A 57671-nucleotide genomic window follows, 5' to 3' on the forward strand; every position below is an offset into this window, starting at 1 on the left:
TGAATTATTTTTAAGCTGTGGCAATTCAGAAAAGTTATCGCCATTTGCATCAAACGCCTTGCGGTTTCTATTGCTCACAAAAAAAGTCGCACCAGCATTTTGAGCTTCATTTACCAGCGTGGCATTTCCCGCAAGGATATTATCGTTGGTTTTACCTCTAATACTTTGAAACGTATTCGAAACGCTGTAGCCATTATCGTTTGGAACTTTAGTAATAACATTTACGGTACCGCCAATAGCGCTTGACCCATAGAGTGCAGACACACCACCACGCACTGTTTCTATTCGCTCTATCATATTTACGGGGATTTGCTCTAGGCCGTACAAACCTGTCAAGGGGCTAAAAGTCGGTCGACCATTTATCAATATTTGCGAGTATCCACCCTGCAAACCGTTCATTCTAATCTGTGTATAACTACAGGTTTGGCAATCTGTTTCTACGCGAAGCCCGGGTTGAAAACGAAGACCTTCAGAAAGGTTGGTGGCCACAACCTGATCAAGATCCTTGCTGTCAATCAGGTTTACAATGACCGGCGAATCCGTTTGCCGCTTAGCAGTGCGCGTGCCGGTTACCACTATCTCTTCTATATCGAGCATACCTTCTTTAAGTTTGGCATTAATTTCTACGGTTTCGCCTGCTTTTACATCCACAGAAGTGGAATATCGCTGAAAACCCAAAGTTGTTATTTCAATTGTTTGGGCTCCAACCGGAACATTATGTATTGTAAAACTCCCGCTTTCGCTGGCAGCTGTACCCAGATTTGTATTTTTAACTTGCACTGCTGCAAAAGGGAGTGGTTTCCCATCGATATCGTTTACGCTTCCGCGAATGTTGCCGATTTGAGCACAGCCGATTGAAAATGAGAAAATAATGATTAAAGTGAGCAGTATTAGTGATTTCATTCAATATTATTTGAACATACTTTTAATTATTTTTAGCCAGTCAAAAGTATTTAGTTAGATTGATATAACAAATGTTTTCAAGATAATTTATTTACTTTTGTAGAATTGTAATTCAATTATGGCATCTCCCACCGAAGAAAATTATCTAAAGGCTCTTTTTAATCTGAAAGATGAAGAAGGGAAAGTGAGTATTTCTGAACTTAGCTCTACCCTTGAAGTTAGTATGCCTACGGCAAATAGCATGGTAAAAAATCTGCTTAAAAAGGGGTTGATTATTTACGAAAAGTACAAGCCGATTGAGCTTACGGAAGAAGGCAAGAAAATGGCGGCTCTGGTGATCCGAAAACACCGCCTCACAGAGATGTACCTCGCCGAAAAGATGGGTTTTGGCTGGGAGGAAGTGCATGATATTGCCGAGCAAATTGAGCATATTAACTCGCCGATTTTCTTTGAGCGCATGGACAAGTTGCTCAACCACCCAAAAATTGATCCGCATGGCTCGCCCATACCAAATGCCCAAGGTATCATTGCCGATTTAAAACACAAACCCTTAAATGAACACAAGCCTGGTGATGCAGTAAAGCTTGCCGCATTGGCACATTCATCAACTGAATTTCTCGATTTTCTAAATTCCCGAAATCTCAAATTGGGTACAGAGATTAATGTCATTTCTGTAGAGCCTTTTGACGGAAGTATGGTGGTGAGCTACAACGATCGGAAATCTGAAGGCCTTAGTGCTAAGGTTTGTGAGAGATTGCTGGTTGAGTTTCTTTAAAGCTGCAAGCCTTCCATACGAATCCGCTACAGTCGTAAGCTTCCGGCTGCAAGATGTGCATTTGGAGTTAGCGATGGAAAAAATGATCATAAGAAAAGTTCGTTTAAATTTAAGAGTCATGACGTTGAGCACACTTAAACGCCGCTAAGTCAGCACAAGCTTAGAAGAGAGTACGTCGCTCCATATCCATTTTTTCTTGGTAGTTTTCACTTGATATCATTATCTTCCCGTATATTTTTTTTACCAACCACTATGAAACAGCTTTTCTTATCACTACTTTTTGCGTCATTCGTAACTTTACTTTCAGCTCAAACTATTGTGGAATCTAATGAAGGAACAGTAGAGTTTATCGTTGATTCAATATTTGGCAACATGAACGAAATTACCGTAACGGGTTTTGCATTTAACGGAAGCCCTGAAGCAATATGCACATTTGAGAGTGAAGGGCCAGATTTTCCAATAGCAAACGGCTTTGCATTAAGTTCTGGACATGTCAATAGCCTTACTGACGGTTTTGGCAGCTTATCAAATCCCTATCAAAACGACTCTGATCTCCAATTATATCAATCTGCCGCTAATTTGTATGATTGCGTAAGTCTCGAAATAAATTTTATCGCAAATGAAAGTCAACTTGAACTTGCCTTTATTTTTGGGAGCGATGAATACCCAGCTTATATTTGTTCTCAATTCAATGATATAATGGGGATTCTCTTAAAACCTGATACTTCTGACGATTATGACATATATTCCGTAGTGCCTTTCACGAACATTCCAGTTACAGTAAATTCTTTAAACGGCCTTGGCCCTCAAGATTTTGATCTTGTGTTTTGCGATGAAGCCAATCCCGATTGGGAAGAAACCAGAAACCTACATTTACTATATAAATAATCAATCGGAAGATGCAAACGGAATTACAATTCCCGGATTTACTGTACCCTTAATTGCAACAATGCCATTGATAATTGGCGACGCTTACACTCTAAAGATTGGAATTTGTGACACGGGCGACCCTTATTTTGATTCATCAGTTTTCATAAACTCCCAAAGCGTTAATTCAACTTACGACTGCCCGCTGCTTTCTGCAAATATTGGCGACGCCTGCGAATCAACTGGTTCAGGCACATCCCTTGTTACAGCCGATTGCGCTTGCGCCACAGTAACACAAACACCAGATATTGTAGTCAATGCCAGCTTTGATAACTTGCCTTATTTTGCAGAAGATACTATTCATTTAAACGTTAACACATTTAATTTCAGCTCCTCGGTTTATCCTGATTATGAAATAAACATATATACTTCGCTGGTAGAAGAGTTTAATCCGGCAACAAGCACTTTACAAGCAACTTTATCTGCCGACGAATTAGCCGCTCTTGAAAGTGTTGAAGCAAATTTTGCGATCACCGATTTCAACTATCCCGTTTCTTCATTGCCCTATTTCGTAATAGTAGATATACCCGCCGCACCGGGCGAGATTGTGGTAGAAAACAATAGAGCCATCTTATCTTTCACTTTTGAAGATAATAATTCAGTTTGCGTAAGCTTAACACCACAGTACTCTGAGATGACTCTTTTATCGGGTCAAACCAGTTTTGATTTTAGCTATAAAACATACAATCCCGGTCCGAATTATCTGACCGAATCACCCGTAAATTTATATTGGTTCGAAGACTCAATATACAATGAGTCAGATATTTTAATTTCAGAATATCAGGGGCCGGGAATGAATATCGGTGGATCTCTCATCGTCAACATCTTGCTAAACATTCCTCAACCTACAACTCAAAATCCGTATTACGTACTTGTTGTACCGCAGCCTATTGTAGTCGGCGGTTCTTCGGCTGATTACGCCGTGGCGAAAATTCAATTCAGTACCCTTTCGACAAAAAGCATTGATAAAACGGACTGGACAGCCTGGTTTGATGAAAACAAAAACCTGATTATTCAACCGGGCAACGATGCAAACGGAGTTTATACCTTTTCTCTTTTCGATCAACTCGGAAGAGAAGTGGTAAAAAGGAATGCAAAATCAGGATCCCAAACTACTGCCACACAAGGTTTGTCTTCGGGAGTATATATGCTTCAGATTGAAACCGGATCGCAATTGATATCTGCGAAGCTTGCTCTCATTCAATAGGCAGTCAACACTTTGCAATTGGCAAGGAAAAGTTGCTGGAGATTCAACTTCAAAGAGAGCTTCGCAGAAGCTGCTTGAAGGTATTGAGAAACCAAAAACTTACTACCAAAGAAATTAAGTATCGGTATGGTAATATATATATTTAACCAAATCCGATTTTTCACAATACTAACTACTCAATACCAACTACTCCCTTACCAACGGCCCCAATACTTCCCATACATTTTCAGCCACAATCTTAGCTCCGGCAGGATTTGGATGAATTCCATCATCTTGATTTAGCGAATCAACTCCGCCGACATCTTTAAGTAGAAAAGGAATTAGCTCCACATTTTTTTCTTTTTGAATCTGGCCGTAAATAGCATTGTACTTTGCACCGTAATCCTGCCCCATGCTGGGTGGAACCATCATTCCCGCAAGTAAAATAGTCGCTTCGGGAAACGCTTTCCGTACCCGATCTATCATACTAATTAAATTCTTTTTGGTTTCTGCCGGTGGTAGCCCGCGCAGACCATCATTTGCACCGAGCTCCAGCACAAAAATATCGACATTCTCGTTTTCCAAAATCCAGTCTATACGGCTGAGGCCGGTTGCGGTAGTTTCACCACTTACTCCCGCATTTACTACGGTATATGGGAGATTTAACGAATCTATTCTGACTTGAATCAGTGCCGGGAACGACTCGTCTGCCTCAACTCCATATCCCGCAGACAGGCTATTGCCGAAAAAGAGAATAATTTTTTTCTTAGCATTTGCCTTTTCATCGGCTGGGATTTCACTTTGGGTTTTTTCTGAAGTTTTTTCAGTTTCAGAAGTGGTACAACTTATCAAAAAGATAATTAGAAAGAGGGTAAGCAGATGAATGGACTTCAGCATATTGATTTATAGTTTTCTGATTCGAGTAATTCGAAGGTTTTTATTAGAATAAGCAAATTTAGGGAATTGTCAGTAGCATATGATTAAGAAGGCAACCCTCAAAATTGAATCGGAGATTATTCCCTTAAATCAAATAGAGACTTCCTTAACAAATTCAGTAATTTTACTTATAGCGTTGCCAACCTACTATTGTACAAATAGTTGGAGTACAAATTTTTATATCTCACTTTTCGCTCAATAGATTTCACAACCTCTGTGGCAAAATCTTCCTCATACATTTGCGACATGATATTTAATCCGCCGGGGCTGAACACGTTTATCTCCATTAACTTATTGCCTACAATATCTATTCCCACCAGGAACATTCCGTCCTGAACCAATTTCGGGCGCACAATTTCTGCAAGCTCAAGAATCTGGTCGGTCATTTTTACTTTTTCCGGTCTTCCACCTGCATGTATATTGCTGCGAATATCGCCGCTTGCATTTACCCTTTGCATCATTGCGTATTTTCCGTTTACCTGAAGCGGCTCACCGTTCATTAAGAAAAGACGGGTATCTCCATTCTTCGCTTCAGCCAAATATTCCTGCGCTATTACATATCCGTCCCTGCATATCGCATCAATAGTTTGGGTAAGGTTGTGTTCGTTTTTCTTGTCCATCATAAACACATTTTTGCCCCCCGAACCTTGCAAAGGTTTCAATATCATTTTATTCTTTTGCTCTTTAAAGAAATCCTTTATCTCTTTTTGATCTCTTGAAATAATCGTTTTTGGACGTAATATTTCAGGAAAATGCTGAAAATACATTTTATTGACAGCGCTTGCCAAACTACTTGGGTGGTTTATGACCAATACCTTATCATTCACAGCGATACCTCCAAAAATAAACGCCGCATTCTGCGCCCAGTCTCTATCATTTATTTCATCAGAAGGATCGTTTCGCAAAAACAAAACATCCAGATCTTCAGACGTGATACGCGAAAATTCTTCTTTTTGCATAGCTTTAAAAAAGGTTTCCTGCGATTTAAAAGTACTGCCCTTTATGGTTTTACATCGTGCAGAAAAATGTCCGTTTGAAGCATAAGCCAGCTCACCAATGCCTATAAAATAAACATCATTGTCTCGCTTATAAGCAGCATATCCAATAGCGGCAGTCGTATAATTCGGCTGCTCGGTACTGTGGTCGTTGATAATGAATGCTATTTTCATGTTTTAAATTTAAGGGTGTGAAATCGCTATAAATTAGATTTTTCTAAAAAAAATCAGATTCACTATTTGATCTAATACAACCCTAAATTATTCTAAAAGTTCGGTAACCTCAATGCCGTGACGCAGTATTTCCAATCGGACTCTTACCGAATCTCTCTGCAAAAACCGAGGCAATACAGGGGGTTTGACAATATTTCGATGCATCAATTCTTCAATCATATCTACATGATTTATATTGAATTTTCCGGTGTAAAGCGTCTCTAAATTTCTGCCTTTTTTCAAATAATCCATTACATCGAGCAATCCTGCAAGATAAACAGCATCTTTCACCAACCCACCGCCACGATAAATGCGCATGGCAATGTAATATGAAGTATAATCTGAAAAACGGCGTGCACGCAAAAGGTTAAATGTTTCTATGAAACTTGCCCCTTTTACCATAGATTCTGCCGCTATCACCCTTCCGGCAAGTGTGCGCATTCTGTTTATACTTAATCCTTTAACTAGGTATTCTGCCAGTACCGCAAGCCCTTCCTGTAGCTGATCGTATCGCGAAAACCCGGCATACATTTGCTTTAACGGCTGATTTCGCCCATTACAATAAGTAACAATATGGGTCGCAATTTCGTGCTGAATCAATGCATCGCACCGGCGCTCATCAAGTGTAAACTGGTCGCTAATCAGCAAGGAGCTTTGGGAAACCATAATACCGTTTACATCCTTTCTTATTTCCAGACATAGAGGTGTTTCAGGAAATTCTTTTTGATAATAATCCAGTTCTTTCTGCGCGCGGCGCGCAAAGTCGTGGCAGCTTAACGCTGTTATTTCTTCGGAGCTGTCCTGATCTGGAAATTTCTCCAAAATTTGGTTGGCTGCAACGATCACGCGGTCTTCTATTTTACCGTAAAGGCTTTGGCCGATGTAGCGAAAGTTAATGGTATTTCGCTCCTCAAGCATGGTGAGCTGCTTTTCGATTTCCAATCGTTTGTCGCGCAAAATATATGCTATGGTTGGATCCTTAATCTTTTCTAAAGGAATATTGTAAAGCTCGCGCTTTTTCCTTTCGGGATCTATAGAAATAAGACGATAATTGAATGCGGGCACTTTGGTAAAGTTATTCTTTTGGAAATTTTCCCACTCCGTTGTTCCATTTACCGGAGTTACTCTAAGCAAAAAAGACATTTCTTCGCTAATTCCTGCTAACAGGCTGTCGGCATTTAAAGTAACTTTCTCCAGCTTCGTTTTTCCCAGCATGAGATAATGCCCAAAGGGATTTGAGGTTTGCACGCGAATAAATTCAAAAGCCGCCCGCTTTATAATCTCTGAAAAATAGGAGTAAAAACGTCTGTAAAACAGGGAATAAATTTCTTCCTCCGCTGTATTTTGATAAATAGCAGGCACTGCAATTCCAATAATCAAACTTCCAGATTCTTTTGATTCATCTACATTCATCAAAGGCGCCAAATCTCCGCGTTGTCTATTCTTAGTGTTTATCACTTTGGCAGAAACACCCGGATAGATTTTTTTTATCTTTTCAAATCCTTTTTTCAACGAAGCAATCGTTGCCACTGCTTTATTCTCGGGACAAAATATTCCAAACTGCGCATCGTGTGCCGTTCGCACAGGCCACATTTCCAAAATCAAAAAAGCATTTAGTTTTTCTGATACCGATATTGAAATCTCTTTCAAAAGTTCGGAAATATCCAGTTCGGCATCGGCAATAAGGTACGAGGCCTGCGTTTTTAACAATCCGGCAAAGTAGGGATCGTCATTCTTAAAACGGTAAACACAAATATACGGAAGCGGCTTTTCGATATGTAGCATTCCATTTTTGGGCAGTTCTAAATTTATAGACTCACCGGCTTCAATTTTGCTTTTTACTGTTTGAATCGTTTCAATCATAATTCCATTTCCATAAATTCAGCGGCTTGCTGCGGAATAAGTTTTATCAGTTGTTGCTCTGTAGCTCGCACTATTTCGGGAAATTCTATCCCTGTTTCTTCATCACAATATACTTTGGCTATTTCGGTGGCGAGTACAAGCGTATTTTTAAAATGCGCTGTAATGTACTTTAGAAAAAATCCGTTTCCCTGAAATGTATCATTTATTTTAGCGCCCGATTTTATCCTTTCGGGAAATGTAATCTCAGCCAGTTTCTCTCTCCATGATTCAGCAATTCTGCCAAAGCGTTCATTGTTTATATTCCCTGTTCCTATATTCCATGTAGGTATTTCTCTGTCCCACCTTTTTCTATTAAAGCTGTGCATATCAAATACCACAGCCCTACCGTGAATATTTTCAACTTTGGCCACCAACAAAGCTATCACTTTATAAAATGCAGTGTGCTTTTCGATGCTTTGTTCCCTCTCCAGATCAGTAAGCGGTTGTTTCCAAAGTTTCTTTCCCCACGCATCGTCGTAAATAGCATTTTCGGGATCGCGGTTTAAGTCATATTCAAAGCGGCTGTCTCGCCCGGCAATAACTATGGGGTGCGATTGAACCATTTCTTTTGTACAAGGATCTTCCTCGTACCAGCGCTCGTATTCGCTATGCGTACATTTTTCCCAAAGCTCCTTTCTAAATTGATGACCATCGTGCACTGCGCCGCATATATATGGAGTGTAATCTGCTATTTTAATTGTAAAAGAGTAGTCGTAAGCCACGGCTTCAAAAGTCTGCTCCTTATTTATATTGTCAATAATTTCAGAAATACGAAGTTTTTGCATTGCTTCCATGATTGCTGTTGTTTGAAAATAATCAACCTTTAAAATCAATAAAAGTTCAGAAAAGGCTTGAGATGGATCGGAATCATAATTAATGAAAACTCCTTTATGAGTATTGTAAACAATCGTCGCCAAATGGTAGTTTTGTTGTCGCAAATAGTGCAGATCTCCATTAGTAAAAATTTCTTTGCGCATGTCAGAACCATCATGCCGGCCAGGATAATTTCAGACTTTGGGTGAACATTTCTAACGCATTCAATCATCGTTATCAAATTCTTTTTTGTCTCTGCCGGCGGAAGTCCGCGCAGACCATCATTAGCGCCGAGGTCCTGAATGAAAAGATCGACATCTTTTTTTTCCAAAACCCAGTCAATTCGGCTTAAGCCGGTAGCGGTAGTCTCTCCGCTCACTCCGGCATTTACAACAGTGTAGGGCAGATCTAAGGAATCAATACACATCTGAATCAAGGCAGGAAAAGATTCATCTGCCTCAACCCCATAGCCGGCGGTGAGGCTGTTGCCAAAAAAGAGGATTGTTTTTTTGTCTTCTGATTTTACTCTAGTCGATGTTGTATCACTTTTAACGGGTTCAGATTTATCGCTCACATCGTTATTAGAACATCCGACTAATGCGAAGAAGACAATGGACGAAAATAATTGAATGGTTCTTTTCATTTAGAATCTTTGATGGCAGTAAAAAACACAAAATTGGAGAATCCCTAATTATTAAGGCTTGGCTTCAGGAAAACAAACGAATAATGTGTTGAATTTGTAGCAGATAGTCACATATAAATCGATAAACCCAAATAAATTATTGGTTTAAACTAAAATTTGTTAACTTCATTCAATAAATCCAAAAAACTCTAAATTATGAAAGCACACACACACACACTTACTTGCTAATCAAAGATTTATAACAACATCTCTATTGTTGTTTATTTTTACACTTATGGCCTCGCTTCAAGCAAAATCTCAAACTCAATTGCATTTGTCCAATAAATCAGACTGTGATTTTGCGGTAGAAATTGTTCTTTGCAACACTAGTACTGTAAGTTCGGCCTGTGCACCAAATGATGTTTACACCGTTTATTTAGTTGATAACATCGATTATTTCAAAGTCTTTTTTGTTCCAATTTTAAATTTTTCGACTCCCGATGTTGAAATTTCCCCGGGTATTAATTGTAACACTTATTATCAATCTGGAACAAGTCCATGTGGTGGATATCAAGCTGGCCCTTCAACAGGAATCCCACAACAATATAATTTTGCAGCCTACTAATCTGATATGTTACGAATGTGTCGAAATACACTCTTTTTAGCGCTACTCTTTTTTTACTCACAGTTCTTATTTTCGCAAGAAAACCAACTGGTTTATAAAAAGGTAATTCCGGGGTCATCATTTCGGTTTGTGCCTTCACCAGATAGCTTAGGTTATGCAATAACCTACCAATGGCAATCATTTGGTACTCCAAGCGTAGATATTGGTGTTTGGTCTGAAATTCCTCAAAATTTGGTTTTAGATGGAACCACTTTTACCAGAGGGCTTATTTTATATGATTTTAATTTTGAACCAACCGGAGCCACTCTTATTAATGCTTTAGGAAGCCAAGATATTGCTTGGCTTCCTAGCGGTCAAGCGATAATAAATTTTAATCGAGAATCGGATTTTAATACAACTCCAGAGTTATTTCCAACTATTCCAACAATCGATAATTACCCATCGCCAACCTATGGTCAGAATGTATTTATAAGATACGACCCCGCAACTGAAACTAATATAGGACTTTTGAACTTTTCAGTTTCTTTCTTCGCGGAAGATCAAGAGCCCTTTAATGGTTACAATCATGCTGTCGACTGGCTATCGGTAAGCAATAAAAACTATAAAAATACAGTTGTAGTAAGCGATAGTATTTTGATATCGTATGTGTTACTAGATGGAGAACAGACTCTAAACAATTCATTTGAATTCACAAACTGGGGAGGTCAAGTACATCTTGTGAGATTAGAATTAAATCTAAATACCAATGAATTGACCAGTCAACAAATTGGTTCATCCACAGGCAGCCAGTTTTTATCGCGTGTAGAATCAAGTCCAAATATGCCATTCTTATGGAGAGCTGGAATTGTGCGTGGGAACGATACGCCCATCAGTATTTCGGGAGCAGAACTTGAAATGGCTTCTAATGACTCACTTTACCATGTTTATATAACAAAAGAGTCTATTACTGGAGAAACCGAGTGGCTAACTGAGCTATATGCTTACAATAATTTATTCCCAGATACTGCACTTTCGTTTGACACAAAAATTTCAGTCCGAAATCATATAAACAATATTTTAAACAAAAATGACAACACGTATATAAGTTCCACTTTTTCCGCCTTAAGTCACGACGGTGATACCCTATTGTTCAGAAACCATTTAGGACAAGACAACTCATATATAGATTATTTTCCAAGCTCTCCAATACTACCGGAACAACTACATATCTCCTATTCCGAAGCCAGCCTATATAAAATAGATGATAATGGAAATGTAACCGGTAAGTTGAGCTATACCTATGATGCAATGAATTTTTTCAACCGCAATCCAAGAGTTTCTCTTTATGATGTTGAAGACAGGCTCGCATGGGTACAATCCTATATTGCTCTAAATGATACTACCATAGTGTTCACACTTACAGAATCTGATGGAAGTGAGCAAACTACAAACCTTAGCCTGCCAGCAGGGAAAGGAACGGTGATAATATGGCTCGATGAAGATTTAAGTATTTTAAACCAATGGATCATTCCCTATCAGCACAATATTGGCAGTGGTGGTTTAAGCATTAACGCGATTCTCCCTTATCGAGGTGATACCTTACTTATTCAAGGAATGTTGGGTTATAATACCTCTTCTGATCTAAATCCATTTGCTGAAACTGAACTTATCACTACAGAAAGCCCAACCTCTTTCTTTGCATTTTACTCTGCTCCTGAGATTTTTACGAGTACAGAGAAAATTAAAAGTCCTACAAACTTTAAGGTATATCCCAATCCCTCCTCCGTCTATATTCGTGTTTCGGGAGCATATGGCCAACAAGCCAATTTCAAAATCTTTGATCTATCAGGGCGTATAATTCAGTCTGGTAATATCTCCCAAAATGAATTGATAAGTACTGAAAATCTGAATAGTGGTATGTATATGCTGTGGATAGATTCTGAAAATGGAGGTGGGACGGCTAAGTTTGTAGTAGAGTAATGTATTTGTGTTTAGCATAAACATTCCCCGCGATATGGTAGTTTTGTATGCGAGAATAGCCTATAAAATTTTCATTGAAAAAAAGGAGAATGCCTCAAAACTCAATACTTCAAGTTTCAAATCTCACCAAAACCTATAAAAGCGGTGAATCATCTCTTACGGTGCTTCGAAACGTAAGTTTTGAGGTAAACCGCGGTGCCAGCTGCGCCATTGTGGGTCCTTCGGGAAGTGGAAAAACTACCCTTCTGGGACTTTGCGCCGGCCTCGACAACCCCAGCGAAGGTTCTGTAATGCTGAATGGAATTGTACTCGACAAGCTAAGCGAAGATGAAAAAGCAAAAGTGCGAAACCAGCATGTGGGGTTTATCTTTCAAAATTTCAACCTGCTACCTACGCTTACTGCGCTTGAAAATGTAATGATACCGCTTGAGTTGCAAAACCGTTCGCATCCGCGAAAGCGTGCCATGGAGCTTTTAGAAAAAGTTGGACTTGGAGATCGCGTAAAGCATTATCCGGCCCAGCTTTCTGGTGGTGAGCAGCAAAGGGTTTCTATTGCCCGGGCTTTCGCCAATGAACCGGCAATTCTCTTTGCCGATGAGCCTACCGGAAATCTGGATGGCGAAACCGGTGCCACAATAGAAAGTCTGATTTTAGAATTGAATAAAACAGCCGGAACAACGCTAATAATGGTTACTCACGATCTCGATTTGGCGAAGCGGACAGACAGAGTAATCACAATGAAAAACGGCAAAGTATATACTGATTCTCTGCGACCTCTACAAACCCAATAAGCGCATGAATATTTCCTGGCTTTTTAAAATGGCTTTGCGTGATAGCCGCACAAACAAGGGGCGATTACTCCTTTTTATGAGCAGCATCGTACTCGGAATTGGAGCCTTGGTAGCGATAAATTCTTTTGGTGAAAACCTGCGCAACCAAATTGAAAATGAAGCCAAGGAACTTCTCGGCGCCGATCTGGAAGTGAGCAGTCGTACTCCCATTAACGACAAAGTTCGCGCTCGGTTTGACTCGCTCAATTTTGAGACTTCCGAAGAAATTTCATTTGCCTCAATGGCGTATTTCCCAAAGAATGGCGGAACCCGGCTGGTGAATGTGCGTGCATTGGAGTCAGGATTTCCTTTTTACGGAACCATTGAGACAAATCCCGTAAATGGAGCCGATGGAATTGCAAATTCTAACAAAGCACTGGCAGACCAAACGCTTATGCTTCAGTTTGATGCTTTACCCGGCGACTCGGTAAAAATAGGTAAAGTAAGTTTTGATATTGCCGCCCGTGTTATCAAAGTTCCCGGAAGATCGGCGATTACTACCACAGTGGCACCTCCCGTTTTTATTCCCTTTAAGTCTATGGAAGCAACCGGGCTTTTGCAGCTGGGAAGCCGAATGAATTATAAGATTTATGCCAAATACCCCGACAACTTCGATCCCAAGAAATTTGACACTTTCTTAAAACCCTGGCTTGAAACTACCGATTTAGATTTTGATGATGTAGGCCAGCGAAAAGAAAGCATCGGTGATGCATATAGCAACCTTACGGGATTTTTAAACCTTACAGCATTTGTGGCGCTAATCCTCGGCTGCGTGGGCGTAGCAGGATCGGTGAGTATCTACATCAAAGAAAAAGTAAAGTCGGTTGCGGTTCTGCGCTGCCTGGGTGCTACGGGCAAGCAGGCTATGGCTATTTATCTTATTCAAGTGGTGATTATGGGATTTATAGGATCTGTAATCGGTGCTGCGCTCGGCGCGGGAATCCAGTTTCTCCTGCCCGGCCTCTTCTCCGATTTTCTTCCTGTTACTGTTGGCGTAAGCCTAAGCTATTCATCTATTATTCAGGGAATTTTACTCGGTGTAATTGCCGCTTTACTCTTTGCGTTACCTCCACTTTTGCGCATTCGTAAAGTTTCTCCACTCAAGGCCATTCGCGCATCTTTCGAAAGTGAAACGACGGCAAAAAGTCCATACTTCGTCTATTTCCTGATATTGATTTTTATTCTTTCATTTTCATGGATACAGCTTGATAATTTGTTCCGTGCTGCCATTTTCACCGCCGGACTTCTAATAGCTTTTGGCGTGCTTGCGGGCGTGGCAAAGGCTATAATTTGGTTGGTTCGTAGATTTTTTCCCACAGGCAGCTCTTTTGTGCTACGCCAGAGCTTATCAAATCTGTATCGGCCAAATAATCAAACGCTTATCCTGATTGTAACCATTGGTTTGGGAACGGCCTTAATCGCCACTTTGCTAATAAGCCAGGAGCTTTTGGTTGACAAACTCAAGTTTTCGTCGGCCTCGACTGACAGGCCGAATATGGTTCTTTTTGATATCCAAAGCAATCAATTAGACTCGGTCGAAAAGTTGGTTACAACAAGTAATTTCCCGGTTTTGGGACAAGTACCCATTGTTACCATGCGGCTGGAATCAGTAAAAGGTCGCAGCGCATCAGAGCTTCGTGCCGATAGCACTTCAGAGGTGAGCGATGGCATGCTAAACAGAGAGTACCGAGTAACTTATCGTGATTCACTTACGGACGCCGAAGAAATTATAGAAGGAAAATGGAACGGCAAGCATATCAAAGGTGAGCCCATTTATATTTCCATGGATGAAGGATTTGCCGAAAGGATGGATGTAACTGTTGGCGACGAACTCGTATTTAATGTGCAGGGCGCTTTGATGAAAACTACACTGGGCAGCTTACGCAAAATAGATTTTCAGCGGGTTACCACAAATTTTCTGGTACTTTTCCCGGAAGGAGTACTTGAAAACGCACCCAAATTTCACGTCATACTTACACGTTTCAAAAATCCGGATGAATCGGCGGCTCTGCAAAGCAAGGTTGTAGCCGCTTATCCTAATATTTCGATTATTGATTTAGAGCTGGTGCTAAACACGGTCGATGAAGTACTTGGAAAAGTGTCATTCGTGATTCAGTTTATGGCTTTCTTCAGCATTTTCACAGGCATTATCGTCTTGCTGGGTTCTGTGCTACTAAGCAAATATCAGCGAATCCAAGAAAGCGTGCTGCTCCGCACATTGGGAGCGCAAAGGCATCACATTATTCGCATCAACTTACTGGAATATCTCATTTTAGGAAGCTTGGCTGCCCTTACGGGGATATTTATTGCGTTGATAGCCGGCTGGCTCCTCGCCTGGTTGAGCTTTGATACGGTGCTTACGCCAAATCTTCTTCTACTTCTAATTATGTATCTCGCCATTACCGGACTTACCATTCTTATTGGCTTAAGCAATAGCCGTGATGTGCTGCGTAAACCACCGCTTGAGATTTTGAGAAGAGAATGATTAGTACCGTACGCACTCATTTCAATCGTCGGCTTGAAAGTCTTAACAGTGCTATTCGTTAAGACCGAGAATGCGCATCACTCTCACAATCCAAATAGGTTACTCCTCTTCAGGCTGACCAAAAAATGAATTGAAAGCCTTCCACAGTTCGGGATGCTTCCTTTTCATGAGATTGGGACGTTCGAAAAAATATTCAGAAGCAACAGCAAAAAACTCACTCTCATTTACGCCTCCATAAGGCCGGATATCAGATGACTCATTATGTATATCGGCCATTCCTTTTTGAATGAGTTTCATCCATGGAATACTGTATTGATGCTCAATAAGTCTATCAGGAACTCCGTCAATAGACCCATCTAAACCATCTATTAAATGCACGAATTCGTGAATTCCGGTATTCGATTTATCCGTTTTATTGCTAAAACCCAAACGCAATGCCTTAATTGAAAGAATCATCTGTTTTTCGAGCTTTCCAGAGCCAACCATTCCGGTAATCATTCTGTCTTTTTCTTCTGAAGCGTAGCCAAGATCACTGTTAAACCTATCGGGATATAAGAGCACACCGCTCAAATTAGAATAGTGCCATTCGGGAAAATTAAAAACGGGAATAATTGCGCTGCTGGCTACAAGCAATTTATCGAGATCTGTTACGGACACATTTACGCCTTCAATAAAAACGTCGTTGAGAAAAGTTTTTATTCTTTCAATAAATGCAATTTGATCCGTTTCGTTCAGTTTTTTGTAAAACAATACATTTTCCGAAAGGTTATTCTTAATTTCTGAATCAGAGAGGGTTATACCTTTGCTGGAAGGCTTTTTAGGCGACCTTAAAATGAAAAACAATATAACCGCAGCGAGAGCCAACAAGAAGTACATCATAGTTTGCAAAAATAGATTACTTGGTAGATAACTGGTGCGAAAGTATTTAGTTCATAAACCTCCTCATATAAAAAGAACAAAGCCCTGCTGCGAGTGCAACGGGGCTTTGTAACTCTTAATTAAAAAATTTCTTTCTTAAGCCTCACAGCTTGCGCAATCTTTCTTCTGTTTAAATTGTTGAGCAGCATTCATACTGTGCTGGTAGTACAATGATTTCAATCCCATTTTCCATGCAGTGATATGGATGTTATTGACGTCCTTAATCGGCATATCTGGGTGAACAATAATATTTAGAGATTGCCCCTGATCGATATGATTTTGGCGGTTTGCTGCCTGATACACAATATCCATTTGATCAATTTCAGAATAGGTTTTAAAAACTGCCTTTTCTTCGTCAGTCAAAATATCCAAATGCTGAACAGAACCGTCGCGGTCGCGAATGCTTTTCCATACTTGATTGGTGTTTTGACCTTTTTCATTCAATAGTTCTTCCAGGAAAGGATTCCGAATAGTCGTTTTAATTTTCGCAATATCCTTCACATAGCAATTTGACCAGATGGGCTCAATACCTTGAGAAACCTGCCCGAGAATAAATGCCGATGAGGTAGTTGGTGCAACCGCATTAAGGGTTGCATTTCTACGTCCGTATCCTTTCAGCACTTTTGGTTCGCCAAATACTTCGGCCAATTCTTCTGAAGCTTTATAAGATCTGTCTTTAATTTCTTTGAAAATTTCGCTGTTCAGATTGTAAGATTCCTGACTATCAAATGAAAGTCGTTTTGATTGTAATAAAGAGTGCCATCCCAAAACTCCCAAACCTAAAGCGCGGTTATCTTTAGCGAAATTGTATGCGCGCTCCATAAACATAAATGTCAGGCGATCTTCACGTGATTCTGAATCGCGGTATGCTTCCAGTTTTTCAATAAACTCGGTGATTACCGCATCGAGGAAATAAACCATTGTCTCAACCGCATCGGTATCTTTCCATTTATCGTAATGCAAAACATTTACGCTGGAAAGTACACATACAAATGACCAATCGTGATTTGATGGCAGCATAATTTCTGTACAGAGATTGCTGGCATAAATCGGCAGGTCTTTGTCTTTATAAACATCAGGTTTCCCGCTATTGGCATTGTCTGTAAAGAAAATATATGGGTAACCTATTTCGCCACGACGTTGAAGCACACGTGCCCATAGGCCGCGTTTTTCGTCATCGCCGGCGATCATTTCTTCCATCCATTTGTTGGTTACGGTTACGCCATGCGTAAGCTCCTGAATGGGATTTCCTTCAGTTCCAATTTCCAAAAATTCGCGAATATCTTTGTGATCGATAGGCAAATAAGGTGAAAAACGGCCTCTGCGAACAGATCCCTGGCTCACCACATCTACCATAGATTCAAACAATTGCATAATATGCACAGATCCTGATGCTTCGCCATTGTTGCGAATCGCTTCACCTCTTGGTCTTATTTTTCCGAAATATCCGGATGTACCACCGCCGAGCTTTGACATCATTCCCACTTCTGACTGGGTGTACAAGATATTTCCCATATCATCGTCGATATGCGATCCAAAACAGCTTATTGGAAGGCCACGTCTTTTTCCAAAATTAGACCAAACGGGAGATGCCAGCGAGAAAAACCCTTCAGACATATAGTGATAGAATTTATCGGCATAGCCCGGCATTTTCAATATTTCTTCTGCTCTCTCGCCAATCTCGCGTATACGTGCCTCGGGAGTAGCATCGTCAGTAAGGTATCCCGATGCCAAAAACTTTCGGCTGTTTTCATTCAGCCACTTAAACCCCCCTGTTTTGGTGTTAGCTTTCATTCCTTTTAATGCGTTTTTGCGCGCATCAACAAGCGTTTGGTTAGCGCCTTCAATTTTTTCTTCAGATTCCTGTAGGTTTGTGTTTAATTCCATCTTTTAAAATAAGTCGTTACTGGTGATACTTTGAGTTCTTTTACTGTAGTTAATCGATCGTTTTACGAAAAAATCGCCGTGTTTTGTGCCGATAATTTCATCGTCAAACCACTCCGTTTGGTGAAGCAATTCCTGATCGATATCAAATACTTTTTCGATTCCAATACTCTCAAGAGAGTTGTTGAATCTGTTTTTAATAAATTCATTAATAACGGCTTTCGGAAGAAAATCGAGCTCACCTTCTTCAAAAATCCAATCCACTATTTTACTTTCCGAATCAAAGGCTTCTTTACACATTTCGCGAACCATGATATGGTATTCATCATCAAACCAGGTGGGGTTTTCATTTTTAATAATGCGGATAATATCAATACCGAAATCGCCGTGTATTTGCTCTTCTTTTGATGTCGCTTCCACCACATTCGAAATCCCTTTCAGCATATTGCGATGCTTGTTAAAGGCCATAATGATCAAGAACTGTGAAAACAAGGATACGTGCTCAATGAAAAGCGAGAACAGCAATATTGACTCGGCGTACTCTTTCTTGTCTTCCGTTTTTGCATTCTTTAATGCCGCCTCCAGATATTGAACCCGTCGCATAATAACCGGCTTTTTCTTCAGGTTTTCGAATTCATTGTTGAGACCCAGAATTTCAAGCAGGTGCGAGTAGGCATCGTGATGGCGCACTTCGCTTTCCGCAAATGTTGCCCCTACAGAGCCTACTTCCGGCTTGGGCATGCGGTGGTGGATATCGCCCCAAAAGGTTTTTACGGCTACCTCAATTTGAGAAATGGCGAGCATGGTGTTTTTAATAGCGTTTTTCTCCATTGGAGTTAAGCGCGTTCTAAAATCCTGTATATCACTCGTGTAATTAAATTCGGTATGAATCCAATACGAATGTCTTATTGCAGAGACATATTCGTATAGCTGCGGATACTCATAAGGTTTTAGGTTAATTCGCTTTTCAAAAATATTTCTTTGACGCTCCTGGGCTCTTTTATTTCTATAAACGATGTATGCCTTTGCAGCATCCCGAAACTCACTTTCCATGAGTTTGTTTTCAACTTCGTCCTGAACCGCCTCAACGGTTGGCACATAATTCTCATCATCCTTATTTCGCTTCAACAGCTCTTCATGCACGCGATTTGCAATCATATCGGCATCATTGGCACCTCCATGATTTACGGCTTTCATCGCCTTAAAAATAGCGTGTGATATCTTGTGAAGTTCAAAGGGTTGGGGGCTAAAATTCCGCTTGGTTATCTGAGATATTTCCATAATATATTCTGCTTAGAAACTGGGGTGATCAAGTGAAATACAAAATTGCCAATTAAGAACCTATGGTTTCACAAATGCTCGAAAAGTTCTTAACACCTTATCCACGAATAAGGCGTATATTTTTGATTTTCAAAAACTTAAACCAGAATCAAATTATCAACTATTTAAATTGGAAGATACCCCAAAACCCGCTTTATGATTGGGAGTCAGGCTGCCCTTCCGGGAATATTTATTGTATTGAATACCCAATTGTTTCTCGCTTTTAAGCGCTGGAGGTCTTGAGAAGAAAATGATCTTTTATGGAATTTCAAGGACTATCTCATCTCAATGAAAAAGACTTATGAAAACGATTCTTACAACACTTATTTTCCTTCTGGGAATATTTGCCGTAAAGGCACAAAATTATGGCGAAATACACGGACGCATTCTGGACCATGCCACAGGAGAGCCCATTTTATTTGCTACAGTTAGCACCGAATACGGCGGAAAACTGATAGGTACTACAACCGATGACGAAGGACGGTTTAAACTCAAACCGCTACAGCCCGGAACTTATGCGGTGCAAGTGAGCTATTTGGGTTACAACCCGAGGAATATCGAAAATATTGAAGTGACCTCGGGAAAAATTTACTTTCTGGGCAGTGTAAATATTTCAACAAACAACGAGCTTGTTGAATTTGAAGTAGTAGGTCATAAGCTTATCGATGTTGATGAACCAAATACATTGGTAATAAAGGCGGCTGAATTAAAGCACAACGCCATGATTAAGAGCCCCGCAAAGCTAATTGGAAGCATTACTCCCGAGCTCAAAACCGACGAAAACGGCCAGTTTATCGTTCGTGGCTCCCGCGCAGGCACATCAGCTACATACGTAGATGGAATGCGGCTTACAGGAGGTTTAGGGAATTTTCCGGGATCGTCTATCAAGTCAATTTCCGTTTATACAGGAGGAATACCCGCTAAATACGGAGACATAACCGGTGGTGTAGTTGTGATAGAGACTAAGAGTTATTTTGATTATTTCTATGATCAGAATTCGAGATAAAGCAAAATGAAAAATCACAATCCGGCATATGATAAAATGGAAAATGAGCAGCTACTGGGTGCCTTTTCTACTAATCGCAATGCCGTTTTGGAAGAGCTTTACAAACGGTACAGCACAAAAACTTATGGTCTCTGCATAAAATACCTCGGCGATCGTGAAAAAGCAAAAGATGCCGTCTCTGATATTTTTATGCGCCTTCGCAGAGATTTGGAAAAGCATGAGATAAAACAGTTTAATGCCTGGTTTTATATGTATGCCAAAAACCATTGTCTGGGGGAATTGCGAAAGGCCAAAACCGCAGCCAAACACCAGGAGATATACCAAAAGGAAAAAACTGATGTATTTGCTCCGCATCAGTTTGCCGATGAAGATCTGAATAGGCTCGAATCAGGTTTGGATACCTTAAAAAACAATCAACGTGAGTGTCTTCGTCTGTTTTATTACCAAAAACAATCTTACACAGAGATTGCTGGAGTTTTATCGATTTCAGAAAAGAAAGTAAAATCTCATTTGCAGAATGGGAAGCGAAATCTGCGTTTGTTTTTAGAGAGCTTTAACCAAAACACCGATCAGAAGAGAAATGGATAAGGAAGCGATAAATATTGAACGCTTTATAAATGGCGGAATGGATGCGGGAGAGCGAACTGGTTTCGAAGCCCGGATGGCCAGTGATCCGTTTTTGGCAGAAGCCGTGGACGGTTTTCTGCAAGACCCCGCTGCGCTTTATGATTTGCCAATTTGCAGCGCTGTTAAAATTAACTGGTGGTGGTCTATAGTTGGGGCTGTTGCTGTGGCAACGGTTTTTCTCACAATTCCAAATAGGATAAGTGAGATTCCGGGATCTTCATTTTCCAGAGTACGTACTGTAAATATTGATTTGGAGAAAGTCGAACTGCAATCTCAAGAACAAACAACACCCGTATGGAACATCGAGCTCGATAATACAATTAAAAAAAGTGGAGTTACACCAGTTTGGGATGAAAACCATTCTCCTAATTTGCTGACGGCTGATTTTGTTGATTCAAAGTCGGCAAAGCCCATTCTCAAAATTGAGTATCCGAAACTTAAAGTGGATGAGATGATTCTTTATGTTCTCGATCTGAAGGTCGTTAAAAGCAAACTCATAGAGGTAAACAAACCGGAAATTGATTTATCGGAATTAACCGATTTCACACCTGCTAATTTTTCAACAACCATTGCTTATAAGCGCTCCAAGCAATATGAAGGTATTTTTCCAGAACCTAAGACCGAGACTTACATGGATAAACTCGAATCAGGTTTGCGCTATTTCAAAGCTGAAGATTACGTCAAAGCTTTAAATGTGTTGTCGAACCTTTTAATTGAAAACAATCAGGATCCGAATGCACAGTTTTATTCAGCACTAAGCCATTACCATTTGGGTGATTATCAGATGGCAGAAGCCGGTTTTGAACAAATGGAAAAATTAGCAACACTTAGTTTTGCTCCGGAATCGGAATGGTATCGAGCTTTGAGCTTGCAAAAGCTGGGCAGAACTGACGAAGCTCGTGACTTGCTTTTGGAGATTGCTGATGATGGTGGGCATTATGCGGAAAGGGCTATGGTGTTGCTGGAGAAAGAGTGATGCCAATAACACAAAGCCTTCTCTAATTCCAAAAATCATTCGTGCATTAGTGGCAAAGAAAAAGCGCCGAAGGCGCTAAAAAATCTTGCCACGAATGCACGAATAAAAATGCGTGGACTAACATTTATCCTTTCGGTTGAATTATAAATCACAATATAAATTACCTTCAACAAAGCTCTCTCCGATTCCAAAAATCATTCGTGCATTCGTGGCAATAAAAACGTGCCGAAGGCGCGCCCCAAATAAAGTAATCAATTAGAAAATTATAAAAGTCTAAATGAGTTCCATCAATCTTCCTTAAATTAGAGAAAACATAACCAAAATAAGTAGAAATGGAACACCTAAAATATAAAGAAGAGAGCTATGTAATAATCGGCAAATGCATGGAAGTCCACAATAACCTTGGCCCGGGATTTCTGGAAATAGTTTACAAGGATGCTCTGGAGTATGAATTTTATACTGCCGATATTCCCTATGAGCGTGAAAAGAAGTACGAAGTAAATTATAAAGGAATTATATTACCGCATAGCTTTTACGCGGATTTTGTGGTTTTTGACAAGATTATTTTAGAAGTCAAAGCTGTAAGAGCAATGCCCGACGAGTATATCGCCCTATCCATTAATTATTTAAAAGTTTCTGGAAATGAATTGGCTCTATTGGTGAATTTTGGAGAGTTGCGATTAAATTCTAAACGGATAGTATTCTAAATTACAATACCACTTATGGCGCTTAAAAAGGTAGCCACGAATGCACGAATAAAAAATGCGTGGATTACAAACCAAACTTTCTGATGAATTGAAATCAGTAGTTGAATCACCTTCCACATAGCTCTCTCCAATCACAAAAATTATTCGTGCATTCGTGGCAATAAAAAGCGCCGGAGGCGCTAAAAAAGGTAGCCACGAATGCACGAATAAAAAATGCGTGGACTACAAACTAAACTTTCTCCTGAATGGAAAATCGAAATTAAAATCACCTTCACAAACCATCTTCAAACAACAAAATTCATTCGTGCATTAGTGGCAATAAAAAGCGCCGGAGGCGCTAAAAAAGGTAGCCACGAATGCACGAATAAAAAATGCGTGGACTACAAACTAAACTTCCTCCTGAATTGAAAATCAGAATTTAATTCGCATTCCACAAAGCTCTCTCCAATCACAAAAATTATTCGTGCATTCGTGGCAATTAAAAGCGCCGAAGGCGCCCTTAAAGCCCCAACAAAACTTCAGCAGGATCTTTAGCTCCAAAAAGCATTTTCTCCGGCTGCTCAAGCATCTCCTTCACTTTTACCAAAAAGCTTACAGATTCTTTTCCATCAATAATTCGGTGATCATAAGAAAGTGCCAGATACATCATCGGCAATATAACCACTTCGCCATTTACAGCCATCGGTCGATCAACGATATTGTGCATACCCAGAATAGCCGATTGTGGCGGGTTAATAATAGGTGTGCTCATCATCGATCCAAAAACACCACCATTGGTAATTGTAAAGGTACCACCCTGCATCTCATCAATGCTGATTTTCCCATCGCGGGCTTTGATTGCAAGGCGCTTAATCTCCGATTCTATTTCGGCAAGGCTCATCTGCTCTGCGTTGCGCACTACAGGAACCATAAGCCCTTTTGGTGAGCTTACAGCAATTCCAATATCAGCGTAATTATGGGTTATCATATCTTCGCCATCCATCATCGCGTTTACAGTCGGAAACATATTTAACGCCTCTGTTACGGCTTTGGTAAAGAATGACATAAAGCCAAGTCCAACACCGTGATTTTCTTTAAAAGCCTCTTTGTATTTGGTACGCATGTCCATAATCGGCTTCATATTCACCTCATTAAAAGTGGTGAGCATAGCCGTTTCGTTTTTCACACCTACCAGGCGCTCTGCAACTTTTCGGCGAAGCATCGACATGCGCTTTTTCTCTGTGTCGCGTGTACCGCCCCATCCGGCAGCAGCCGAAGTATCAAAACCACCAGCCATTGCACTTACAACATCCTGCTTGGTAATTCGACCATCAGGACCAGATCCTTTTACTTTATTGGCCGGAACATTGTTCTCGTCCATCATTTTCTTGGCCGATGGAGAAGGGTGGCCTTTTGCGTACGATTCTTTTTCTTCCGGTTTCTTTGATTCAGAAGATGCTTTTTCGGGTTTTGGCTCTTCCTTTTTCTCTTCTTTCTTTTCAGCAGGTTCTGCTGTCACTGACTCTTTTTTAGACGCATCAGCTTTTGGCGAAGACTTTACTTCTTCCGATTTCTCTTCCGGCTTTTCCTTCTCATCTGTTTTTGCGTCTCCTTTTCCTTCTGGCTTTGCCGCATCAGTATCAATTAAACACACTACCTGACCTACCGCCACAGTTTCGCCTTCTTCTGCTTTAAGCTGCACTACCCCGGCCACTTCTGCAGGAAGCTCAAGAGTAGCCTTATCAGAGTCAATCTCTGCAATGGGTTGATCTTTTTCTACGTAGTCGCCATCGCTAACCAACCAGGCGGCAATTTCAACTTCAGATATGGATTCGCCCGGACTGGGCACTTTCATTTCAAACATGATACTTATTTTTTAACAGGCTGTTTAGCATTTTCAAATAATGTTGTCAAAATTCGTTTCTGACGTATTTCAGCAGTTTTGCTCGAACCCGAAGCTGGACTAGCACTCGGCTTACGCGAAATTACTTCCAGGTTTACCTTCCGGTAATTTAAAGCCATAAATGCCCAGGCACCCATATTCTGGGGCTCTTCCTGAAGCCAGATATGCTTCTTGGCGTTCTTATATTTTGCTACAATAGCATCTAATTGAGTCTCCGGCAATGGATAAAGTTGCTCAACGCGCACTATCGCCATATTGCTTCCGCTTTCGGTATTCTCCTTCTCTTCAAGCACTTCGTAATATATTTTTCCGGAACAGAAAACCACGGTATCTACTTCATCAACTTTCGCTTGGGTATCGTCAATAACCTCCATAAACCGGCCATTCGCCAATTCGTCCATTTTAGAAACAGCTTTTGGATAGCGAAGCAATTTTTTTGGTGAAAAGTGAATCAATGGCTTGCGAAAGTTGCGATGCATTTGCCTGCGCAAAAGGTGGAAAAAGTTTGCCGGTGTAGTGGTATTACAAACCTGCATATTATACTCGGCACACGATTGAAGAAAACGCTCCATCCGTCCGCTTGAGTGCTCACTACCCATGCCTTCGTATCCGTGTGGAAGCAGCATAACCAATCCATTCATCGTCCGCCACTTATCTTCAGCAGCAGTAATAAACTGATCTACAATAATTTGAGCTCCATTGAAGAAGTCACCAAACTGCGCCTCCCAAATAGGCAAACACTGCGGGCTCGCAAAAGCATAGCCATAATCAAATCCAAGAACTGCATATTCAGAAAGCAGCGAATTGTAAATGGTAAAGTTTCCTTTCGATTGGCTTACGTGATTTAACGGCAGATATTCTTCTTCATCATTCTCAGTTTTCAGCACGGCATGACGGTGCGAGAAAGTTCCCCGCTCTACATCCTGACCCGAAACGCGCACGTCGTAACCCTCATCGAGCAGCGTAGCAAAAGCCAACTGTTCCCCAAGCGCCCAGTCAAGCGTATCCTCTTTAATCATTTTAAGCCGGTCTTTCATCAGCTTATTTACCTTCCGGAAAAAGACTTTATCTTTTGGAAGTGTATTGGCTGCATTCGCCAATTTCAGAAGTGCTTCTTTATTAAATCCCGTTTCAGGCGATTTTTCAAAATCATGCGGTTTCGCAGGATGCATATTCTTCCAGGTATTTTCCAAAAAGTGTTTTAGATACACGTTTGGAACTTCCTTTGAAGCATCGTATTGAGCCTCAAGCAAAGAATCAAATTTTTCTGTAATACCATCAGCACCTTCCTGCGAAATAACATCTTCTTCGAGAAGCTGTTTTATATAAATCTCTCTCGGATTGGGGTGATTGGCAATAAGATCATATAGTTTCGGCTGGGTAAATTTCGGCTCATCACCTTCATTATGGCCATATTTTCTATAGCAAAGCAGGTCGATAAATACATCCCTTCCAAACTCTTGTCTGTACTGAAACGCCACAAGCATGGTTTGAATCACAGCTTCAATATCGTCGCCATTTACATGGAATACAGGCGATAACGTTGTTTTAGCTACATCGGTACAGTAGGTAGATGATCGCCCATCAAGATAATTGGTTGTAAAGCCTACCTGATTGTTTACAACGATGTGGATGGTTCCACCCGTGCGGTATCCGTCAAGCTGAGCCATTTGCACAATTTCATACACTACCCCTTGCGCAGCAATCGCGGCATCGCCATGAATTAAGATTGGCAGAATAGCCTTTTCGTCCTTTAAGTAATTATCAATCTTTGCGCGTGCCATTCCTTCTACTATCGGGTCAACGGCTTCAAGATGCGACGGATTAGGGCAAAGCGTCATATGAATAGGCTCGCCGTTTTCGGCGGTTATCGTATTTGAATAACCCAAATGATATTTTACGTCACCGTCAAATTCCTCACCGTCAATATCGTACTCATATTGCTTTCCTTCAAACTCACTAAAAATATTCTTAAAGTCTTTTTTAAAGATATTTCCAAGCACATTCAATCGTCCACGGTGTGCCATTCCGAACACCATTTCCTTTACGCCGTAATTAGATCCTCGTTGGATAAGGGCATGAAGAGCCGGAATCAAAGCTTCTCCGCCTTCCAGAGAAAATCGTTTTTGACCGACAAATTTCTTTTGCAAAAACTGCTCAAACGAAGTAGCTCTATTGAGCATATTGAATATAATTCGTTTTTCGCGTGTATCGAATTTTGGCAGATTATCGAGTTCGATTTTATCTTTCAACCAGCGTCTGCGCTCGGGATGGCGGATATAAGAAAACTCAATTCCGATGCTCCCACAATATACTTTCTTTAAGTGGGCTATAATATCGCGAAGGGTTGCAGGGCCAATGCCCACTTCTTCACCCGCTTGAAACACAGAGTCCAAATCACTTTCAGAGAGATCAAAATTCTCCAATGCAAGTGTAGGCTTATACTGGCGTCGCTCGCGTACCGGGTTGGTTTGTGTAAAAAGATGTCCCCGAGAGCGATATCCTTGGATAAGGTTCAGAACTTTAAACTCATTCCGAACATCTGCGCACATGAGCTCTTCGGACTCATAATTTGTACGTGCGAATTCAAAACCTTCAAAAAAATGCGCCCAATCCGGTTCTATGGAATTGGCGTCCTTTCGATATTTTTCGTATTGATCCTCAACCCAATCTATCGAAGCATTGCCGAGAAATGAAAATTTGTCCATGTACTATTCCACTATCTTAGATAATAGCTGCAAAAATACAATTTTAAATATGCCTGTAGCCTAATTAAGCGTGATATTGCTCAACGCATTAGTAATTTAATCTATTGATTGCGCATTTTGTATCGCCAAATCACTTTTTCAAAACATCGTTTCAATATTTTATCAGCGAAAAATAGATAGGTATTCTGGGCATTAACATTTTGAATATTTGCAACTAAGTCGCTTTCATTCAAATCTATCTGATAAAGAATAGCCCGCATTTTAGGGCTTTCTATGAATTGGATTTTCTCCATTTCCAACGCCAGTTCTTCCACGATTTTTGGATATTCTAAATCGTTAATATTCAATAAAAGCGCTATTCCGTGAAGGGCAAAATCCTTTTCTACCTGACGCAAAGTGTCTTCGGCCATATTGCTTTTTAATTGCCAGTGCGGGGGTTGTGCCGCGCGATATGGCTTTAAATTGCTCAAGCGTTTATCCAGCTTTTACGAATTTTTAGTTGCTCGGGAGATGGATTATCCATAGGCTCAAGCACATCTCTTCGTGTACGATCTATCTCCAAAGATTTGGCTTTAAGCTTTTTAGTCTTGTTTACCTCTTTGCTGTTTTTGCGCGCTACCAGCACTGTCACTTTTTCGCCGGGAGCGATATTTTTTTTGTATTGATTCAGTACTTCCTGCACATTTTCAATGTCAATGGGTACCCCATTCCATTCCAAAATCTCATCGTGGTATTCCAACCCGAGATCTTTACCAAAATCATCCATTTCTTTTACATCAACTACCACCATTCGTTCGGTCTTAGGGTTGTATCCCAAGCTAAAATTCCCACCCGACACGACTTTTTCCGTAAGGGAATCGCGAAACATTATTCCGGCATAGCCCAACAATTCTTCAAACGGCAATGGTTCGGGATTTCCCACGTAGCGCTCCAAAAAGGTAGTTGCCTCGGGGTAGCCCGAAATCCGGCCTATTTCGCTGAAAAGCGTACTATCTACAAATGGTTTATCGGGGCCATAGGCTTTCGCCAAATCGCGCATTAGCTCTTGTGTACCGTATTCTCCCTCACTTAGTTTACGCAATTTTAAGTCGAGTGCCATGCCAATCAGCGCACCTTTTTCGTATACATTTCCGAATTGACTCTCGTGCTCGCCAAGCACTTTTTTGCTCACTTCCGTAAATGCAATCCCGGTATCGTAACCCGATGATGAAATTATCTTGTTACGCATCACCGTTAAAAATTCCTTCATTGGCATTAGCCCTTCTTTTACCTGTACATGCTGCGCAGCATATTCGGTGCATCCCTCGTAAAGCCAGAGGTGGGCGCTCATCTGCGGATTCATAAAATCGTAATCAGCAATCTGTTCAGAATGAATACTCAGCGGGGTAACAATATGAAAAAATTCGTGCGCCGTAACATCTTTAATCGTTTGCCCAAGAATACCAATCGGCACATCAGGAAGCACAAAAACGGTAGATGTATTATGCTCAAGCGCACCCATTCCTCCACTCATAGACGGGCCACTCATCAGGTAGACCAAAATAGTGTATTGATCTACCGGCAGCGTTCCCCCTAAATAGCTTGCAGCCGCAGGAAATAAATCCTCAACTGTTTCAAGCACATCGGTGCTGCTCATCTTTTTTCCGGGCGAAAAAACAGAAACAGCGATTCGCGTTTTGCCTACCAGCATACTCGCCGTATCGGGCTCGCAATAAAGAATAGGACAATCGTGAAGTTGAAAATAATCCTTGGCGGAAAAAACATCGGTGGTATCATTGCCTGATATCCGCGGAAGCGAGGTTTCACCGTAAAAATTAACGGGTTTGGTTACGCTTACCGCGAATGGTGTGTTCTTAAAACCATCAAAGTAGCCCACAAAATCATACGGGTTTAGCACCACTACCTCTCCTGAATCTATTTTCGTCCCTGACGGTTCAAAAATTCCGCTTGAGCGATCATCAAAAGTTCCATTTACACGGTATTCCAGATGCTGCAATTGAGTAGCATTGGCAACAGCCCAGCGGTTTTCATCCAATTTTTCCACATTCAAAGGATCGCCGCTTTTGTCTATTGCCTTCAGGTCTTCAATATATCTACCAAAATCACTTATAGAATAAGTTCCGGGTATGATTTTAGGCATGTTGTAAACAAGGGTATCAACCGTAATTTCGGGTGGAAATACCTTTACCCTCGCCTGGTCATTAACCATATTCTTTACATCAATTTCTACGCGATATCCTAAGTCAGTTTTTCCTGCACTTTGTGCAGATAAGAAGGTAATGGTGAGCGTTAAGAACACAGTGAAAATAAAGCGCATAGCAAGGTTTCTGAATGAGTGAGCGGCCAAAGTTATGCTGTATTCACAATCAACCAATAAATATTATAGAATTTTAAGAGGTGCTTTTATTGATAATGCGGATATTGCCGATAAAATAACCCTATGCAAGAAAAACTTATTCCAGCTATATTAGAATTAGAATCAGATGAATACGCCGACTTTTATAAGGAATACATCTCAAATATCCCAGGCGGCACCTTACAAGATATTTTAACCGCCGACCTCACTAAATGGGAAGCATTATTTAAAAACCTTACCGATGCTGAAGGTTTAAAAGCTTACGCTCCCGGCAAATGGACTGTGAAGGAAATGATTCTGCATTGTATAGATACTGAAAGAATATTTTGCACCAGAGCTTTGATGATTGCCAGAGGCGAGACAAAAAGCATCTCCGGCTACGACCATGAATTATACGCCGCCCATTCTAATGCAAACGACCGCTCTATAGAAAGCCTGAAAACAGAACTCCTTGCCCAGCGCCATTCTACCCGCACATTGTTTGATACATTCTCAAATAGCGATTTGCAAAAAGCCGGTGTGGCAAACAACAATAAACTATCGGTAAGAGCTATTGCCTATATTATTCCCGGTCATTGTATGCATCATTTTAAAGTGCTTCGGGAGAGGTATGGGGTTAGTTTTTAGTTCTTGGTTTTTAGTTCTTGGTGTTTGGTGTTGGGTTTTCGCAGTCGCCAGGCTTTTAGCTTGGGGACTAATCGTCCGCCGGGTTCTCTGGGGAAATGTTTAATTTATTTCAATAGATCAAGGACTATATCCATTCATTAACTCCATTAAAAATCCTGGCGAGACGCCGGAGTAGACTACCCTCGCGGGACGCGAGCGTGTGCGTCAGGAGCGAAACCTAAGAAATTCTCATCCCAAAAACCAACGACCGAAGGGAGCCCGTATGGGGAACTAACAACCAAAAACCAATCACCAAAAACTCACACCGAACACCAACGTCCGAAGGGAAGCTCGAACTGGGAACTAACAACCAAAAACTAATCACTAAAAACTAATCAAAAACTCACACCGACTCCGCCACAACTTCTTTTACAACAGGCAATTCAGCTGTCAATATACGTTCTATTCCCTGTTTAAGCGTTACAGTAGAAGAAGGACACCCAGAGCAAGAACCGCGCAACTCAACAGTTACCACACCATCTTTAAAAGAAACAAAATCTATGGCGCCACCATCGCTCTCTACAGCCGGTTTTACCATTTCTGTCAAAATGTTTCTTATGGCATCATCGTATTCACTTGCCTCGATATTGGCATATTTTTTCGGCTTTTCAGCTTTTGCTTCAACACTCTTTTCTTCCGGAATTCGCTCAACCGCCATTTCAGTTTTTACCAGATATTCGCGGATGAACTCGCGCAACTCAAATGTTATTAAATCCCAATTTAAATCAGCCGATTTTGTGATAGTTACAAACTGGTTGGCAATAAACACTCCCTTTACAAAAGGAAAATTAAAAAGTTGGTAAGCAAGCTCCGACGAGCCTTTGGCCTCAGATTGAGATTTGTATTCTACCGGATCTGACGATTTAAAAATAATTCGGTCAGATACGAACTTCATTGTATTTGGGTTGGGAGTAAGCTCCGCATATAGTGTAGTTGGAAACATGTCTTGAAAATTGTATTTTTGCAAAGATAAAACCTTTATTAGACTCCTTTGAATCAAAAGCGACATAATAAAATTTCCTGGTGGAAAACTACAGGCAGCCTTATTCTGGCAATGTCTATGCTGGTGTATTCCGGATTTTCGGCGGTTACTACTATGGAGTGTTTTATGTCTGGCACCAAGACGGTTAAGGTAGGTTCTGAAGACAGTTGCTGCAAAGCAGAAGCTGCTCCTATTGCCTCATTAATTGCAAAATGCTGCGATGTAGAAAAATCGGAAGTTACCTTTCACAGCTTTAAAGTAGAGCACAAAGATTTCTTGCTTCTGCCCTTGCTTTCGACTTTTGTTCAGTTTGAAACCTATTTAGAGCCTTTTCTATCGACACAACAATTTCTTGTTGCTCAATTCGCTCATGCGCCTCCCCTCTCGGGTCGCGACATACTCACCCAAATTTGCAAGTACACCGTTTGATTTTAAGCTTTTTGAAATTCTATTTCTAAACGCTTAAATCAAAATTATATGTACAAATACATCCTAATATTACTTGGTATCGGGATATTTTTCCCTGCCAAATCTCAATCGCTTCAGGGCACAGTTCGCGATAAGCAAACCAAAGAATCTTTGCCCGGTGCAAACGTTTACTGGAGCAACACTACTACCGGTGCCATTACCGACACCGATGGGAAGTTCTCTCTTGAAGCTGTAAAAACTCTCCCACACACCCTAATTGTCAGCTATGTGGGCTATCGAAACGATACCCTTTTAGTTAAATCAACAGAGAAACCGCTTACCATTTCGCTTTCATCGACCGTGGAAATGAATGCTGTGGAAGTAACCGAAGATCGGGGTGCTTTTACCATGTCATCCGTAGACAAGCTTAATACAGAGCATATCAACCGCGGCATTTTGCGAAAAGCTGCATGCTGCAATCTTTCCGAAAGTTTTGAAACAACGGCATCGGTAGATGTGGTGCTAAACGACGCCATTACAGGTACTCGCAAAATTCAAATGCTCGGTCTGGATGGAGTTTATGTCCAAAATCTATTCGAAGGAATTCCATTTACCCGCGGGCTGGCAAATGTGCAGGGATTCGACCAGATTCCCGGACCGTGGATTAGTGCTATACAGCTCACCAAGGGAGTTGGTACAGTGCAAAATGGATATGAAAGCATGACCGGCCAAATCAATATCAACTTCTTACCTTCAGATGGGGATGAGACGATTTATTTAGACGCTTTCGCGAATAGTCAAAACCGATTAGAAGCCAATGCCGTATGGACAAAACCACTAAACGAGCGTTGGTCAACTGCCCTTTTCTTTGGTGGAAACATAGAAAACAAAAGAATTGATAATAACAAAGATGGCTTCATGGATATGCCTCTGCGCGAAGGAATAAAACTGATGAATCGCTGGAAATACGCTGGTGATTTTCTACGCAGCCAGTTTATAGTACGATACAATACCGAAGAACGAACTGCAGGGCAAATTGGCTTTGATTATGACGACGATTTTGGTAAGGGCAGCAACTACGGTTTCGGTCTAAACTTCGATCAAGTAGAAGTTATGGGGAAAGTCGGAATACTCTCAAAAGAGCGAGAAGACCGGAGCCTGGGACTTACCGCTATTTATAGCTACACCGACGTGGATTCGTATTTCGGAAATACAATTTACAAAGGTGTTGAGCGATCAGCGCGTTTCAACTCACTGTTTGCTAGTAAGTTTTCGAAATATTCTGATCACAGCTATACAGCGGGAGTTCACTTTCTCTACGACAATTATGAAGAAACTTATGCCGATTCGGCTTTTTCGAGAGAAGAAATTGTGCCGGGCGCATTTGTGGAATATACTTACGAGAGACCGCGATTTACTTTCGTGGCCGGACTCCGATCAGATTTCCACAATTTATATGGCACTCAAATTTCACCACGTATGCACGGTAAGTACAACTTAAAACCACTTACGACGCTAAGAGCTACATTGGGCCGGGGATTTAGATCGCCCAATGCTTTCGCTGACCAACTCGGGGTTTTGGCGAGTTCGCGTCACGTGCGTGTCTTGCAAACACCCGAAGCTGAATCGAGCTGGAATACCGGAATCTCGCTCTTGCACAAATTTCAATTATTCGGCAAGGATGCCGCATTCAACGTAGATTATTATTACACCACTTTCGAAAATCAACTGGTGGTAGATCGCGATACTGACGTAAATCAATTGCTTTTTTACAACCTGAATGGAAATAGCGATGCCCATAGCTTTCAAGCCGATATTCAAGCAGAAGTGGTTAGAGGACTTGGCGTAAAGCTTTCGTACAAATATCAGATCGTAGAAGTGGATTATATTTCAGGAAAACTGGAAAAACCACTTGTGCCTAATAACCGAGCTCTTTTTAATGTTGGCTATACATCGCCTCAAGGGAAATGGTATATTGATGCAACGGCCAACTATTACGGTTCGTCACGCTTGCCTGACACATCGCAAAATCCGGAAGCTTTTCAAATTGCTTCAGATTCGGAAGATTTTTTTATTTTTAACTCGCAGATTACTCGCGTACTCGGAAAGTTTGAAGTGTATGTAGGGGCAGAAAATATTGGTGACTTTATTCAAAAAGATGCCATTATTGATGCGGAAAATCCTTTTGGATCAAATTTTGATTCATCAATGATATACGGCCCTGTAAATGGACGGACCTTCTATGCCGGAGTGCGCTTAACCATTACAAATCCAAAGTAAACAAAACAATTTAATAGAATTATAAATTTAAAAACCACAAACAATGAAGTATTTAATAGCAAGTATCCTATTCATTCTCACCTTTTCGATGGCTTCGGCTCAAAAACAAGAATTGGTTGTAAAATCTACCATCGTTTGCCAAATGTGCAAAGAAACTATTGAAGATGGCTTGGCTTATACCGATGGTATAAAATCAGCACGTGTAGATGTAGATGCTAATGAAATAACTATAAAGTATAAAGCCAACCAAATTTCTGAAACGGAAGTTAAGAAGGCCATTACTGATCTGGGCTATGCCGCTGGCGATATGCCTGCCAACAAAGAAGCCTACGACAAATTAGACGGATGTTGCAAATCAGGAGGAGGGTGTGATTAATCAAAAACCCATTATCCAACAGATTAACGGTATGGCTCCCTTCATCGGGGAGCATACCTTTATTGCTCCAAATGCTACGATTCTGGGCGATGTTCATATCGGATCTAACTGTAGCATTTGGTATCAGGCTGTTCTTCGTGGCGATGTGGGCAGAATACTAATTGGCGATGAAACCAATATTCAAGATGGTGCTGTTTTGCATTCCACTACCGGCAAAAGCCGAGTAACGATTGGAAACAGAGTTACCGTGGGGCATCGCGCCATTGTGCACGGCTGTACCATTCACGACAATGCGCTGATAGGAATGGGCGCCATAGTGCTCGACAATGCGGTGGTAGAAAGTGGAGCGATTGTAGCTGCCGGAGCTGTTGTTCTTGAAAATACTATTGTACCGAGCGGCACCATTTGGGCGGGCGTGCCCGCCAAACAAGTTAAGCAATTAGATTCCGACGAATCAATTGAGCAAATGCGCAAAATGGCTGAAAGTTATGTGGGGTATAAGGATTGGTATAGTTGATTTTTAAATCTAACTTGATCCCGCAGGTTTTAGAATCCCGCTTTGCGGGGGTGGATGCCACTTACATACGCACGCCCGTTGGTCGACGAAGCGTCTCTAATAATTATAGTGAGGAATAGATTGGTAGAACTTGAACAGAATCAATCAAATCTAACTTGACCCGCAGGGTGGATGCCACTGCGGAGCGACTCATAATTTCAGGGAGGAATAAGTATGAATGCAATCAATCAAATCTAACTTGATCCCGCAGGTCTTAGATCCCGCTTTGCGGGGGTGGATACCACTTACATACCTTTAGATTTGTCTCACCCTTTTAATCTTTTCAAGATTGTTGATAGTGTTGTTGAAAAGAGGGGGTTTGGGGGAGACTCGAAACTTCGTAAAATTGTGAATAAAAAAAAGAATGGGGTGAACTATCTTACATACTAGGCCTCTATGCCTACAGTGCGTATTAGTCCCCATTCTTTTATAACCGTTGTCAGCGCCAATTAGAATACTAGACGTTAGGGTCTCATTAAAGGTAATAGCGGGAGACAACATTTATTTATTAAAAACTCAAAAGTATGAAAAATTACAATGAAACTGTCGGAGTGGATATATCCAAACTCACCATTGACGTTCATCTGCACCTGATTAATCAGCATAAGCAATTTGCAAATAATGCTAAGGGATTTAAAGCCTTGCTCGCTTGGATCAAGAAGCATAAAGTAAAGTCAGATGAAGTTTACTTCTGTTTCGAACATACTGGTCTGTATTCACTTTCTTTAGCAGCTTTTCTAGCTGAAAAGAACATACTGTTCTCTATGGTATCCGGTTTGGAAGTTAAACGTTCGATGGGTGTTGTGAGAGGAAAGAATGATAAAGTAGACGCTGCCCGCATCGCAGAATACGCACTCCCATTGGTCGACGGAGCGACTCTAGATAATTTTTTTCATGAAAATGAAGTCTCGATACGAGGTCTAAATTACAATGCATTGCTAGCTGATTTAAACCCAAAGATTTTTCTTCTCGAGCTTTAGTTTTTTACCAAAAAAGAGTTTGGTACTCGCATCAAATGAAGGTGTAATATCCGATACATAAAAATGGTGAACGCCACCACTTTTTTGATTCAAGAGACCATGTTTTTCTAAAACGTGATGGGTGTGTTCTGCTACAATCTCTGTTGAGTCAATTACTTCAGTATGTGATTTATAATACTTCTGAACCTCATTTTTAATCAACGGAAAATGGGTACAACCCAATATCAATCCATCAATATCTTTGAGATTAGATTTGCTTAAATAAGAATCTATTATGGCCTGAGAAATATTGTTATTGAAAAATCCCTCTTCTATCATACTCACCAGCAGAGGTGTGGCGAGCATAGTTACTTTCAGATTCTCGTTACGCTTTTCTATACGCTTGGCATAGATGCGGCTGTTTACCGTAGCCTTTGTTGCAATTACGCCTATCTTTCCCTTACTAAATTTAGAAGCAACATAGCGCGAGGTAGGGTCTATTACATTAATTACAAGAATATCTTTCCCTGCGAGAGCTCTTACCGTAGTGGTAGCAACTGCCGAAGCTGTATTACATGCAATAACTACCGCCTTGCAGTTTTTAGACTTTAGAAATTCAAATATTCCCGCCGAGTACGTGCGTATTGCGTCAGGTGATTTGTCGCCGTAGGGCAAATGGGCTGTATCGCCAAAATAAATTATTTGCTCATTGGGCATTCTTTTCGCAATGGCCGATGCGACAGTGAGCCCTCCTATTCCGGAGTCAAAAATACCAATTGGCCGATTGTCTGATTTTGTTTTCAAAGCTTTAAAAGAATGCCCCTTTCGGAATTTTAGTACATATAAAATATTCAACAACCCATTTAAATTCGCGGAAGCAAACTACCGGCAAATCTATACCTCCCAATTCTCTTACTCGTGACTCTCCCCACACCTCACGCGAGACTCAATACGCAATACTCAATACTCAATACTCAATACTCATTATCAAAAGTACAAAACAAAAAACATCCCAAAAGAGGGATGTTTTTAAATTATGCTTAAACGGGAAGATTAAATTCCCAGTTTCGTTTTAATTTTCGGAGTTACATCTTCACCACCTGCGTAGAGCAAGCTTCCATTGCTGGCGTCGAATATGTAGGTATAAGAATCTGCTTTTCCAACCTCAACAGCTGCAGCGCGCACTTTGTCAATCATCTTGCTCATAAGTTCGTTCTGTTTATTTTCTATTTCGGTATAAGCCGTTTGCTGAAACTCCTGAATGCGTTTTTCCATATCGGCAATTTCGTTTCTGAGGCTTGTACGCATACCCGAAGTAAGGGTGGTGTCGCTTTGAAAATCGGCAGTTTTGGTTTGATAAGCCTCAACCATCGAATTCAATCTGGCTTCCAGTTTTTTCTGTAAATCCTGAACTTCCTTCTCGGCTGCTGCCCGTTCAGGCAAAAGGCTTACGATTTCTTCAAAGTTTGCATGGCCAAATTTTTGCGCCATAGATTGTGTCATTACTCCAATAGTAAGTACTGCCAGTAAGATTATTCGCTTCATATTGTATTGTTTGTATTCGTGATTTTAAAAATTATCTTTTGTTTCCTGTATCTCTTGATGGTTCTTCGCGCTGTTGCGAATTATCGTCTAAACTATCGCTGTCATCAGCATCGTCAGTAGTTCTGTCTTTTGCACTTATACCGAGCCTGCTTAGCACCCGGTCGCTTTTGTCGTACCGTGGGTCGGCGTATAGAATATTGCTCTGATTGGCCTTATCAAAAATTACTGAAAAGCCTCCACCCTGGGCTACTTCTTTAATGGCGTTGTAAATATCGTCTTGAATAGGCTGAATAAGCTCCTCACGCTTTTTAAACAAGTCGCCATCTACGCCAAATCGGCTACGCTGTAGCTCTTTCGCATCTTGTTCTTTTCTTACGATTTCATCTTCACGCTCTTTGCGCATCTCTTCAGTTAAAAGAACCTTTTCGGCCTGATAAGCCTTGTACAATCTGTCGATAGATTCGTAGCGTTGCTCAATTTCAGTTTGCCATTGCTTCGATAGCCTGTCAAGTTCTTTCTGCGCATCGCTATAAGATGCGAGATTCTTTAAAATATATTCTGTATCAACATAAGCATAGCGCTGGGCTGATGCCGAAAGCATACAAAAACTTGCTATAACTAAGGTGAATATGAGCTTTTTCATAAGTTCTGATGACTCTTTAGGCGATGAGCGAAAATACAATTTTTTTAGAGTTCTCCAAGATTCATGCCAATAGTAAAGTGAAACTGGCTGCGTGGCATAGATGGTTTAAGCAGTACATCATCAAATCTCCAACCGTAGTCGAGCCCCATAAGCCCAAACATTGGTAAGAATATTCGTAGACCAACACCCGCAGAACGATACATTCTGAAAGGATCAAAGTTTTCAATACCATCATAAGTATTACCTGCTTCCAGGAATCCAAGCGCAAAGATTGTAGCCGAAGGATTTGGCGATATCAAATAGCGAAGCTCCATGGTCTGCTTAATAACAATATTAGACCCGGTAGCAGGCGACAAACTCAAATCATCATATCCACGTAAGCCGATAATTTCGCGGCCATCAAGCGCAAATCCAGAAAGTGCAGAACCACCTAGATAAAATCTTTCGAAAGCAGATACGCCTTTATCACGGTTGTAATATCCCAAAAAGCCGAAACCACTGCGCGTCATTAATACTAGTTTTGGAGCAAGCTCGGTGTACCACTCGGCAACCAGTTTCCATTTGTAGTATTCCGCATTTTGATAACGCGTTTCATCCGTAATGTCACCGGCGTAATCTATACCATCCCAAAGTGAATAAGGAAGCGTGACTTTTGTATTTAAACGAATATTTGATCCATAACGCGGATAGATCGGATCAAAAACAGAGTTTCTGGAAAGGTTAAAAATAAATGACAAGTTATTTGAGGTTCCGTTTGAAAGAGCGAATATTCCTGTATTGTTTCCACTTCGGTAATTTTGAATATCATAGTACAGGTAGCTAACTCCACCCAGAATCTGGAAGTAATCATCTGGCCAACCTAGTCGCTTACCAAGACTTACACTACCACCGGTAATTATCAGTGCCTGACGCTCAAAACCGTTTGATTCTTGTTTTTTCGTAACCCCATTTGTTTGAATAGAGCGTTGAACACCAACTGTAAAGGAATTTGGTTTCTTACCACCCAGCCACGGCTCGGTAAACGATGCATTGTACGACTGAAAAAACCTTCCATTAGTCTGCGCACGAATCGAAAGTCTCTGCCCATCGCCTGATGGCAATGGATCCCATGCTCCAGCCTTAAAGAAATTGCGCATAGAGAAATTTGTAAACGACAATCCCAGCGTACCTACAATACTTCCTGCACCCCAGCCGCCCGAAAGTTCAATCTGGTCAGAAGGTCGTTCGGCAAGGGTGTAAATAATGTCAACCGTTCCGTCCTGATCGTTTTGAACAGGGTTGATCCCAAATGATTCAGGGTCGAAATACCCGAGCTGCGAAAGCTCGCGCTGCGTTCTAATAATATCAGACCGGCTAAAAAGATCGCCCGGCTTGGTTCTGATTTCCCGGCGCACTACGCGGTCGTTGGTCTTGGTATTTCCTTTAATTATAACTCTATTAATGCGGTATTGACGCCCTTCATAGATTTTAATCTGTACGTCGATTGTATCATTCTGAACACTTTTCTCAACAGGGATTGCTTGAAATGCCAAATACCCATCATCGAGGTAAAGCGAACTTACATCGCCCCCATTGGCACTCATGATTAGTCTAGACTCAAACTTAGACTGGTCGTAAATTTCGCCTTTCTCGATACCGAGTATTTCCGACAATTTTGAAGACGTGTATTTTGTATTCCCAACCCATTCAATATTACCAAAGTAAAACTGATTGCCTTCATAGATATCGATATCAATACCTACAGTACCATCTGGATTTCTATAAACAGAATCGTTCTGAATCTTCGCATTCCGATACCCCATTTCATTGTAAATCGCGGTAATCTTTTTCAGATCTTCGCGATAAGAGGCGCGGATAAACTTACTGCGCTTCCAAATTCGGAAGAAATTCTTTTCCTTGGTGTTTTTCAATGCCCGGCGCAGCTTGGCCTCAGACACATCATTTACACCCGTAAAAGTGATATTTCCAATTTTTACCTTATCATTTTTCTGCACGTCAAGAATCAGGTATTCGCTGTTCGGAACAAGCGTATCGGGATGTTGAGAAATATTTACCTCGGTATCGAGATACCCTTTTTCTTCAAAATATTTCTCAATAATATTAGAAGTATTTGTAAGGAGATTTTCGTTTACAATGGAGCCACGAATAAGATTAATCTTTTCGCGCAGGTTCTCGGCTTCACCTTTAGAAATTCCCTCAAACTTATATCTAGAAAGGCGAGGTCGCTCCACAAGTCCGATATCAAGAAATATCTCATTTCCTTTTATTTCGGAAATGCTAATCGTAATATTATCAAAGAGTTTTTGCTTCCAGAGGTTCTTAATGGCCTGTGAAATCTGGTCGCCGGGAATGGTAATTTTTTGACCTACGCTAAGACCCGAAAACAGGATAATGGCCTGTGTGTCAAAATTGCGTGCACCAGAAACGGTGAGACCGCCAATGGTAAATTCGCGCGGACTTCTATAATCTATATTAAAATCGCCAACACCAACCTGAGCCGTAGCCGGATGGTAAAAACCCATTATTCCCACCATGCAGGCGAGAATAAGATTAATGCGCGTTTTGTTCACTGATTTTCCCAAATCTTCTTTCTCGATTTTGATAAGCAACAACCGCTTCAAAGAAATTTTCTTTCTTGAAGTCCGGCCAGAGCGTTTCGGTAAAATATAATTCACTATAGGCGATTTGCCACAGCAAAAAGTTACTAATTCTTTTTTCCCCACTAGTTCTTATGAGCAATTCCGGGTCGGGGTAATTTCGGGTCTCAAGATATTGACTTATGGTATTTTGATCGATGTCATCGGGGGTTATCTCACCGCTTTTAACATCTCTTGCAATTTCCTGAACTGCTTTTTGTATTTCCCAGCGCGAACTATAGCTCAATGCCAGTGTAAGCGTAATACGCTCATTTTTGCTCGTTTTATCAATAGCTTCAAGCAAGGCATTGTGGCAATTTTGGGGAAGCATTGACAAATCGCCAATTGCTTTCAGGCTCACTTCATTCTTTTGTAGCGAATCAATTTCTTTGAGTATGGTTTGCACCAAAAGATCCATTAATGCCGATACTTCTTCGCGTGGCCTGTCCCAATTTTCGGTACTAAAAGCGTAAAGAGTCAAAAATTTAACGCCTATTTCAGTGGCTGCTTCCAGAGTTTCGCGAACACTGTTTACACCATTCAGATGACCAAAAACCCTGTCTTCACCGCGATTTTTAGCCCAACGACCATTGCCATCCATTATTACGGCGATGTGTTGAGGTACCAGATCTGACTTTATTTTACTTTTAAGACTCATATCAATTGCGGGCTGCAAATGTCTGAATTTTAGATCAGATCAGAAAACGAAATTTTTCGTGCTGGTTTTAACATGTTTGCCGGGCTAAACTTCCGGTTGCTGATTTAGTAAAATGCTTACAGAAACCAATGCCTTGTGCTAAACTTGTAAAAGTACGATTAATTGTATTAGAAGGGATAAAGAAATAGAAAAGCCGTAAGAATATTAACAGAATAGGTTTTTATTTTCTGAAAAGAGCTGGAAAACGCCTTAAGAAATGCGTGGGTAGCAACGATGTGGAGCTAAGAATTTGGTGTATGGAAAAATACCTGGATTAGTGTAAATCATACTCAAAACTTGTGTGGTAGCATCTCCTGGTACCGAAATCCAGTGCCGCTCAATTGCAAACTACTGTCATTCAATCCTTCCGCGCACCCCCGACCCCTTCCATACAGACTCCCAAATGGTCGAAAGGATAGTTTTCGCCGCACACATTTCGACTAAGCATTTCGACAGGCTCAATAACCACTCAATGCATCGCATTATCGTTCCGTGAAAAGCTTCATTTTAGTTATGCTAAATAATAGCATATTCATGAATAAAATTACTCCCGTGTATAATCTTTGCGGTTGCGCTCTTTCTGCATCCGACTAGGTTTTTTGCCGAGAGGAAAGCACAGGCGCGGGAAGGCACTGTTGTGAAGCTATCCTTAAGCTCCAAATATCCAAAGTCAAATTTCACTAAACATGTATCAAGTGATTAGTTAGACCACAGTAAATCCTTACGGACAAGGCTTTCTATCCAAAACTATTGATAACCTATTAAATAAAAAAGCTAAAGCTAATCCTTTCTGAAAAGCCTCTCTCGACTAGAGACTAGAGACTAGAGACTCGCGACTAGAGACTAAACGCTCCTAAAAGTACCGCGGATTTTTCGTTTTAACATCCTTACTAAAAAAGTCGTAGGTCAGCATAATCTCATGGCTTCCATTGTGATAATTTCTCAAATTACTGGTTCCAAAATCATACGAATAGCCCGCCTGTAAATGGTCAGTAAACTGAAACGAAACAATAGCTGCTACGGCATCCTGATAACGGTATGCGGCTCCAAGCCAAAGTTTTTGCTTAATCAAAAAGTTGGCAGAAACATCAAAACTCACTGGTGCGCCATTTACAGCTCTCACCACAACCGATGGCTTAAACATTACGCCTACACTATCTTGACTAAGGCTGAATACATAACCTGCCAAAAGGTAATAATGTCTGTTGTTCAAGTCCTCTCCTTTGCTTCCGGGATTGTTTCCGCTATTCAATTCATTTTCAAGAATCGTAGGGCTCGAAATACCAACATAACCGCGATTTCCGTAGTAATAAGCACCAAATCCAAAATTGGGAAGGAGGTTGTTTTCAACGTTTTTCGTAAATGCCGGGTCATTGGCATCTATATTATCCAGATCGCGCAAGTTGGCTTGATGAATTCCGAAACCGGCTCGAAGGCCGAAAGAAAGTTTGGCTTTTTCGCTTGTTTGAATTCTATATGCAAAATCTCCCCATACGCCGGTATTATTCGACGGCCCAATATGGTCGTTTTGAACGGTAAGTCCCAGACCAATTTTTTCATTTGGCAACGGACTGTGAATAGAAATAACCTGTGTAGATGGAGCACCGTCTAACCCAACCCATTGCTCACGCCACACAGCCGAGGCCGTAATAGCTTCACGGCTTCCCGCGTAAGCAGGGTTGACTACCAGCTGATTCCACATATACATGGTATAAAGCGGCTGTTGCTGAGCGTATGCCCCGGCAGCAGATACCAACCCGATGGTTAGCAAGGCCAACTTGAAAACACTTGAATTTTTCATCTTTTATCTCTTTAAAATGATTATCTGTTTAAATAAATATATCCTTTTCGAATATCAGTTCCATCGCCAAGGTCGAGTACATAATAGTACGTTCCTACCGGTAGTCCGTTATCCGAATTTAAACCGCCATCGGCTTTCCCTTCCCAATTGTTGGTGTAGGGACGGGCTGTAAAAACTTCCTCTCCCCATCGGTTAAAAATAAGCAGGCTGCTATTTGGATATTGCTCAATATTGCGGACAATCCATATATCACCTATTCCATCATTATTCGGGGAAAACCCTTGTGGGATCACAATAGTTTTATCAGTACAGTTAGCCTGCGAAACATTCACAATCAAATCAGACGCAATATCGCCGCATTCCGGGCTGGTTACAGTATAGGTAAATGTGAAAACACCTGTCGTTTCCGGATCGAAAACACCGTTTATAACTGTGCCATCCGCATTTGTCCAAACACCACCCGGTGTAGCACCACTTACATAATCAATGAGATTAAAGGCAGGATCGCTAATACAAACCAATAATGGGTTCTGTGGAATTCCGGCACTTGGCCCCAGCTCTACATTAAATGAAACTGCTGTTGAATCGCTTTCGCAAGGAGAACGGTCAATAATATAGGTGTAAACATAGGCTCCGGCATTGTCAATGCGTGTTTCGTCATTCACGATATTTGCATCCTGATCTATCCAGTATCCATCCAGATCTGGATCGACTAAATAATCGAATAAGTTAAGGTCTTCTCCGGCGCATACATCTGCATTTCCAACCGATACACCAGCATCTGGCACAGCTATCACATTTAAGTTAAAGCTTGAAGTTCGCGACCCGCAGGCACTATTTGTTACCACATAGCTGTATCCGAATAAACCGGGCTCTGTGAGCGTAACGTCTGCAGAAATTGGATTATTATCAGAATCGATCCATTGGCCGCCGGTTTGTTCACCAGTTACAAAGTCAAATAAATTTATGTTTCCATCTGATAGACATACCGAAGTATCATCAATTGGTACACCAGGGTTTGGTTCCGGAAGAACATTGAGCGTAATCACAACACTTACAGGATCGCAAGGAGCAGTTCCCACAGTGTACGTAAACCCAAAATTACCTGCGATACTCGGATCGTAAATAGAATCAATTTCTGTACCTCCGGCATTTGTCCATGCGCCACCTTCATCTTCTCCTTCTATATAATCAAAGAGATTTACAGGATCTGATCCGGCACAGGTTTCAATCAATGAAATCGAATTTCCTGCTATTGGTGCAGGCTCAATGGTTACCTCAGTGCTTGTTACTGTAGGACAGCGGCCTGTGGTAGTGAAAGTAACGGCATAAGTTCCTACTGCACTTTGCGAAGGGTCAATTGTACCCGAAACAGAATCTATTGACAATCCCGGTATATCAACAGTGTAAACTCCTGAATTAACTCCATTTAATTCTACAGGCACCAAACTTTCATTAGCACAAAAGCTCGTTTGACCATATTCTATATCATTCGGGAAAAAGCAAGTAAGTGTCGGTGTATTTTCACCTTCCTCATTGGGTTCACCATTTCCGTTTAGATCGGGATTACTACCTACATGAGAAAAATCCTGTCCGTTGAAAGGTCCGTTTACACCATCATTGATAACACCATTTTTACTTGTTACCGTTACCTGATTAAAATAACCATCTTGCACCGCAGCATTCATGTCAACTCTTACAATAAGGTCTATAGCATCAGCTGCACTACCCGGAAGAGATCCATTACCTGGAAGCAATTGTTTTACGGTTACTCCGTCGAATGCAGGGTTAACACCACCTGACAAAATTCCAAATGCAATGGATGGAGACCCAATTAATTCAGCTGTCGCTCCTACTGGCAATCCCCCGTTAATGTTTTCAATTACCTGAATGTTTTCGCTTGGGCTAAATGCCAAATTTTCAATAAAAATGCGGTAGGTAACATCAAATATTTTTGATCCTGGAGCAGTCTCTGCAACGTTTTGAACTTGCTTAGCAGCACCAAGTGTTGAAGGACAAAATGGTATCGCAAAATTATTAGATGGAAATCTAAATCCACAAGCCAAATCAATTCCTTCTACTACATAGTTTCCTGCAAACTCTGGAAATAATGTATTGTCAGTAGCTCCGGGAAGCTCTTCTCCATTAAAATACCATTGGTAGGTGTCAAAACCAAAAACCTGAAGTACCGCGTTACCGGGAATACACGGTAAAGTTCCTGAAACACCCGAGCTCAATCCTACAACCGGCTCTAAAGTAAATCCTGAGAAATACCCGGCAGTACCTACGTTATTGTCGCGGGTAAGCAAGGCCACATTCATAACCGAATCACTTTCTATAATTACATTGTCAGAAGGAGAATTAAACGCATAGGTAACCCAATCAGCGTTTCCCGTTACCGGTTGGGCACCAGTTATAGGTGTCGGGTTTTCATTTACATAAACAGAAGTTCCTGCTTTGGTAATAATATTAATTCGTCCCTGACCTGTACCACCAGACAGGCTGTTTACAAATGGAAGGTTTACTTCTTTTGCCCCAATACAATTAAGCGGCGGTATAAAACTAAGCCCTACGGTCTGTCCAATATTCGTGGCAGAACCAGATAGGGTTTGATACAAGTATACCTTATTAGTTGCGAGCACATATAAGTTGTCGTTGGCAGTAAAGTCGGCAGTGGGTATAATATAAAACTCACCTTCATCTAAGTTGGCCACAGGTGTTGCACCATCGTTAAGATAAACCTCTGTATTGTCTTCAGTGGCAATTACAATAGGGCGCTCAGTAGATTCATCGCCCAATCCGCGAACGAGGATATATTCCTGTCCGGTAATTTCGGCAGGCACTAATTGGTCTGATCCAATACATTGCCCAATTTCATTTCCGGCAAGCCAAGACCCCGTATTACATACAATATTTTTTGTGCTGGTAATTCGTGTTCCATTAGCCAGGTTGATTGTGGAATTATCAAATTGGCCGTGATCAATCCCTATTACATAAGATTCAAAAGCATCGAGCACTACTGTTATAGGCTCCCCCGGAGTTTGACCTACATAAGTAATAGGTGCTTTTATCATATCGAAAGTTACAATCGTATTATCTTCAGTTGCCATGACTGAAATAAAGTGCGAGCGACGCTCCAGGTTCCATGAATTATCATTGTTATATCTATTATAAACATGACCTGAATAAAATCTTTTCCCCTTAGCGATTTGTCCTTTTGAAGTCAGTGAGGTACCCTGCGAACCTGATTTATGGCGCATATTCACAAAAAACGGCTGGTAGCTTTCAAAATACAAACCTTGCGATCTGATTTTTAAATTTAAGCTATCAGTGGGAATAACGTTAAGTGGGTAGGTATTTGTGTTTGCATTTCCGATAGGCCCCAGCGTATATTCTGCAGGCGCATTACGCGAAATTTCAATGATATTTACAATCTCACCGTAGCCATTTCGAATAGTAACGGGAATAGTGTCCTCGCTTGGCGTTGAGAGACTTACAAAGTGTTTTTGAATATTACTTGTACCTGTATTCGCTCCCGGCTTGGCATAGAAAGGCGGTATCCAGTGTTTCGTATCAAGTTGAGCAGTAACTTGCGTGCATGTGAACAGCAAGAATCCGAAAAGGAGTAGATAACGTGTTTTCATAAGGGGGATCATGATTGTAAATTTAATTTTCTTTATCGACCAGCTGTTTTTTTCCAAATCGGAGTTGAATTAAAATCTCGTGAGTTCCATTTGTATAAGCCTGTATATCAGACGTTGCAAAATCATAAGAGTAGCCTAAAGTAAGATAATCAAGTACATTATAACCTGCAAATATCGCAATTGCATCAGAAGATCGATACGATCCGCCGATCCAAAGGTTACTTTTGTAGATGATTCTGGCACTTAAGTCGAATTGAGCCGGTACAGGCGTTACGTACTTTATCAACGTAGATGGCTCTATGTCAATCTCTTCAGAAACATTAAATAGGTAACTCCCTGTAAAATAATAATGTACTGCCATTTTCCCGTCTCCGTCGCCCGGAAAAAGATCAAGATCATTGTTTAAGATCTGCATGGCCGAAGCTCCAACTTTAAATTTGTCGGAATACCAAAGCACCCCAAAACTTGCATCGGGTTTAAGTTCAGATTGCATTGATCCATCCATAGCTTTGTCGCTACCTTCACGAAGTGTGATTTGCGAACCATCTATTGTAAATTGGGTAAGCCCAAAAGATGCTCCCAGCGATAGTTTTGAGCTTTCGCTAACTTGCAGATGATAGGCGTAAACACCCTGAAAACCAAATCTTTTTGTGGGGCCTGCCACATCGGTAGTGATATGTCCGCCAAAACCCATTTTACCAGATTTTGAGGGAGCGTGCAGGCCGAGTTGATAAGTTCGTGGCGCATCTGTAATACCCGTCCATTGCGTGCGGTGAGTGGCATAGGCATTAAAATAAGTGTCGCTTCCTGCAAATGCCGGGTTATAGCTCAAGCCCACCCATTGATACTGCGTAAATTGCTGTATTTGTTGCGCGCTGATACTCGTTCCCAAAAGGAGGAGTGCGAATAGTGATATGTACTTCATAGCGCGCATTATCTGTAAATTGTTATTGGTCCGGTAAGTGGATCCGGGAATCGGTCGTCATTTAATTCAATGGTATAATAATAGGTTCCCACCGGCAATTTCTCTCCTTCATAAGTTCCATCCCAGGCATTTCCACTATTGTATGGCGTTTGACTGTACACAGCCTGCCCCCAGCGGTTAAAAATGTTTACGACATTGTTTGGAAACAGTTCCATATTATCAATAACCCAGGTATCGTTTACGCCATCGCCATTCGGCGTAAAGCCTGAAGTAACAATTACATCGGGAAGTACTTCAACATAAACAGTATCTCTGCCCAGGCATCCATTCTGATCACTTACTACAACTATAAAATCAGTAGATTCAAGCAAATAACCTGAAGGATTTGCACTAGTAATATTCAACGATTCTGTGGGATTTGGCGACCATAGATACGAAACTGCGGTTGCAGAAGTTGGGTTTCCACCCAATGTAAACACCTCTTCTACAAATACCTCACGATCAATTCCTGCATCTGCATCCGGATTGGCAAGAACCTGAATATAAATGGTATCCTGCGTTTCACAGAATCCATCAGTACCGTAAAAGATATAGGTATACGCTCCTGGAGTTTCAAAAAATTCGAGTGATGCCGTATCGCTCAATAGATTTCCGTCTAAATCGAGCCATGAAAATTCATCTACATTTTCTCCGGTTCCCGTAAAAGTTACTGGCAAGTCGCTTTCGCAAATAAGCGTATCAGTACCTGCATTAACAGAAACTTCAAGTGTGAAATCAACTTCCGCAGCGGTTGTTGCTTCACAACCATTGTTATCCGTTAAAATCAAATTGTATGTACCGGAAGGAACTCCGCTTAAATCTTCTAGCGTAGATGTAAAACTGTTGGATCCTGTCCAGGTAAATGTATAAGGCTCGGTTCCGCCAGAGACTGTAATGCCAACTGATCCATCAGGAGATGTATTACAGCTTGCATCAAAAATTTCTGATTCGATTGCGATTGGAGCCGGATCTATAATTTCAATTGTTTCTGTGAATGAACATCCGGCAGAATCATTTACCGAAAGCGTGTATTCTCCTGCAATAAGATCGGTAATCGACAATTCAGAACTGGTAAACCCGGCTGGGCCTGTCCAGTTAATTTCATAAGGTTCCATGCCCCCGGTTATATTGGCGAAAGCCTGACCGTTGTTTTCGCCTGCACAAAGAATATCTTGCGAAACGACCTCAACATCAATGGGTTCAACATCAAGGATCATAATTTCTCCTGTCAGTTCACAGCCGCTTGCATCGGTAATGGTGTAATTATACAAGCCCGGCTCAAGATCTATCATGGCAAAATCTATGGAAGAAAAACCATCAGGTCCTGTCCAGGCAATGGAATAATTTGGTGTGCCACCGCTTACTGTTAATTCTATCGATCCTAAATTTCCGAAAGCGCTACAGCCGGCAGCCACCACGGTGGCAGTAATTGTAATGGGTTCCGGTTGAATGATGGTAATCATTGAATCAAGAACGCAGCCAGAACTATCGCTAACTTGAAGCACATACTCCCCACCAATCAATTCACTTAAGTTTGCATCAGTTGAAATAAAGCCATCAGGACCAGTCCAACTAATCGCAAGGGGTGCAAGCCCGCCGGAAACTACCACGTCTATTGCTCCCGTGCTATCGCCGGAACAGGAAATATCTGTCTTGGTAATATCAACCAGAATTTCAGGATTCTCGGTAATTTCAAAGTCACTCGTTACTGTACAGAGATTCGAATCTGTAACGGTTACCTCATAGGTTCCCGGAGCCAAATTATCAATATCTTCATCTGTAGAAGAATACCCATCCGGGCCGATCCATGTAAATTCAAATGGCTGATTTGCACCGTTAAGGTCGAGCGAAATTGAACCTGTGTTCTGTCCAAAACAAGATTTAAATACCTCGCCGGATAATTGAATTGAATCAGCCGGATTAACAACAGCCATATCGATATATTCACAGCCATTATTTCCGGTTACGGTATATTCGTAAATGCCGGGTTCGAGATCAAAAATATCTTCCTGATCTGAAGTAAAAGCTCCAGGACCTGTCCATGCTACTGTGTAAGGCTCTTCCACGTCTGCAATTTCAAGTACAATAGAACCATCGTTTGAGCCAGGACAAGTAAGCCCTGTTGCAGTAAGGCTAATATCCGCATCGGGATTAGTCAGAGTAATTGTGGTATCGATAGCACATCCGTTATCGTCTGATCCGCTAAAAATATAAATTCCTACTCCCAGCCCTGTTAAATCGGCTGTGGCGGGATACGTATTTCCATCGGGATCTGTCCACGAAATAAAATAATCTGTGCTAACCACCCCGCCTGAAAGCACTACCGAAATACTTCCATTATCAACCGCACAATCGGGTTGAACGATGGTATAAACCGCTTCGATAGGCGTGTTTTCTGTAATAATAATTGTTTCTGCAATTGAACAATTTTGAGCGTCGGTAATCGTAACTGTATAATTTCCTGCCGGTACATCGGCAATATCTTGAATGGTGCTAATAACAGCTGCACCATCACTCCACGAATAAGACAGCGGACTAACACCCCCTGAAATTGTCAGGTCGATTGATCCACTACTTTCACCTCCGCAGAGTACATTTTCTACATCGGCGGAAGCCAGAATATCGTCCACAGCCAGAATCTCAACAGACCCTGTAGTAGAACAGAAATTTGCGTCGGTAATGGTATAGTCGTAAATACCAATATCGAGATTTGAGATATTGATTCCTGTTGCGGTAAATCCACTTGGCCCGGTCCATTCTACAGTCACCGGATTGCTTGCATTTGTAATTTCGAGTGAAATTGCTCCATCTCCTCCATTGCAGGAAACACCTGAAATGGTTTCTGCAACCGAAATTGGTGCAGGATCAGATATATTAAAAGATGCTGTGTAAGTACATCCATTATCGTCAGTAACTACCACATTATACGTACCGGCAGCTATACCAGAAATATCTTCGTCGGTAGAGATCACAGAAATACCATCAGACCATTCATAAGTAAATGGCTCGGCACCATTTACCACCGTTACATCGATAGCAGCATCAGCATTGCCCACACAAACAGGGGCTGAAATGATGCCATCTACACTTCCTGAACTATCAGAAATGGCAACTGTTTGAGTAATTACGCAGCCTGCATCATCAGTCACTTCAATAGTGTAAATACCCGAAGAAAGATTGCTAACTGATAAACCGGTTGCAATTTCGTTTCCGACATTATCAAGCCATCTTACCGAAAGTGCTCCTACTCCACCAAAGACTACTGCCGATGCAGAACCGTCTGCCTGCAAGCAGTTTGAGTTTACAATGGTAAGATCTATCAATATCGAATCTGGCATAAAAAGCTCGGTTGTATCCTGCTTGGTGCATCCGTTCTCGCTTGTTATGCTAACTATGTAAACTCCCGCATCGAGATTTGAAATATTTTGATTTGCTGACGAAAATGCGTTGGGCCCTGTCCAGTTAAAGCTAAAAACACCCGGCGCACCGGAACTTGGAAAGGCATCGGCAGTGATGCTACCAGTCAGTTCGCCCGTACAAATCGGGTTTGTGGGAGTGAGCACGATCGCAAAATCGTCACCAACAGTTACATCAATAAGGGTATCTTTTGTACATCCGTTTACATCTGTAACTGAAGCAGTGTAGCCACCGGAAACCAGATCATCAATATCTAAAGTGTTGGCAGTAAACCCATCGGGACCTATCCAAGTCACCAAGAAACCTGGTGTACCGCCTGTAATTGTCAAATCAATAGCACCGTTCATTTCACCTGGGCATGATTCGGCCAAAACGATGGCCGAAAATCCAATTTCATTGGGCTGATCAACATCATAAACCACATTCAAAATACATCCGGCGGCGTCTTCTACATTTACTTCGTACTGTCCTGTCGCTAAGTTTTCAATCAGTGAATTAGTTGATGTGAAACCGTCGGGACCTATCCATGAATAAGTGTAGGGAGCAGTACCATTTATAGGTGAGAGTTGAACACTTCCATCGGCCGCTCCAAAACAACTAACTCCATTTACGGCTGCAATAATATTAAAATTGACTCTTGTTAACTCAATGGTTTGTTGAATAGTACAGCCATTGTCATCAGTAACTGTAATGGTGTAGTCGCCCGGTCCTAAATTTACAATTGAGGCAGTGGTTCCAACTTCTATTCCCATTCCATTTTCCCAGCTATAGGTGTAATCTACAGCTATAGTACCACCAGAAACATTTGCCGTAAGGACGCCATCATCTGCAAGGCAACCCGGCTGAATGATTTCTACGGTCATTTCAAGAATTGCCGGCTCCGTAATTGAGGCCGTTCCACTAATAATACAATTGTTTGCATCAGTAACCGTGAGCTGGTATAGCCCGGAATCTAAAGCGAGAATATTTTGCTGTGTTGAGCTAAAACCATCTGGGCCTGACCATGCAAAAGCATAAGGAGTTGTGCCGCCGGTAAGATTCGCCGTAAGGCTACCATCGCCATTTCCGGCACAAGTAATATTTTGAATATCGATAGTGAGATCAAGCGCATCGGGCGATCCCACAGTTATGATTTGTGTAATTGTACAGCCCCCATCGTCACTTAGTGTGATTTCATAATCGCCGGTAGCCAAATCTGCAATCGAAATATCGTTGGATGAAAATCCGTCGGGACCCGTCCAAGAAACGGTATAAGGCTCTGCCCCGCCTTGTGGCGTAATGTCTATTGATCCATTTAAATCTCCGAAACACAATACGTCTGACACATCTTCAGAAATGGTTAAAACAACTGTTTCAATCACAACATATTGATGTGAAACGGTACAACTGTTATTATCAGTAACGGTGAGGTTATATGTTCCGCCCACCAGCCCGGTGATACTTGGCATTGTAGATGTAAATCCTGCGGGACCTGTCCAGGCCAATGAATAAGGTGCTACGCCATTTGATACCGTAACAGAAATACTTCCATCTGAATCGCCGGCACAAAGCACGTCAGTAATTGTAGCATTTACAGTTATTTCCAAAGGCTGATTTACCACATAATCTCTTGATCTGCTACACATTATTGCATCAGTAACCGTTAGCGTATAGGTTCCGGCCACAAGACCAGTAACATCTTGGGTAGTAGCTGAAAAACCATTTGGCCCCGACCAGGAATAAGTATATCCGGGAGTTCCACCGTTTACAATTGCATCGATAGATCCATTGGCTCCACCAAAACAGGTAACGTGAGTAATAGGACCGGTAACATTTATTTTGGGAGGCTGGGTTATAGTAACTGAAAGAAATCCTGCACAGCCGTTTGCATCAGAAATTTGAACGCTGTAAGAGCCACCTAATAATCCGGTAATATTTTGATCGGTAGAAATAAATCCGGCCGGACCAACCCATACAAATGAATATGGAGCTACTCCACCCGAGGGATTAGTGTTTATAGAACCATCAGAAACCCCAAAACAAGACGCGTTTACTTTGGTAAATGTAGCCGATAAAGCCGACGGGGCATTGATTATATAAGTTGCAGAAGCAGAACATAAATTGGCATCGGTTACAGTTACGGTGTAAGACCCGCCGGGTCTGTTGGTCAAATCTTCATTTGTACTGGTAAAGCCCGCTGGTCCCGTCCATGCATAAGTGTATGGTTCTGTACCACCGGCCGCTGTTATATCTATTGCGCCATCGTTGCCATTAGAGCACGAGCTAGAAGTTACGGTTGCAGTAACTGCTATGGAAGCCGGATTGGAAATATCTACTGTTTCAATAATTTGACAATTGTTTCCGTCGGTAATTGTAAGCGTGTATGTACCGGAAGAGAGCGAACTTATATCCTGATTTGCGGAAGTAAACCCTGCCGGCCCCGTCCAAGAAGTAGTATAAGGTACAGTGCCTCCAGATATGGCTGACACGATTGAACCGTCACCACCATTATTACAAGTGATATCGCTTACGGTGAAGCTGGCCTGAATCGAATCGGGCTGTGTTATTTCGATAGATTCTTCGTACGTACATAGAGCGGCGTCGGTGATAGTAACGCTGTAAATACCCGCCAAAAGGTTTGTAATACCGGGGCCGTTTGCACTAAATGATGCAGGGCCGGTCCAGGCATATGAATATCCTGCCGTACCACCAGAAGCTGATGCAGTTGCCACGCCGGTTGCTCCGCCTGCACAAAGCACATTGCCAGATGTAAAATCAACATTTATTTCTGCGGGTTCGCCAATTGTAATTTGCAAAGTGAGCGTACAAAGGGCAGCGTCGGTAATGGTAACTTCATAAAGCCCGGAAGCGAGACTGCCAATATTTTGGTTGGTATCCGAATAGCCATCCGGTCCGGTCCACACATAGCTATAAGGAGTTGCGCCACCTGCGGGTGTAATATTTATAGATCCGGTAGATCCGCCACCACACGCATTATCTATTTTAGAAGAGGTCGCGGTAAGCAATAGATTTTCAGTAATTGTAAAGACTGTATCTGCCAAACAATTGTTTGCATCTTCTACTTGCAGGAAATAATCTCCCGGCTCCAGATTAGAAATGTCTTCGGTAGCGGCTGTAAATCCATTTGGCCCTGTCCACGAAGGGGTAAAACTACCAACACCGCCCGAGATTGAAACATCTATTGCTCCATTATTATTTCCAAAACAATCTATTTCCGTAATCGCAGCAGTAAATTTTATGGTGTCCGGTGGGTTGGGATACGTATAAGTTGTATCGTACATACAGCCCATCTGATCTTCAATATTTAATGTGAAAACGGGGCAGAGCATACTTGCGTTTAAACCCGTTTCGCCACTTGACCAGCTAAGAATGTAACCACCGTTTCCACCAATAACTATCGGAGAAGCGGTTCCATTGCACACATCAGCGCAAAGTGGAGGCGATGCATTCATAGAAAAAACGGTAAGTGGTCCAGGCTCATTTATAAAAACGTCTATATTACAAGGAGCACCCTGTCCCACATCAAAAATAATTACAGTATAAGTTCCGGCGCCCACATTGTTCCATTGCCTCGTGGTAGGCCCACCAATCCATTGATAGGTATAAGGACCCACACCATCTACTGGAACTTCTACCGATGCAACTCCGTTGCTAAAACCATTACAGGTAGGCCCGGTAGAATTTGAAACGATGGTAAAAAACGGACAAGACCCGCTCGCTTTGGGCAGGTCAGCAAATTTCTCGTATCCCTTTTTTGATTTAAACTCAATTTGGTCAGAGAGGTTTTCAGGATAATTGTAATAACCTTCCTTGCCCTTCACAACTATTTTTACGTTGCGATCTAAAACAGTTTCATCTGAGATAATGCAGGAACTGTTAATTTCTATGGCACCATTTTTCTTTGCAGTAAATGTTATTTTTCCGTTTCCGGCAGTGGTCAGCGCTTCCGCGAAAGCGTTTTGATCAAGCCAAATTGAAATCGGTTCTGAAGTTGAAATAAACGCTACATCTCCCTGCTGGGGATAGTGCGCTGCACCCGTGCCATTTACCGTCCAGCTATCCGGATTGTGCCAGCTTCCGGAGCCACCCACCCATGAATAAACCTGATGTGCCTGTGCCATGGCATAATTTGACACCCACATGAATATGAAGGTATAAACGAAGGGCAATATATTTTTGAGCTTATTCAATATTTCTAGTCATAAGCATTGCATGGTACAAAACCTACTTTTTGGCTTCGAGGACAGGCACTAATTCCGAGGATAATTTCGTGAGAATTTGCCGATCCAAATCGCATTTTAGAGTAGGTAAAGTCGTATGCATAAGCGATTGTAAAATAGTCTAAGAAGTTAAATTTAAGCATACCCGATACGGCGTCCTGAGATCTGAAAGCGACCCCGAGGGCAACCCGGTTATCGTAATCTGCCCAGAAGTTTACGTCAATCGACGGTACAGAGTTACCTGTAAATTTTAATTGAGCCGCCGGTATGTAGCTCATTTTGTCGCCTGACTCGAAAATGCGGCCTGCCATAAGGTTAAAATTGGGTTGTAGTTGAGTATCAATCCCGATCTCATTCAAGGTAGGATTTGTAAGATGTGCACCACTGAATCCCACAAACCAGAGTTTGCCGTATAGCCATACTCCGGCTTTTATATCTGGAAAAATCAGCTCTGATTGCGATTGCTGCGTAACAGGATCTGCCTGATTTGGCACATTGAGCTGCGCTGCATCCAGCCGGTATTGAAAGGCTCCTATTGCCACTCCAAACGATAGCCTCACCTTTCGCGTAAGCGGCACGTGAACGGCGTAATTGAGATGCATCGTAGTGCGGCTGCTGGGGCCGGTATTGTCGGCTTCAATGTCGAGACCCGCTCCGTGAATTACGCCGCGTTCATTGCTTATCGCATCAATGCGTTGGTGGGCGTTTACGAAAATAGTTCTTGGATTGTCTTCAAAACCAACCCATTGTGTACGGTAACCCGCCCTGGCATCTAAACATTTTTTGAGTCCGGCATTGGCGGGATTTATTGCAAATGCGTTGAAAAGAAAATTGGTAAACTGTGGATTTTGCTGCGCAGAACCCGCTATACTAAAGGCCGTAAATAGCAGTATGGCGAAATATTTTCTCATCTCAATATCGTAACAGAACCCGTGTAAGGATCTGAATTAAAATCAACCGGATTTAATTCTATAACATAGTAATAAGTAGCAGCAGGAAGGTCGTCGCCACCCCAATCATTCTTGTAATTGGTAGCCTGAAAAACCCTTGTACCCCAGCGCGAATAAACATTTATCTGTGCATTTTGCCACTTTTCGATATCTTTTATTTCCCAGGTATCATTTATCCCGTCGGCATTTGGCGTAAAGGCATTGTATGGCAAAATGGCCGGCCTCACCAAAACACTCAATGTTTCGGAATAGATACATCCGTTAATAGTCGTCTCTACAATGTATTCAAAATTTTGATCAACACCCACCGGAATTGCTGTGACCACCGGCCCAGAAGTTTCATTTAAAGCCTCACCTGTCCATGAATAGCCTGTAAGATCGGGGTTTGTAGTTAGCACAACGGTTTCTCCCGAAAGCAAAATATTTCTGGATTGATCGCCATCCGGATACCAGTCGGCTTCGAAATCGTAAGTTACAGCCGGCCCTGAAACCGAAATGCTCACTTCGCATTCTCCGGGATTAATGGCTGGCAAATCTCCTTGAAAACCGCTGATCATCACAGTATAGGTAGTAGATGGATCGAGATCGTCAAGCGGAATATCAGTTGCCTGAAATAAGGTGTCGCAAGCAATTGGCGCATCAAAAGTCGATTCGTCGCAGGCATTTGTAGCAGCAAATACAGCATACAAAATTCCCTCGCCAAAGGTCGAATCCTGAAGACAAGAAATATTGCCAATTGAAAGCGTTGCAGTTGGATCGTCGAAGCTCAAGCCGGGAAACTGACTTAAATCGAGCGTTTGGAAATCAAAAAATACGGCATTTTCGGCTATATCGAAACAAAATGATGCGGGAACCGGTGTGTTTATTCCATCGGCTGTCGAAAGGGTTTCAGGAGCAGATTGCCCGCAAAGCAATTGAGGATCAGCACAATCTTGCGCCACCGCACGCGATGAAAGGAAAACAATAGCCACAAAAGCAATCACCGGCCAGGCCGAAACTGTGTTCATAAGGGGAGGTACTTTAATAGCTAAAGATACGTAATACCATCGCTATAGAGTTTCAAAAAAGATGTCTTTTCCACAGCTGCCTGTGGGTAAGGTGTCGTTTTGGAATCATTTATACCGATTGTATTTTTAAATGTCGCATAGATGCTCCTTAAAATTTACATCGGCATCATTTGCAAAATTTTCTGCGACATTACAGATTTAAATTCATATTACAGAAGGTTATACAGAAGAAGACCTAGGAATGCAGCGAAAATAGTGGTTAGCAAATTCACAATATCGTTTGTAATAAAACGAAAGCCCATCATCTCCTGATTGGGCGATTCTGTTGGGAAATCACTCCATTGGGCGGTTGAATCGGAACGGTA

Annotated in this window: 43 protein-coding genes (2 of these 43 cut by a window edge); 17 read left to right on the forward strand and 26 right to left on the reverse strand. The window is 41.5% G+C overall.

Annotation, left to right across the window (positions count from 1 at the left end; translation table 11 throughout):
* Positions 1-903: the start of a TonB-dependent receptor gene (locus G3O08_RS00250; RefSeq protein ID WP_163282658.1), read on the reverse strand. The gene continues 1413 nt to the left of window position 1, outside the view; only the first 903 of its 2316 coding nucleotides appear in the window; the start codon lies at positions 901-903; its stop codon lies off the left edge, out of view.
* Positions 904-1021: 118 nt separating this feature from the next.
* Between G3O08_RS00250 and G3O08_RS00255 the strand changes: the two genes are divergently transcribed.
* From G3O08_RS00255 to G3O08_RS21390, 3 genes are all read left to right on the forward strand, one after another.
* Positions 1022-1678 carry a metal-dependent transcriptional regulator gene (locus tag G3O08_RS00255; protein ID WP_163282659.1) on the forward strand — a complete coding sequence of 219 codons (657 nt, stop codon included), beginning with the start codon at positions 1022-1024 and terminating at the stop codon, positions 1676-1678.
* Positions 1679-1930: 252 nt separating this feature from the next.
* On the forward strand, positions 1931-2566 hold the full coding sequence (locus G3O08_RS00260; protein WP_163282660.1) for a choice-of-anchor L domain-containing protein: 636 nt from the start codon (positions 1931-1933) through the stop codon (positions 2564-2566).
* Positions 2511-3812, forward strand: coding sequence for a T9SS type A sorting domain-containing protein (locus tag G3O08_RS21390; RefSeq protein ID WP_163282661.1), 1302 nt, complete (start codon positions 2511-2513; stop codon positions 3810-3812). The genes G3O08_RS00260 and G3O08_RS21390 overlap by 56 nt, the downstream gene beginning before the upstream one ends.
* A 186-nt stretch (positions 3813-3998) precedes the next feature.
* Here G3O08_RS21390 and G3O08_RS00270 read toward each other — a convergent pair whose 3' ends face one another.
* From G3O08_RS00270 to G3O08_RS00290, 5 genes are all read right to left on the reverse strand, one after another.
* Positions 3999-4688 carry an arylesterase gene (locus G3O08_RS00270; RefSeq protein ID WP_163282662.1) on the reverse strand — a complete coding sequence of 230 codons (690 nt, stop codon included), beginning with the start codon at positions 4686-4688 and terminating at the stop codon, positions 3999-4001.
* Between the two features lie 167 nt (positions 4689-4855).
* Positions 4856-5896: a glutathione synthetase gene (locus G3O08_RS00275; RefSeq protein WP_163282663.1), complete on the reverse strand. Its 1041-nt coding sequence runs from the start codon at positions 5894-5896 to the stop codon at positions 4856-4858.
* 87 nt (positions 5897-5983) lie between these two features.
* The gene (locus tag G3O08_RS00280; RefSeq protein WP_163282664.1) at positions 5984-7798 is read right to left on the reverse strand and encodes a flavohemoglobin expression-modulating QEGLA motif protein; all 1815 of its coding nucleotides are present in this window, start codon (positions 7796-7798) and stop codon (positions 5984-5986) included.
* Positions 7795-8631, reverse strand: a complete 837-nt coding sequence (locus G3O08_RS00285) for an N-formylglutamate amidohydrolase (protein ID WP_317163986.1) — start codon at positions 8629-8631, stop codon at positions 7795-7797. Before G3O08_RS00285 ends, G3O08_RS00280 begins: the two co-directional genes overlap by 4 nt.
* Before the next feature lie 35 nt (positions 8632-8666).
* A complete protein-coding gene (locus tag G3O08_RS00290; RefSeq protein ID WP_163282665.1) occupies positions 8667-9293 on the reverse strand; it encodes a GDSL-type esterase/lipase family protein in 627 nt (208 codons plus the stop codon).
* A gap of 274 nt (positions 9294-9567) precedes the next feature.
* Here G3O08_RS00290 and G3O08_RS00295 point away from each other — a divergent pair, with 274 nt between their 5' ends.
* From G3O08_RS00295 to G3O08_RS00310, 4 genes are all read left to right on the forward strand, one after another.
* Entirely contained in the window at positions 9568-9897 is a 330-nt protein-coding gene (locus G3O08_RS00295; RefSeq protein ID WP_163282666.1) for a hypothetical protein, read from the forward strand.
* A gap of 15 nt (positions 9898-9912) precedes the next feature.
* Positions 9913-11856 (forward strand): T9SS type A sorting domain-containing protein, encoded by a 1944-nt coding sequence (locus tag G3O08_RS00300; protein ID WP_163282667.1) that lies wholly within the window; start codon positions 9913-9915, stop codon positions 11854-11856.
* Between the two features lie 89 nt (positions 11857-11945).
* Positions 11946-12647: an ABC transporter ATP-binding protein gene (locus tag G3O08_RS00305; protein WP_163282668.1), complete on the forward strand. Its 702-nt coding sequence runs from the start codon at positions 11946-11948 to the stop codon at positions 12645-12647.
* A 4-nt stretch (positions 12648-12651) separates the two neighbouring features.
* Positions 12652-15171 carry an ABC transporter permease gene (locus G3O08_RS00310; protein WP_163282669.1) on the forward strand — a complete coding sequence of 840 codons (2520 nt, stop codon included), beginning with the start codon at positions 12652-12654 and terminating at the stop codon, positions 15169-15171.
* 99 nt (positions 15172-15270) lie between these two features.
* On the opposite strand, the gene G3O08_RS00315 is transcribed toward G3O08_RS00310, so the two are convergent.
* From G3O08_RS00315 to G3O08_RS00325, 3 genes are all read right to left on the reverse strand, one after another.
* A complete protein-coding gene (locus tag G3O08_RS00315; protein WP_163282670.1) occupies positions 15271-16050 on the reverse strand; it encodes a M90 family metallopeptidase in 780 nt (259 codons plus the stop codon).
* 135 nt (positions 16051-16185) lie between these two features.
* Positions 16186-17976 carry a ribonucleoside-diphosphate reductase subunit alpha gene (locus tag G3O08_RS00320; protein ID WP_163282671.1) on the reverse strand — a complete coding sequence of 597 codons (1791 nt, stop codon included), beginning with the start codon at positions 17974-17976 and terminating at the stop codon, positions 16186-16188.
* Between the two features lie 3 nt (positions 17977-17979).
* Positions 17980-19254, reverse strand: coding sequence for a ribonucleotide-diphosphate reductase subunit beta (locus G3O08_RS00325; RefSeq protein WP_163282672.1), 1275 nt, complete (start codon positions 19252-19254; stop codon positions 17980-17982).
* A gap of 340 nt (positions 19255-19594) precedes the next feature.
* Here G3O08_RS00325 and G3O08_RS00330 point away from each other — a divergent pair, with 340 nt between their 5' ends.
* The 4 genes from G3O08_RS00330 to G3O08_RS00345 all read left to right on the forward strand — a co-directional run bounded on the left by G3O08_RS00330 (position 19595) and on the right by G3O08_RS00345 (position 22609).
* Entirely contained in the window at positions 19595-20299 is a 705-nt protein-coding gene (locus tag G3O08_RS00330; protein WP_163282673.1) for a carboxypeptidase-like regulatory domain-containing protein, read from the forward strand.
* Between the two features lie 6 nt (positions 20300-20305).
* Complete coding sequence (locus tag G3O08_RS00335) at positions 20306-20887, forward strand: RNA polymerase sigma factor (RefSeq protein WP_163282674.1); 582 nt, start codon at positions 20306-20308, stop codon at positions 20885-20887.
* Positions 20880-21902: a tetratricopeptide repeat protein gene (locus tag G3O08_RS00340; RefSeq protein WP_163282675.1), complete on the forward strand. Its 1023-nt coding sequence runs from the start codon at positions 20880-20882 to the stop codon at positions 21900-21902. The genes G3O08_RS00335 and G3O08_RS00340 overlap by 8 nt, the downstream gene beginning before the upstream one ends.
* A 332-nt stretch (positions 21903-22234) precedes the next feature.
* Positions 22235-22609, forward strand: coding sequence for a GxxExxY protein (locus G3O08_RS00345; RefSeq protein ID WP_163282676.1), 375 nt, complete (start codon positions 22235-22237; stop codon positions 22607-22609).
* Positions 22610-23108: 499 nt separating this feature from the next.
* Here the strand turns inward: G3O08_RS00345 and odhB are convergent, their stop codons facing one another.
* The 4 genes from odhB to G3O08_RS00365 form a co-directional block, all read right to left on the reverse strand.
* A complete protein-coding gene (gene odhB, locus G3O08_RS00350) occupies positions 23109-24455 on the reverse strand; it encodes a 2-oxoglutarate dehydrogenase complex dihydrolipoyllysine-residue succinyltransferase (RefSeq protein WP_163282858.1) in 1347 nt (448 codons plus the stop codon).
* Between the two features lie 2 nt (positions 24456-24457).
* Positions 24458-27199, reverse strand: a complete 2742-nt coding sequence (locus G3O08_RS00355; RefSeq protein ID WP_163282677.1) for a 2-oxoglutarate dehydrogenase E1 component — start codon at positions 27197-27199, stop codon at positions 24458-24460.
* Between the two features lie 101 nt (positions 27200-27300).
* Entirely contained in the window at positions 27301-27609 is a 309-nt protein-coding gene (locus G3O08_RS00360) for a hypothetical protein (protein ID WP_163282678.1), read from the reverse strand.
* 56 nt (positions 27610-27665) lie between these two features.
* Positions 27666-29516: a M61 family metallopeptidase gene (locus G3O08_RS00365; RefSeq protein ID WP_163282679.1), complete on the reverse strand. Its 1851-nt coding sequence runs from the start codon at positions 29514-29516 to the stop codon at positions 27666-27668.
* A gap of 123 nt (positions 29517-29639) precedes the next feature.
* Between G3O08_RS00365 and G3O08_RS00370 the strand changes: the two genes are divergently transcribed.
* The gene (locus G3O08_RS00370) at positions 29640-30182 is read left to right on the forward strand and encodes a DinB family protein (protein WP_163282680.1); all 543 of its coding nucleotides are present in this window, start codon (positions 29640-29642) and stop codon (positions 30180-30182) included.
* A gap of 382 nt (positions 30183-30564) precedes the next feature.
* On the opposite strand, the gene G3O08_RS00375 is transcribed toward G3O08_RS00370, so the two are convergent.
* On the reverse strand, positions 30565-31164 hold the full coding sequence (locus G3O08_RS00375) for a NifU family protein (protein WP_163282681.1): 600 nt from the start codon (positions 31162-31164) through the stop codon (positions 30565-30567).
* A 48-nt stretch (positions 31165-31212) separates the two neighbouring features.
* On the opposite strand from G3O08_RS00375, the gene G3O08_RS00380 reads away from it, so the two are divergent.
* The 5 genes from G3O08_RS00380 to G3O08_RS00400 all read left to right on the forward strand — a co-directional run bounded on the left by G3O08_RS00380 (position 31213) and on the right by G3O08_RS00400 (position 35803).
* Positions 31213-31632 (forward strand): hypothetical protein, encoded by a 420-nt coding sequence (locus G3O08_RS00380; RefSeq protein ID WP_163282682.1) that lies wholly within the window; start codon positions 31213-31215, stop codon positions 31630-31632.
* 48 nt (positions 31633-31680) lie between these two features.
* A complete protein-coding gene (locus G3O08_RS00385) occupies positions 31681-33891 on the forward strand; it encodes a TonB-dependent receptor (protein WP_163282683.1) in 2211 nt (736 codons plus the stop codon).
* Positions 33892-33934: 43 nt separating this feature from the next.
* Entirely contained in the window at positions 33935-34267 is a 333-nt protein-coding gene (locus tag G3O08_RS00390) for a heavy-metal-associated domain-containing protein (RefSeq protein WP_163282684.1), read from the forward strand.
* Positions 34260-34784, forward strand: a complete 525-nt coding sequence (locus tag G3O08_RS00395; protein ID WP_317163987.1) for a gamma carbonic anhydrase family protein — start codon at positions 34260-34262, stop codon at positions 34782-34784. The genes G3O08_RS00390 and G3O08_RS00395 overlap by 8 nt, the downstream gene beginning before the upstream one ends.
* A gap of 563 nt (positions 34785-35347) precedes the next feature.
* The gene (locus G3O08_RS00400) at positions 35348-35803 is read left to right on the forward strand and encodes an IS110 family transposase (RefSeq protein WP_163282685.1); all 456 of its coding nucleotides are present in this window, start codon (positions 35348-35350) and stop codon (positions 35801-35803) included.
* Here the strand turns inward: G3O08_RS00400 and murI are convergent.
* The 12 genes from murI to G3O08_RS00460 all read right to left on the reverse strand — a co-directional run.
* The gene (gene murI, locus G3O08_RS00405) at positions 35771-36586 is read right to left on the reverse strand and encodes a glutamate racemase (RefSeq protein WP_163282686.1); all 816 of its coding nucleotides are present in this window, start codon (positions 36584-36586) and stop codon (positions 35771-35773) included. The two genes, G3O08_RS00400 and murI, sit on opposite strands and share 33 nt — an antisense overlap.
* 249 nt (positions 36587-36835) lie before the next feature.
* Positions 36836-37327 carry an OmpH family outer membrane protein gene (locus G3O08_RS00410; RefSeq protein ID WP_163282687.1) on the reverse strand — a complete coding sequence of 164 codons (492 nt, stop codon included), beginning with the start codon at positions 37325-37327 and terminating at the stop codon, positions 36836-36838.
* A 31-nt stretch (positions 37328-37358) separates the two neighbouring features.
* A complete protein-coding gene (locus tag G3O08_RS00415) occupies positions 37359-37970 on the reverse strand; it encodes an OmpH family outer membrane protein (protein ID WP_163282688.1) in 612 nt (203 codons plus the stop codon).
* Positions 37971-38014: 44 nt separating this feature from the next.
* The gene (bamA, locus tag G3O08_RS00420) at positions 38015-40540 is read right to left on the reverse strand and encodes an outer membrane protein assembly factor BamA (RefSeq protein ID WP_163282689.1); all 2526 of its coding nucleotides are present in this window, start codon (positions 40538-40540) and stop codon (positions 38015-38017) included.
* Positions 40521-41264, reverse strand: a complete 744-nt coding sequence (locus G3O08_RS00425; protein ID WP_163282860.1) for an isoprenyl transferase — start codon at positions 41262-41264, stop codon at positions 40521-40523. The genes bamA and G3O08_RS00425 overlap by 20 nt, the downstream gene beginning before the upstream one ends.
* An 892-nt stretch (positions 41265-42156) precedes the next feature.
* On the reverse strand, positions 42157-43104 hold the full coding sequence (locus G3O08_RS00430) for a PorP/SprF family type IX secretion system membrane protein (protein ID WP_163282690.1): 948 nt from the start codon (positions 43102-43104) through the stop codon (positions 42157-42159).
* A gap of 20 nt (positions 43105-43124) precedes the next feature.
* Positions 43125-46748, reverse strand: coding sequence for a gliding motility-associated C-terminal domain-containing protein (locus G3O08_RS00435; RefSeq protein WP_163282691.1), 3624 nt, complete (start codon positions 46746-46748; stop codon positions 43125-43127).
* A 22-nt stretch (positions 46749-46770) separates the two neighbouring features.
* Complete coding sequence (locus tag G3O08_RS00440) at positions 46771-47673, reverse strand: PorP/SprF family type IX secretion system membrane protein (RefSeq protein WP_163282692.1); 903 nt, start codon at positions 47671-47673, stop codon at positions 46771-46773.
* An 8-nt stretch (positions 47674-47681) separates the two neighbouring features.
* The gene (locus G3O08_RS00445; protein ID WP_204336724.1) at positions 47682-55250 is read right to left on the reverse strand and encodes a T9SS type B sorting domain-containing protein; all 7569 of its coding nucleotides are present in this window, start codon (positions 55248-55250) and stop codon (positions 47682-47684) included.
* A gap of 74 nt (positions 55251-55324) precedes the next feature.
* Positions 55325-56260 carry a PorP/SprF family type IX secretion system membrane protein gene (locus tag G3O08_RS00450; RefSeq protein WP_163282694.1) on the reverse strand — a complete coding sequence of 312 codons (936 nt, stop codon included), beginning with the start codon at positions 56258-56260 and terminating at the stop codon, positions 55325-55327.
* A complete protein-coding gene (locus tag G3O08_RS00455) occupies positions 56257-57306 on the reverse strand; it encodes a gliding motility-associated C-terminal domain-containing protein (RefSeq protein ID WP_163282695.1) in 1050 nt (349 codons plus the stop codon). Before G3O08_RS00455 ends, G3O08_RS00450 begins: the two co-directional genes overlap by 4 nt.
* Positions 57307-57515: 209 nt before the next feature.
* Positions 57516-57671, reverse strand: the end of a protein-coding gene (locus G3O08_RS00460; protein ID WP_204336725.1) for a DUF92 domain-containing protein. 1257 nt of this gene lie beyond the right edge of the window; the window shows 156 of its 1413 coding nt (coding positions 1258-1413); its start codon lies beyond the right edge, outside the window; the stop codon is at positions 57516-57518.

This window comes from Cryomorpha ignava, from assembly GCF_010686655.1.
GTDB lineage: Bacteria > Bacteroidota > Bacteroidia > Flavobacteriales_D > Cryomorphaceae > Cryomorpha > Cryomorpha ignava.

Bases quoted from the DNA above. Each gene is read 5' to 3' on its own strand.
- G3O08_RS00445 (WP_204336724.1), bottom strand. From the start codon at position 55,250: ATGGCACAGGCACATCAGGTTTATTCATGGGTGGGTGGCTCCGGAAGC.
- G3O08_RS00270 (WP_163282662.1), bottom strand. From the start codon at position 4,688: ATGCTGAAGTCCATTCATCTGCTTACCCTCTTTCTAATTATCTTTTTG.
- G3O08_RS00410 (WP_163282687.1), bottom strand. From the start codon at position 37,327: ATGAAGCGAATAATCTTACTGGCAGTACTTACTATTGGAGTAATGACA.
- G3O08_RS00450 (WP_163282694.1), bottom strand. From the start codon at position 56,260: ATGAGAAAATATTTCGCCATACTGCTATTTACGGCCTTTAGTATAGCG.
- G3O08_RS00300 (WP_163282667.1), top strand. From the start codon at position 9,913: ATGTGTCGAAATACACTCTTTTTAGCGCTACTCTTTTTTTACTCACAG.
- G3O08_RS00335 (WP_163282674.1), top strand. From the start codon at position 20,306: ATGAAAAATCACAATCCGGCATATGATAAAATGGAAAATGAGCAGCTA.
- G3O08_RS00360 (WP_163282678.1), bottom strand. From the start codon at position 27,609: ATGGCCGAAGACACTTTGCGTCAGGTAGAAAAGGATTTTGCCCTTCAC.
- G3O08_RS00400 (WP_163282685.1), top strand. From the start codon at position 35,348: ATGAAAAATTACAATGAAACTGTCGGAGTGGATATATCCAAACTCACC.
- G3O08_RS00365 (WP_163282679.1), bottom strand. From the start codon at position 29,516: ATGCGCTTTATTTTCACTGTGTTCTTAACGCTCACCATTACCTTCTTA.
- G3O08_RS00385 (WP_163282683.1), top strand. From the start codon at position 31,681: ATGTACAAATACATCCTAATATTACTTGGTATCGGGATATTTTTCCCT.
- G3O08_RS00340 (WP_163282675.1), top strand. From the start codon at position 20,880: ATGGATAAGGAAGCGATAAATATTGAACGCTTTATAAATGGCGGAATG.
- G3O08_RS00290 (WP_163282665.1), bottom strand. From the start codon at position 9,293: ATGAAAAGAACCATTCAATTATTTTCGTCCATTGTCTTCTTCGCATTA.
- G3O08_RS00260 (WP_163282660.1), top strand. From the start codon at position 1,931: ATGAAACAGCTTTTCTTATCACTACTTTTTGCGTCATTCGTAACTTTA.
- G3O08_RS00435 (WP_163282691.1), bottom strand. From the start codon at position 46,748: ATGAAAACACGTTATCTACTCCTTTTCGGATTCTTGCTGTTCACATGC.
- G3O08_RS00440 (WP_163282692.1), bottom strand. From the start codon at position 47,673: ATGAAGTACATATCACTATTCGCACTCCTCCTTTTGGGAACGAGTATC.
- G3O08_RS00390 (WP_163282684.1), top strand. From the start codon at position 33,935: ATGAAGTATTTAATAGCAAGTATCCTATTCATTCTCACCTTTTCGATG.
- G3O08_RS00425 (WP_163282860.1), bottom strand. From the start codon at position 41,264: ATGAGTCTTAAAAGTAAAATAAAGTCAGATCTGGTACCTCAACACATC.
- G3O08_RS00305 (WP_163282668.1), top strand. From the start codon at position 11,946: ATGCCTCAAAACTCAATACTTCAAGTTTCAAATCTCACCAAAACCTAT.
- G3O08_RS00355 (WP_163282677.1), bottom strand. From the start codon at position 27,199: ATGGACAAATTTTCATTTCTCGGCAATGCTTCGATAGATTGGGTTGAG.
- G3O08_RS00275 (WP_163282663.1), bottom strand. From the start codon at position 5,896: ATGAAAATAGCATTCATTATCAACGACCACAGTACCGAGCAGCCGAAT.
- G3O08_RS00295 (WP_163282666.1), top strand. From the start codon at position 9,568: ATGGCCTCGCTTCAAGCAAAATCTCAAACTCAATTGCATTTGTCCAAT.
- G3O08_RS00325 (WP_163282672.1), bottom strand. From the start codon at position 19,254: ATGGAAATATCTCAGATAACCAAGCGGAATTTTAGCCCCCAACCCTTT.
- G3O08_RS00280 (WP_163282664.1), bottom strand. From the start codon at position 7,798: ATGATTGAAACGATTCAAACAGTAAAAAGCAAAATTGAAGCCGGTGAG.
- G3O08_RS00315 (WP_163282670.1), bottom strand. From the start codon at position 16,050: ATGATGTACTTCTTGTTGGCTCTCGCTGCGGTTATATTGTTTTTCATT.
- G3O08_RS00320 (WP_163282671.1), bottom strand. From the start codon at position 17,976: ATGGAATTAAACACAAACCTACAGGAATCTGAAGAAAAAATTGAAGGC.
- G3O08_RS00345 (WP_163282676.1), top strand. From the start codon at position 22,235: ATGGAACACCTAAAATATAAAGAAGAGAGCTATGTAATAATCGGCAAA.
- G3O08_RS21390 (WP_163282661.1), top strand. From the start codon at position 2,511: ATGAAGCCAATCCCGATTGGGAAGAAACCAGAAACCTACATTTACTAT.
- G3O08_RS00370 (WP_163282680.1), top strand. From the start codon at position 29,640: ATGCAAGAAAAACTTATTCCAGCTATATTAGAATTAGAATCAGATGAA.
- G3O08_RS00255 (WP_163282659.1), top strand. From the start codon at position 1,022: ATGGCATCTCCCACCGAAGAAAATTATCTAAAGGCTCTTTTTAATCTG.
- G3O08_RS00455 (WP_163282695.1), bottom strand. From the start codon at position 57,306: ATGAACACAGTTTCGGCCTGGCCGGTGATTGCTTTTGTGGCTATTGTT.
- G3O08_RS00285 (WP_317163986.1), bottom strand. From the start codon at position 8,631: ATGGAAGCAATGCAAAAACTTCGTATTTCTGAAATTATTGACAATATA.
- G3O08_RS00415 (WP_163282688.1), bottom strand. From the start codon at position 37,970: ATGAAAAAGCTCATATTCACCTTAGTTATAGCAAGTTTTTGTATGCTT.
- G3O08_RS00375 (WP_163282681.1), bottom strand. From the start codon at position 31,164: ATGTTTCCAACTACACTATATGCGGAGCTTACTCCCAACCCAAATACA.
- G3O08_RS00310 (WP_163282669.1), top strand. From the start codon at position 12,652: ATGAATATTTCCTGGCTTTTTAAAATGGCTTTGCGTGATAGCCGCACA.
- G3O08_RS00430 (WP_163282690.1), bottom strand. From the start codon at position 43,104: ATGAAAAATTCAAGTGTTTTCAAGTTGGCCTTGCTAACCATCGGGTTG.
- G3O08_RS00330 (WP_163282673.1), top strand. From the start codon at position 19,595: ATGAAAACGATTCTTACAACACTTATTTTCCTTCTGGGAATATTTGCC.